The 57,671-nt window shown below is 71.1% G+C and carries 43 protein-coding genes, 1 tRNA gene and 1 pseudogene (1 of these 45 running past the window's edge); 20 read left to right on the top strand and 25 right to left on the bottom strand.

Going from position 1 to position 57,671, the window contains the following annotated elements; all coding sequences use genetic code 11:
• The 6 genes from ACRWNP_RS02905 to ACRWNP_RS02880 all read right to left on the bottom strand — a co-directional run.
• A protein-coding gene (locus ACRWNP_RS02905) for a selina-4(15),7(11)-diene synthase (RefSeq protein ID WP_431959277.1) crosses the window boundary here: on the bottom strand, positions 1 to 731 show its 5' portion. Its footprint begins 406 nt before the window's first position; the window shows 731 of its 1,137 coding nt (coding positions 1-731); the start codon lies at positions 729 to 731; its stop codon lies off the left edge, out of view.
• Positions 732 to 1,053: 322 nt separating this feature from the next.
• Positions 1,054 to 2,481: a cytochrome P450 gene (locus ACRWNP_RS02900; RefSeq protein ID WP_431959275.1), complete on the bottom strand. Its 1,428-nt coding sequence runs from the start codon at positions 2,479 to 2,481 to the stop codon at positions 1,054 to 1,056.
• Positions 2,478 to 3,104: a GTP-binding protein gene (locus tag ACRWNP_RS02895; protein WP_431959273.1), complete on the bottom strand. Its 627-nt coding sequence runs from the start codon at positions 3,102 to 3,104 to the stop codon at positions 2,478 to 2,480. Before ACRWNP_RS02895 ends, ACRWNP_RS02900 begins: the two co-directional genes overlap by 4 nt.
• Entirely contained in the window at positions 3,085 to 3,444 is a 360-nt protein-coding gene (locus ACRWNP_RS02890) for a DUF742 domain-containing protein (protein WP_089222571.1), read from the bottom strand. The genes ACRWNP_RS02895 and ACRWNP_RS02890 overlap by 20 nt, the downstream gene beginning before the upstream one ends.
• Positions 3,441 to 3,827, bottom strand: a complete 387-nt coding sequence (locus tag ACRWNP_RS02885; protein WP_431959592.1) for a roadblock/LC7 domain-containing protein — start codon at positions 3,825 to 3,827, stop codon at positions 3,441 to 3,443. The genes ACRWNP_RS02890 and ACRWNP_RS02885 overlap by 4 nt, the downstream gene beginning before the upstream one ends.
• 23 nt (positions 3,828 to 3,850) lie before the next feature.
• Positions 3,851 to 5,404, bottom strand: a complete 1,554-nt coding sequence (locus ACRWNP_RS02880; protein ID WP_431959591.1) for a sensor histidine kinase — start codon at positions 5,402 to 5,404, stop codon at positions 3,851 to 3,853.
• A 734-nt stretch (positions 5,405 to 6,138) separates the two neighbouring features.
• Here ACRWNP_RS02880 and ACRWNP_RS02875 point away from each other — a divergent pair.
• Positions 6,139 to 6,918 (top strand): SDR family NAD(P)-dependent oxidoreductase, encoded by a 780-nt coding sequence (locus tag ACRWNP_RS02875; RefSeq protein WP_431959272.1) that lies wholly within the window; start codon positions 6,139 to 6,141, stop codon positions 6,916 to 6,918.
• A 115-nt stretch (positions 6,919 to 7,033) separates the two neighbouring features.
• On the top strand, positions 7,034 to 9,481 hold the full coding sequence (locus ACRWNP_RS02870; RefSeq protein ID WP_431959271.1) for a SpoIIE family protein phosphatase: 2,448 nt from the start codon (positions 7,034 to 7,036) through the stop codon (positions 9,479 to 9,481).
• Between the two features lie 81 nt (positions 9,482 to 9,562).
• Here the strand turns inward: ACRWNP_RS02870 and ACRWNP_RS02865 are convergent, their stop codons facing one another.
• Positions 9,563 to 9,967, bottom strand: coding sequence for a VOC family protein (locus tag ACRWNP_RS02865; RefSeq protein WP_431959270.1), 405 nt, complete (start codon positions 9,965 to 9,967; stop codon positions 9,563 to 9,565).
• Between the two features lie 95 nt (positions 9,968 to 10,062).
• On the opposite strand from ACRWNP_RS02865, the gene ACRWNP_RS02860 reads away from it, so the two are divergent.
• The gene (locus ACRWNP_RS02860; protein WP_431959269.1) at positions 10,063 to 11,049 is read left to right on the top strand and encodes a sigma-70 family RNA polymerase sigma factor; all 987 of its coding nucleotides are present in this window, start codon (positions 10,063 to 10,065) and stop codon (positions 11,047 to 11,049) included.
• An 18-nt stretch (positions 11,050 to 11,067) separates the two neighbouring features.
• On the opposite strand, the pseudogene ACRWNP_RS02855 reads toward ACRWNP_RS02860, so the two are convergent.
• The 6 genes and pseudogenes from ACRWNP_RS02855 to ACRWNP_RS02830 form a co-directional block, all read right to left on the bottom strand.
• Positions 11,068 to 11,355, bottom strand: a pseudogene (locus ACRWNP_RS02855) (STAS domain-containing protein); the annotation flags it as partial.
• A 104-nt stretch (positions 11,356 to 11,459) separates the two neighbouring features.
• Positions 11,460 to 12,125 carry a histone deacetylase gene (locus tag ACRWNP_RS02850; protein WP_431959268.1) on the bottom strand — a complete coding sequence of 222 codons (666 nt, stop codon included), beginning with the start codon at positions 12,123 to 12,125 and terminating at the stop codon, positions 11,460 to 11,462.
• A 37-nt stretch (positions 12,126 to 12,162) separates the two neighbouring features.
• A complete protein-coding gene (gene rho / locus ACRWNP_RS02845; RefSeq protein WP_431959267.1) occupies positions 12,163 to 13,338 on the bottom strand; it encodes a transcription termination factor Rho in 1,176 nt (391 codons plus the stop codon).
• 313 nt (positions 13,339 to 13,651) lie between these two features.
• Complete coding sequence (locus tag ACRWNP_RS02840; protein WP_431959266.1) at positions 13,652 to 13,855, bottom strand: hypothetical protein; 204 nt, start codon at positions 13,853 to 13,855, stop codon at positions 13,652 to 13,654.
• Between the two features lie 69 nt (positions 13,856 to 13,924).
• Positions 13,925 to 14,749, bottom strand: a complete 825-nt coding sequence (locus ACRWNP_RS02835) for a hypothetical protein (protein ID WP_431959265.1) — start codon at positions 14,747 to 14,749, stop codon at positions 13,925 to 13,927.
• On the bottom strand, positions 14,733 to 15,266 hold the full coding sequence (locus ACRWNP_RS02830) for a SigE family RNA polymerase sigma factor (protein ID WP_431959264.1): 534 nt from the start codon (positions 15,264 to 15,266) through the stop codon (positions 14,733 to 14,735). Before ACRWNP_RS02830 ends, ACRWNP_RS02835 begins: the two co-directional genes overlap by 17 nt.
• Before the next feature lie 223 nt (positions 15,267 to 15,489).
• On the opposite strand from ACRWNP_RS02830, the gene ACRWNP_RS02825 reads away from it, so the two are divergent.
• The gene (locus ACRWNP_RS02825; protein ID WP_431959263.1) at positions 15,490 to 16,020 is read left to right on the top strand and encodes a TerD family protein; all 531 of its coding nucleotides are present in this window, start codon (positions 15,490 to 15,492) and stop codon (positions 16,018 to 16,020) included.
• 70 nt (positions 16,021 to 16,090) lie between these two features.
• On the opposite strand, the gene gdhA is transcribed toward ACRWNP_RS02825, so the two are convergent.
• Positions 16,091 to 17,437: an NADP-specific glutamate dehydrogenase gene (gdhA, locus tag ACRWNP_RS02820; protein ID WP_431959262.1), complete on the bottom strand. Its 1,347-nt coding sequence runs from the start codon at positions 17,435 to 17,437 to the stop codon at positions 16,091 to 16,093.
• 970 nt (positions 17,438 to 18,407) lie between these two features.
• On the opposite strand from gdhA, the gene ACRWNP_RS02815 reads away from it, so the two are divergent.
• Genes ACRWNP_RS02815 through ACRWNP_RS02805 form a run of 3 tightly spaced genes read left to right on the top strand, consistent with a single transcriptional unit; the run spans position 18,408 to position 21,174 of the window.
• Positions 18,408 to 18,809, top strand: coding sequence for a very short patch repair endonuclease (locus ACRWNP_RS02815; RefSeq protein WP_431959261.1), 402 nt, complete (start codon positions 18,408 to 18,410; stop codon positions 18,807 to 18,809).
• Positions 18,806 to 19,801 carry a DNA cytosine methyltransferase gene (locus tag ACRWNP_RS02810; protein WP_431959260.1) on the top strand — a complete coding sequence of 332 codons (996 nt, stop codon included), beginning with the start codon at positions 18,806 to 18,808 and terminating at the stop codon, positions 19,799 to 19,801. Before ACRWNP_RS02815 ends, ACRWNP_RS02810 begins: the two co-directional genes overlap by 4 nt.
• Positions 19,802 to 19,812: 11 nt before the next feature.
• On the top strand, positions 19,813 to 21,174 hold the full coding sequence (locus ACRWNP_RS02805; protein WP_431959259.1) for a DNA cytosine methyltransferase: 1,362 nt from the start codon (positions 19,813 to 19,815) through the stop codon (positions 21,172 to 21,174).
• 17 nt (positions 21,175 to 21,191) lie between these two features.
• Here the strand turns inward: ACRWNP_RS02805 and ACRWNP_RS02800 are convergent, their stop codons facing one another.
• From ACRWNP_RS02800 to ACRWNP_RS02790, 3 genes are read right to left on the bottom strand one after another with little or no spacing between them, the layout of a single operon-like run.
• Complete coding sequence (locus tag ACRWNP_RS02800) at positions 21,192 to 22,070, bottom strand: DUF6339 family protein (RefSeq protein WP_431959257.1); 879 nt, start codon at positions 22,068 to 22,070, stop codon at positions 21,192 to 21,194.
• On the bottom strand, positions 22,067 to 23,062 hold the full coding sequence (locus tag ACRWNP_RS02795; protein WP_431959255.1) for a hypothetical protein: 996 nt from the start codon (positions 23,060 to 23,062) through the stop codon (positions 22,067 to 22,069). The genes ACRWNP_RS02800 and ACRWNP_RS02795 overlap by 4 nt, the downstream gene beginning before the upstream one ends.
• 3 nt (positions 23,063 to 23,065) lie before the next feature.
• Positions 23,066 to 25,213: a helix-turn-helix transcriptional regulator gene (locus ACRWNP_RS02790; RefSeq protein ID WP_431959254.1), complete on the bottom strand. Its 2,148-nt coding sequence runs from the start codon at positions 25,211 to 25,213 to the stop codon at positions 23,066 to 23,068.
• A 954-nt stretch (positions 25,214 to 26,167) separates the two neighbouring features.
• Between ACRWNP_RS02790 and ACRWNP_RS02785 the strand changes: the two genes are divergently transcribed.
• The 4 genes from ACRWNP_RS02785 to drmB are packed head-to-tail and all read left to right on the top strand — an operon-like array spanning position 26,168 to position 37,948.
• Positions 26,168 to 30,931, top strand: coding sequence for a DEAD/DEAH box helicase (locus tag ACRWNP_RS02785; RefSeq protein WP_431959252.1), 4,764 nt, complete (start codon positions 26,168 to 26,170; stop codon positions 30,929 to 30,931).
• Positions 30,928 to 32,832 carry a UvrD-helicase domain-containing protein gene (locus tag ACRWNP_RS02780; protein WP_431959251.1) on the top strand — a complete coding sequence of 635 codons (1,905 nt, stop codon included), beginning with the start codon at positions 30,928 to 30,930 and terminating at the stop codon, positions 32,830 to 32,832. The genes ACRWNP_RS02785 and ACRWNP_RS02780 overlap by 4 nt, the downstream gene beginning before the upstream one ends.
• A complete protein-coding gene (locus ACRWNP_RS02775; RefSeq protein ID WP_431959250.1) occupies positions 32,829 to 36,086 on the top strand; it encodes a helicase-related protein in 3,258 nt (1,085 codons plus the stop codon). Before ACRWNP_RS02780 ends, ACRWNP_RS02775 begins: the two co-directional genes overlap by 4 nt.
• Positions 36,083 to 37,948 (top strand): DrmB family protein, encoded by a 1,866-nt coding sequence (gene drmB / locus ACRWNP_RS02770; protein WP_431959249.1) that lies wholly within the window; start codon positions 36,083 to 36,085, stop codon positions 37,946 to 37,948. Before ACRWNP_RS02775 ends, drmB begins: the two co-directional genes overlap by 4 nt.
• A gap of 237 nt (positions 37,949 to 38,185) precedes the next feature.
• On the opposite strand, the gene ACRWNP_RS02765 is transcribed toward drmB, so the two are convergent.
• Positions 38,186 to 38,572 carry a very short patch repair endonuclease gene (locus tag ACRWNP_RS02765; RefSeq protein WP_431959590.1) on the bottom strand — a complete coding sequence of 129 codons (387 nt, stop codon included), beginning with the start codon at positions 38,570 to 38,572 and terminating at the stop codon, positions 38,186 to 38,188.
• A gap of 283 nt (positions 38,573 to 38,855) precedes the next feature.
• Here ACRWNP_RS02765 and ACRWNP_RS02760 point away from each other — a divergent pair, with 283 nt between their 5' ends.
• Together ACRWNP_RS02760 and ACRWNP_RS02755 are read left to right on the top strand one after the other, a co-directional pair.
• The gene (locus ACRWNP_RS02760) at positions 38,856 to 39,107 is read left to right on the top strand and encodes a hypothetical protein (RefSeq protein ID WP_431959248.1); all 252 of its coding nucleotides are present in this window, start codon (positions 38,856 to 38,858) and stop codon (positions 39,105 to 39,107) included.
• Complete coding sequence (locus ACRWNP_RS02755) at positions 39,107 to 39,499, top strand: type II toxin-antitoxin system VapC family toxin (RefSeq protein WP_431959246.1); 393 nt, start codon at positions 39,107 to 39,109, stop codon at positions 39,497 to 39,499. The genes ACRWNP_RS02760 and ACRWNP_RS02755 overlap by 1 nt, the downstream gene beginning before the upstream one ends.
• Before the next feature lie 67 nt (positions 39,500 to 39,566).
• On the opposite strand, the gene ACRWNP_RS02750 is transcribed toward ACRWNP_RS02755, so the two are convergent.
• The 6 genes from ACRWNP_RS02750 to ACRWNP_RS02725 all read right to left on the bottom strand — a co-directional run bounded on the left by ACRWNP_RS02750 (position 39,567) and on the right by ACRWNP_RS02725 (position 47,408).
• Positions 39,567 to 39,640, bottom strand: a tRNA-Thr gene (locus ACRWNP_RS02750).
• Positions 39,641 to 39,775: 135 nt separating this feature from the next.
• Complete coding sequence (locus ACRWNP_RS02745) at positions 39,776 to 41,347, bottom strand: alpha/beta hydrolase (protein WP_431959245.1); 1,572 nt, start codon at positions 41,345 to 41,347, stop codon at positions 39,776 to 39,778.
• 101 nt (positions 41,348 to 41,448) lie between these two features.
• Positions 41,449 to 42,507 carry a hypothetical protein gene (locus ACRWNP_RS02740; RefSeq protein WP_431959244.1) on the bottom strand — a complete coding sequence of 353 codons (1,059 nt, stop codon included), beginning with the start codon at positions 42,505 to 42,507 and terminating at the stop codon, positions 41,449 to 41,451.
• Between the two features lie 213 nt (positions 42,508 to 42,720).
• Positions 42,721 to 43,932, bottom strand: coding sequence for a DNA polymerase III subunit delta' (locus ACRWNP_RS02735; RefSeq protein WP_431959243.1), 1,212 nt, complete (start codon positions 43,930 to 43,932; stop codon positions 42,721 to 42,723).
• A gap of 629 nt (positions 43,933 to 44,561) precedes the next feature.
• The gene (locus ACRWNP_RS02730) at positions 44,562 to 45,215 is read right to left on the bottom strand and encodes a hypothetical protein (RefSeq protein WP_431959242.1); all 654 of its coding nucleotides are present in this window, start codon (positions 45,213 to 45,215) and stop codon (positions 44,562 to 44,564) included.
• A 156-nt stretch (positions 45,216 to 45,371) separates the two neighbouring features.
• Positions 45,372 to 47,408: an asparagine synthase-related protein gene (locus ACRWNP_RS02725; protein ID WP_431959241.1), complete on the bottom strand. Its 2,037-nt coding sequence runs from the start codon at positions 47,406 to 47,408 to the stop codon at positions 45,372 to 45,374.
• A gap of 772 nt (positions 47,409 to 48,180) precedes the next feature.
• On the opposite strand from ACRWNP_RS02725, the gene ACRWNP_RS02720 reads away from it, so the two are divergent.
• Positions 48,181 to 49,593: a hypothetical protein gene (locus ACRWNP_RS02720; protein ID WP_018558441.1), complete on the top strand. Its 1,413-nt coding sequence runs from the start codon at positions 48,181 to 48,183 to the stop codon at positions 49,591 to 49,593.
• 277 nt (positions 49,594 to 49,870) lie between these two features.
• Here ACRWNP_RS02720 and ACRWNP_RS02715 read toward each other — a convergent pair whose 3' ends face one another.
• Positions 49,871 to 51,337: a glycoside hydrolase domain-containing protein gene (locus ACRWNP_RS02715; protein ID WP_431959240.1), complete on the bottom strand. Its 1,467-nt coding sequence runs from the start codon at positions 51,335 to 51,337 to the stop codon at positions 49,871 to 49,873.
• 740 nt (positions 51,338 to 52,077) lie between these two features.
• Here ACRWNP_RS02715 and lhgO point away from each other — a divergent pair.
• The 6 genes from lhgO to ACRWNP_RS02685 form a co-directional block, all read left to right on the top strand.
• Entirely contained in the window at positions 52,078 to 53,316 is a 1,239-nt protein-coding gene (lhgO, locus tag ACRWNP_RS02710) for an L-2-hydroxyglutarate oxidase (RefSeq protein ID WP_431959239.1), read from the top strand.
• A gap of 12 nt (positions 53,317 to 53,328) precedes the next feature.
• Positions 53,329 to 54,087 (top strand): tRNA (guanosine(46)-N7)-methyltransferase TrmB, encoded by a 759-nt coding sequence (gene trmB / locus ACRWNP_RS02705; RefSeq protein ID WP_431959237.1) that lies wholly within the window; start codon positions 53,329 to 53,331, stop codon positions 54,085 to 54,087.
• 67 nt (positions 54,088 to 54,154) lie between these two features.
• A complete protein-coding gene (locus tag ACRWNP_RS02700) occupies positions 54,155 to 55,759 on the top strand; it encodes a PrsW family glutamic-type intramembrane protease (RefSeq protein WP_431959236.1) in 1,605 nt (534 codons plus the stop codon).
• 41 nt (positions 55,760 to 55,800) lie between these two features.
• Complete coding sequence (locus ACRWNP_RS02695) at positions 55,801 to 56,454, top strand: DUF6230 family protein (RefSeq protein WP_431959235.1); 654 nt, start codon at positions 55,801 to 55,803, stop codon at positions 56,452 to 56,454.
• Positions 56,455 to 56,540: 86 nt separating this feature from the next.
• Entirely contained in the window at positions 56,541 to 57,191 is a 651-nt protein-coding gene (locus ACRWNP_RS02690; protein WP_431959234.1) for a DUF6230 family protein, read from the top strand.
• Positions 57,192 to 57,211: 20 nt separating this feature from the next.
• On the top strand, positions 57,212 to 57,671 hold a 460-nt coding region (locus ACRWNP_RS02685; protein WP_431959589.1), incomplete at its 3' end, for a DUF6114 domain-containing protein.

The raw sequence follows: 57,671 nt of genomic DNA, 5'->3' as shown, positions 1-57,671 counted from the left end.
CGCACCGCGTTCAGGTAGAAGCCGCCGGCGCGCTTCTCCTTGTGATGCGAGAAGATGTCGTTGTCCCAGCAGATGATGAAGTACGCCATCTCGGCCGTGGCGCGTACCGCGGTGAGGTCCCGCTCCAGCGGCTGGAGCTCGTAACCGTGCCCCATCTCCAGCAGCGGCATCATCACGGACGTGGCGCCGTCGTAGATCCGCATGAGCGTGTAGTCGTTCAGGTCCGGTACGGTGCCGCGGCTCCTGAAGGACGCCTCCCACACGACGGAGGAGAAGTACTCCCGCAGCGCGTCGACCCAGCGGGCGACCTGGCCGGGAGTGCCGTACACATCCATGCGGTAGCGGAGGTCCCGCAGTCCCTGCGCCAGCGGATCGTCCGCCAGCATGGAGACCTCGGGGTTCTGGGCGATGCGCAGCAGGCGGGAGAGCGCTCCCATGAGTTCGCCCGGCCGGGTCCCGATGTCGCCTTCCTCACAGTAGCCGTCGTCAACGCCGAAGAGCCAGATGATGAAGTCCGCGGCGATGGAGATGACTTCCTCGCGGCCGCCCGGGAGGATGCGGGCCGCGAAGGTGCCGATGTCGTGCTGGACGAGGCGGCTGCGAAGTGCGGCGGAGCCGATGGCGAACTGGTCTGCCCACTCGGCGGTCCGCGCGTCGATGGCGGCGTGGCTGGGATGAATGGCCGGACTGAGTGGAGAGTAGATCGGTGGAACTATCAGGTCGGGCCCCACTGACGGTCACCTCTCAGTTGTCAACCCTCTGACCACCAGCAGTTTCGCCTGGCACATGCCGAAGCGGAACACGAGTGGATCATTTACAGCGACCATTACTCCGGCATATGGCCAAGCAGTCAAGTGGCTAAATCTCGCCATGTGAAAGCTAGTTGGCCCACGCCGCGCTTGCGCCGGGTGTGCGCCGTGTGCGCGGACGGCGCACGCTCGCGCCGCGACCAGGCGGGAAGGGCCCTCCCGATACACAGAGGCGCACGGCGGGCGCACGGGCGCATATGCCCGTGCGCCCGCCGTGCGCGGGTCACAGAATGAGACGCTCGGGCTACGACCGCAGTCGGCTCCACAGAGCACTCCACCAAGACCGCCTGCGGGCCTGCTCCGGGGGCATCGGCGACGCGCCCACCTGTGCGACCGCGGCCGCGGAAGGCTGCGGCGCCGCCTGCGGCAGCGGCTGGGGGATCACTTCGCGCGGCGCCGGCCTCGCGCTGACCCCGGTGTCCTCCCCTTCTCGCGGACGGCGCGGGGTGAATTCCACGGGGAGTTCGGCGAGATGGTGCGAGGTCCACGCCGGGATCCGGGCGAGGTCCTCCGGCTCGACCATGAGCCGCAGGTCGGGAAGCCGGGCCAGCAGGACGTCGATGCCGGTCTCGGCGATCGCACGACCGATGTCCTGGCCCGGACATTCGTGCGGACCGCCGCCGAACGCGAGGTGGGACCGGTTGCCGTGCATCGGGGTCGCGAGGTCGGGACGGATGGCCGGGTCGGTGTTGCCCGCGGCGAGGCCCAGGAGGAGCATGTCCCCCTCCTCGATGCGCTGGCCTCCCAGTTCCATCGGGCCCGTGGCGTACCGGGCCGGCATCACCCACAGCGGTGGCTCGTCCCACAGCACCTGCTCCAGGCCGTCGGGCAGCGTCATGTGACCGCCCGACAGGTTGCCGCGGAACCGGGGATCGGTGAGCACCAGTTTCACCATGCCCGCGATCAGGTTCGCGGTGGTCTCGTTCGCGGCCACGAGCACCAGGCGCAGGTGCTGGATGACCTCGTCGTCGCTGAAACCGGCGGCGTCGTCGATGAGCCAGGACGCCAGATCGTGGCCCGAGTCGACGTGCTTCTCCGCCACCAGCCGGGTCAGCGACTCCAGGATGTGGACGTAGCTGGCGCCGGAGGTCTCGGTGCCCTTCATCAGGTCACGGCACGCCTCGGCGAGTCGCGGACCTTCCTCCTCGGGAAGTCCGAGCAGGTTCGTCATGACGAGCAGGGGCAACTGCTCGGCGAACTGGGGCACCAGGTCGGCACTGCCGGCAGCGGCGAACTCGTCGATCAGCTGGTTCGAGACCCGCGTCACGTGGCGGCGGATGCCGTGGCGGTTGAAGCGCCCCATACCGCGGCTGACCGCGCCGCGCAGTCGCTTCTGGTCCTCACCGTCGGCGAAGACGACCAGGGGCTGCCAGGTGATGGTGGGGGCGAGCGGATGCTCCGGCTTGAGCTCCCCGCGCTGGAAGACGCTCCAGCGCCGGGAATCGGAGGAGAACCGCGAAGGCGTGCGGAGCACCTCCAGGTTCTCCCGGTAGCCGAGCACCAGCCACGCCGGCAGATCGTCATGGAGCAGGACGGGGGCCACGGCTCCGTGCTCCGCCCGGAGCTTCTCGTAGACGCCCATCGGGTCGGCCTCGGCCTCGGGGTCGTAGAGCCGGCGTACGCCGGCGGCACCGGAGGCGTGGGCGGGGCACTCGGGGGGTGGTGTGGTCACGATGCCTCCGTGGAGAGCGCGAGGGAGTGCAGGTAGCGCATCAGGGTGAGCAGCACGTCGCGGCTGGAGTCCCGCATGCGGGCGTCGCAGTCCACGATCGGGACGTGCTCGGGCAGGTCCAGGGCGGCCCGCAGTTCCTCGACGGGGTGGGCGGGTGCCTCCGGGAAGGTGTTGATGGCCACCACGAAGGGCACCCCGCGCTCCTCCAGCCGCCCTATGACGTCGAAACTGACCTCGAGGCGCCTGGTGTCGACGAGCACGACCGCGCCCAGCGCCCCCTCGAAGAGCCCGTTCCAGAGGAACCAGAAACGCTGCTGGCCGGGGGTGCCGAAGAGGTACAGCACGAGTTCCCGGTTGATGCTGATCCGGCCGAAGTCCATGGCCACGGTGGTCGCGGTCTTGCGTTCCACCCCGGCGGTGTCGTCCACGCCGACACCCGCCTGGGTCATGGTCTCCTCGGTCGTCAACGGCCGGATCTCACTCACCGATCGGACCAGGGTCGTCTTGCCGACCCCGAAACCCCCCACGATCACTATCTTGACCGCGGCGGCGGCGGTTTCCGGCAGTGCGTCCTCGCTCCGCGGGCCGGCGACGACGAGGGGGTCAGAGCTTCTCAAGTCCATGCATCACCGCCTCAATAAGAGCGACGTCGGGAAGGTTGGCGGGCGGAATCGGCGAACGCGCCTCCACCCTTTTCTCGGCCAGCAGGTCGGTGAGGAGCACCGTCACCACGCTGACCGGGAGATTGAGGTACGCGGAGATCTCCGCCACGGAGAGGGGCGAACTGCACAGCCGCACGATCGCGGCCTGCTCCGGCGGCATCCCCGGCGGTGGTCCGGTGCGCGCCCGGACCAGCGTGACCAGGTCGAGGGTGGAAGTCTCGGACCCCCCACTCCGACCTCCCGTGATCACGTAGAGCCGCTCGGGGCTTCCTTCCTCCCATCCCTGACCCGATTCACTCATCCGGCCTGCTCGTCACTGCGCGGCGGACTGCTCAGGTGCTCGCCGATGCGCGCCACGAGGTCGCGCATCCGCTGCCCCATCAGTCCGGCGTCGACTCCCTCGTCCGCGAGCACGGCGAGGTACGCGCCGGCCCCGGCCGCCATCAGGTAGAAGAAGCCGCCCGACATCTCGATCACGACCAGCCTCATACGGCCGTCACCGTGCGGAAACTCGGTGGCGACGGCCGCCGCCAGGCTCTGCAGACCCGCACAGGCCGCGGCGAGCCGGTCGGCCGCGTCCGTGTCCGTACCCCACTGGGCCATGCGCAAGCCGTCCGCGGAGAGCACCACCACGTGGCGGGTCTGCGGAACGCTGGTCGCCAGGTCCTTGAGCATCCAGTCCATGTTGGCCCGCTGCTGAATCACGGCTACTCACCCTTATCTAACGACTCGTCACTGTTGCTGACGGGAGCGGCAGCGGGCGTCTCTCCTGACACGCCGCTCTGGAAGGCGGCCAACCACATGCCGGGCTGCACCGGCTCCTGGGCCGGTGGTTTGGCACGGGAAGCAGTGACGGAACCGGCAGCGGACGCAGAGCCCGCGGGAGCGGCCGCGGCGGGCGGGGTACGCCGACGCCGCTGGGGCAGCCCGTTCGAGGTGCGCTCGTGGACGACGGGGATGTCGTCCGCCATGTCGGCCATCACGGGGGCCGAGGCCTGGGGCCCCGAGATCCGCTTGGCGTCGGAACCGGAACCGGAAGCGGCGCCGGCGCGGGGCGCCGGGACGGACCGCGGACCGGAGGCGGCACCGATGCCGTGCGCCAGACCCGTCGCGTTCGTGGTGGTGGTGATCAGGTCCTGCGGGACGATCAGGACCGCGCGCACACCGCCGTAGGCGGAGGTCCGCAGCGAGACCTGGAATCCGTAGGCCTTCGACAGACGGCCCACGACGGCGAGGCCCAGGCGGGGCGTCTCACCGAGGCCGTTGAGGTCCATGCCTGCCTGCGCCTGGGCGAGCATCTGCTCGGCCCGCTGCCGGGCCTCCTCGCTCAGGCTGACGCCGCCGTCCTCGATCTCGATCGCGATGCCGGACTGCACCTCGACCGCGGTCAGGTGCACCCGGGTCTGCGGCGGGGAGTAACGGGTGGCGTTGTCGAGCAGTTCGGCGACCGCGTGGATCAGCGGCTCGACCGCGGGGCCGACGATCGCGACCTCGGAGACCGAGTGCAGCTCGACCCGCTGGTAGTCGGTGATCCGCGACATCGCGCCACGCAGCACGCTGAAGAGCGGGACGGCCTTGCTCCACTGGCGTCCGGGGCGGGCACCGCCGAGGACCGCGATGCTGTCGGCGAGACGGCCGATCAGGGCGGTGCCGTGGTCGAGGCGGAGCAGATCGCCGAAGACCTCCGGGCTCTGGCCGTGCCGGTCCTCCATCTCCCGCAGGGCACTCGCCTGCTGGTGGACGATGGCCTGCACGCGGCGCGCGATGTTCACGAAGGCGCGCTGCGAGGACTCCCGGATGTCCTCCTCGGCGGAAACGGCCGTGAGGACGGAGTGGAGAACGGCCTGGTGCGCGCTGCGGAACTCGGCGGTGAGGCCCTCGGTACGGGTGTCGACGCCCTTGAGCACGTCCTCGAGGAACTCACCGCGCTGGAGCCGCGCCATGGCGTCGGGCAACTGCTCCTTGGCGAGGCGTACGGTCTCGGCCTCCTGCTGGGCCAGCCGGTACTTCAGTTCGGCCTCGTGGCGGGCCACCTCGGCACGGAGTTCCGCGTTCAGGTGCCCTCGGCGGGCGACCTCGACGGCGAGGACGGCGACGGCCACCGTGGCGGTCACACCGCACCACAGGACGGCCACCCTGGCGGACGAGGGGACGGTCCAGACCGCGACGGTCGCGACCGCCGCGACTATGACGACCGGGAATAACCACGCGGACGTGGCGGTGGGCCGGTGGTCTCCGGGGGACGATCCAGCACGAACCATCAGCATCCTCAGGTGATCGCTAGTCATGGAACGAACACGGCACGAGCAGCGGATTGCGGCGTCAGCGGAGTCGAGGACCAGGAGGCTTCGCCTGACCTGGCGTAATTGCTACAACACGCTGAGCCGCAAGTAGCATAGCCGCTTCCGTTCATGGCTGATGCCGCATCACGATGCCCTTGGCACATGCCGATTGACGTATGGTTATCGGTTTCCACGCGTCGGCGCAAACCCCTCCCGGGCACTCCCTCACCATCTGTGCGCCCACGATTCGATCATGAGCAATGACCGATATAAACTGTTTGACCACGGATGGCTCGATCGGCGGCAACGCCGGTCCCCGTGTCCCGGGAGGCCCTCATGAGCGAGCAGGAACACGCTGGGCGGGCCGCTCCCGCGAGGACTCCGGAACCCCGCTTCCCCATGTCACTCGCCCCCCGCGGGGTGCGTACCGGGCCGGGACGCGGGAGGCGGCGGGCGGCGGGGACGGGTGTCGCGGAGGGCGGCGGGGCTCCATCAGAGCGGCTGGCTCCCCGGGCCGCCCCCGGGCGGGTCGGCGGGACCCCCGACGGCACGGCGGGAAGGCCCGGACGGGCCCCCTCCGACCGCGCGCGCTGCGCCCGGGCCGCGGAGCCCGGGAGGGGCTCAAAAATTCGCTTCACTCGTAAGAGTGATGGGGACTTGCGCCCGGCCCGTGCGGGGAGCAATGTCACGCGCGCGGGGACCGGGACCGCCCGATGACCGCCCGGGAGCTGCAGGGGCTCGCCGCGATCGTCACCGGCGGCGCCACGGGGATCGGGCTCGCCACGGCGGAGACCCTGGCGGCACGCGGCGCACGGGTCGCCGTGCTGGACCAGGCGCCCGGCCGGGCTCCTGGGCACGTGCACGCGCTCGCCGCCGACATGGCCGACGACACGTCCGTGCGCTGGGCGGTCGGCCGCGCCGTGGAGGACCTGGGCGGGCTGGACATCCTGGTCAACAACGCGGGGACCGGGGCGGTCGGCACCGTGGAGGAGAACCCGGACGGCGAGTGGCGCCGGGTGCTGGAGGTCAACCTCCTGGGCGTGGTCCGGGCGAGCCGGGCGGCGCTGCCGTACCTGCGCCGCTCCCCCTACGCGTCGATCGTCAACATCTCCTCGGTCACGGCCACCGCCGGGCTGCCGCGTCAGGCGCTCTACGCGGCGAGCGAGGGCGCCGTCCTCGCGCTCACCCTGGCCATGGCCGCCGACCACCTGCCCGAGGGCGTGCGGGTCAACTGCGTCACCCCCGGCACCGTCGACACCCCCTGGGTGGAGCGGCTGATCGCGGCCGCCCCCGACCCGGCAGCCGAGCGGGCCGCGCTCCAGGCCCGCCAGCCCAGCGGGCGCCTGGTCACCGCCCAGCAGGTCGCAGATGCCGTCGCCTACCTCGCCGGGCCCTCCGCGGCGGCCGTCACCGGCACCGCACTCCCCGTGGACGGCGGCCTGCACGCCCTGCGCCCGACGCCACCACCCGGCCCCGCACGGCCCCTGCCCTGAGCGGCCGCGGAGCCGGACCAGAGCCGGTCCACCGCGAGGAGCCACCGCGAGGAGCCACCGCGTACGGGACGCCCTAGCATGAAAGACACGTATCAGCGGAAATGGGACGTCCCTGATGGTCATGCCGGAGGGAAGCGCGGCGGCGCCGGCCAAGGCGCCGTTCGACCTGGCCTATGCCGCGTCGGCGCTGATCGACGGCAAAGGGACCATCGTCGGATGGACGGCCGCCGCGGAGCACCTGCTGGGCCATCCGGCCGCGGAGGTGATGCACCGCCCCGCCGCGCTGCTGCTCGCCTCGCCGGAGCAGGGCGCCGGGGCCGCGAAAATGGCCGCCCAGTGGCAGGACCAGGACATCTGGGGCGGTCTGGTGGCCGCCCGGCACCGTGACGGGCGGCGGATCGAGCTCGGCCTGCGGGTGTCCGCGCTGACGGCCCCCGACGGCGCGGAGCGCTGGCTGGTGTCCGCGATCGACCTGGCCAGGACCCCGTCGTGGGCGGTGAGCAGCGCCATCCTGGAGAGCTTCCTCAGCCGGTCCCCGATCGGCATGGCGGTCCTCAACCCCGATCTGCGCTACGTGTGGCTCAACGACACCCTGGAACGCTTCGGCGGCGTGCCGCGCGAGCACCGCATCGGCATGCGCATGGCCGACGCCCTGCCCGGGATGGACACCGGGGCGCTGGAGGCCATCATGCGCGAGGTGCTGCTGACCGGTGAGCCCGCGATCGACCACGAGTTCCAGGGCTGGACGCTCGCCGCCCCCTATCGCGAGCGGTCCTTCTCCACCTCCTTCTACCGCCTGGACGACGCCGAGGGCCGGATGCTGGGCGTCTGCTACATGGCCATGGACGTCACCGACCGGTGGCGGGCCCGGGCCCGGCTCGCGCTGCTCAACGAGGCCGGGGCCTGCATCGGCAGCACCCTGGACGTCACCCGCACCGCCCAGGAACTGGCCGACGTGTCGGTCCCGCGGCTCGCCGACTTCGTCACCGTCGACCTGCTGGAGCCGGTGCTGCGCGGTGCCGAGCCGCCGACCGGCGGCGCTCTGGGCGAGGTGCCGCTGTGCCGTGCCGCGATGCGCTCGGTGCACCCGGGCACCCCGGAGTCGATCGTCGCGCTCGGCGAGCGGATCAACGTCGGCGTCACCTCGCCGCACGTGCGCTGCATGGCCTCCGGCCGGTCCGAGATGGAGGCCGACATCGCCATCGACCGGGCGTCCTGGCTCACCAAGGACCCGGCCCGCGCGGCCAAGATCCGCGAATTCGGAATGCGGTCGGTGATGTGGGTGCCGCTGCGGGCCAGGGGCACCGTACTCGGCGTGGTGACCTTCGTCCGGCACCGCAGACCCGGCTCCTTCGAACAGGACGACCTGCTGCTCGCCGAGGAACTCACCGCCCGCGCCGCGGTGTGCGTGGACAACGCCCGGCGCTGGACCCGCGAGCACGAGGCGGCACTCACCCTGCAGCGCAGCCTGCTGCCGCAGACGCTGGCCGGCGGCACGGCACTGGAGGTCGCCTCCCGCTACCTGCCCACCGACATCCAGGACGGCGTGGGCGGCGACTGGTTCGACGTCATCCCGCTGTCCGGGGCGCGGATCGCGCTGGTGGTCGGGGACGTCGTCGGGCACGGGCTCACCGCGGCGGCGACCATGGGGCGGCTGCGAACGGCCGTCCACACCCTCGCCGACATGGATCTGCCGCCCGACGAACTGCTGGCGCACCTGGACGACCTGGTCATGCGGCTCACCGAGGAGGAGACCGCCGACCCGTCCGTCGCCGCCGCCGTCACCGGCGCCACCTGCCTGTACGCCGTCTACGACCCGGCGACCCGGCGGCTGACGACGGCCCGCGCCGGGCACCCGCCGCCGGCGGTCGTCGACCCCTCCGGCCGGGTCACCTTCGCCGAGCTGCCCGCCGGGCCGCCGCTCGGCCTGGGCGCCATGCCCTTCGAGTCCGCCGAACTCGAACTCGCCGAGGGCAGCATCGTCGCCCTCTACACCGACGGCCTGATCGAGACCTCCGGCGAGGACATCGACGTCGGCCTGGGGCGGCTCACGCACGCCCTGGCGCACCCCGAACTGCCGCTGCAGGAGCTCTGCTCGGCCGTACTGGAGCGGCTGCTGCCCGGTCCGCCCGCCGACGACGTCGCGCTGCTGATCGCCCGCACGCACGCGCTCACCGCCGACCGGTTCGTCGCCTGGGACCTGCCGCTCGACCCGGCGGTCGTCAGCGAGGCCCGGGCGCTGGCCGCGCGCCGACTCACCGAGTGGGGGCTGGAGGAGCTGCTGATGATCACCGAGCTGATCGTCAGCGAGCTGGTCACCAACGCCATCCGGCACGCCTCGGGGCCGATCCGGCTGCGGCTGATCCGGCAGTCGGTCCTCATCTGCGAGGTCTACGACGGCAGCAACACCGTGCCGAGGCTGCGGCACGCCAGGACCACCGACGAGGGCGGCCGCGGGCTCTTCCTCGTCGCCCAGCTGTCCCGCCGGTGGGGCACCCGCTACACCGCCGACGGCAAGGTCATCTGGGCGGAGCAGGAGATACCGGACATCGGCCGGGACTGAACGTCCGTCGCCCGCAGCGGGTGGGCCGCGGAGCTCACGGCCGAGGCAGCGGCCCGCCCGCCCCCGGCCGAAGTCCGGCGGTCAGCCCTCGAGTGCCGCCGGGTCCATGTACACGACCTCCCACAGGTGGCCGTCCGGGTCCTGGAAGCTGCGGCCGTACATCGGCCCCTGGTCCATGGGCTCGTTCGAGGGCGACCCGCCGGTGGCCAGGGCCGTGTCGACCAGCTCGTCCACGCGCTCCCGCGACTCGACGCCCAGGCAGTGGATGGACTCGGTGGTCTTCGTGGCGTCGGCGACCTCCTTCTTGGTGAACTGCCGGAAGAAGGGCTCGACCAGCAGCATCGCGAAGATGCCCTCGCCGATCACCAGGCACGCGGCGTTGTCGTCGGTGAACCGGTCGTCGAAGGAGAAGCCGAGGCCGCCGAAGAACGCCTTCGCCCTGGGCAGGTCCTGTACGGGAAGGTTGACGAAGATCTGGGTCGGCATGGTCCGCCTCGTTCCGTTCCGGGCTCTCTGTCAGTGGTCTGTGCTGAAGTAGACCCGTGGGCACTCCGGAACTCATCGGAAGGCGGAGGAGAACCATGAGCGATCTCGCTGCACCCCCGGATGTGGCACAGGAGCTGGAGCGTTATCGCGCGGAGCTGACCGGCTACTGCTACCGGATGCTGGGCTCGGCGTTCGAGGCGGAGGACGCCGTCCAGGACACGATGGTGCGGGCCTGGCGGGCGTACGACCGTTTCGAGGGCCGCTCCAGCCTCCGCTCCTGGCTGTACCGCATCGCCACCAACGCGTGCCTGGACATCCTGGGCGGCACCGGGCGCCGCGCCCGCCCGATGGACCTGGCCTCGCCCGGCACCGCCGACGGCCCGCTGCCCGGCACCCTGCCGGAGAGCACCTGGATCTCCCCTGCGCCCGACGACCGCGTCCTGCCCGAGACGGGCGACCCAGCCGACCTCGCCGACCAGCGCGAGAGCGTGCGCCTGGCGTTCGTGGCCGCCCTGCAGCACCTCGCGCCGCGTCAGCGGGCCGTGCTCATCCTGCGGGAGGTGCTGGCCTGGAAGGCCGCCGAGGTCGCCGAACTGCTCGACACCACCGTCGCCTCGGTCAACAGCGCGCTGCAGCGGGCCCGCGCCGCCCTCGCCGCCGCCGGCCCCGCCGTGACCGACCCGGCCCGTCCGCTCGACGAGGGGCAGCGCGCCCTGCTCGGCCGCTACGTCGCCGCCTTCGAGTCCTACGACCTGGAGGCCCTCACCTCACTGCTCCACGAGGACGCCACGCTGTCCATGCCGCCCTTCGGCCTGTGGCTGCGCGGGCCCGCGGACATCAGGGCCTGGATGCTCGGGCTCGGCTCCGGCTGCCGCGGTTCACGGCTCGTCCCCGTCACGGCCAACGGCACCCCGGGCTTCGGGCAGTACCGGCCCGCCCCCGGCGGGGGGCACGAACCGTGGGCGCTGCAGGTCATCGAGATATCGGACGGCCGGATCACCGGGCTCAACTCCTTCCTCGACACCGAACGGCTCTTCCCGCTGTTCGGCCTCCCCGCGCGCCTCGGGCCCCAGGCCCGTTAGCCCGCCCAGTCCCGTGAGCGCGAGCAGTTCCCGCAGGGCGCCGCCGGCGCCCCGAAGCCGGATGCGGCCGCCGTGGCGCCGGGCGGTGAGCTGCAGCCGCGCGAGGGCGTCGACCAGCACGACGTCCGGGACACCGTCGAGCCCGCCCACGTCGCACAGCACCGTGCCGCCCCGCTCGGCCAGCAGCGCCCGCAGCCGCTCGGTCAGCGGCGGGATCCCGGCGCGGTCGAGCCTGCCGGTCAGGACGAGCACGGCGGGCCCACCGCCCGGTCGGGAGGCGGGTGGGGGCGGCGCGGGCCGGGCCATGGCGACCTCCCGGAAGGGGTTGCGGGCATGGGCGTACGGGCTCTCGTGCGTGCCCGTACATCCCTAGGACCGGCAGTGCCGCCGTAATCCATCGGCGCGGTGCGTCACCGTCGGAGCAGCGCCGTGATCTCCCGGGGGGTCCAGGCCCCGTCCGCGCACCGCGCGAGGTAGGCCGCGATGCCGGGCAGGTCCCAGGCGCCCGTCTCGGCCAGGCCCTCGGCGATGTGCCGCAGGTAGATCCCGGACGGCCTGACGTGCTCGGTCCCGCCGCAGCCCCAGGGCGCGGTGAAGGTGAGCACGGGGTGCCCGTCCACGTCCCCGGGGTACAGCAGCGTCTCGTAGCGCCCGTCGCCCACCCGGGCCCTGCCGTACCGGAGCACCTCGCCGAAATCGAGGTCGGTACCCGGCGACCGGTACATCTCCTGGGCGGCGATGTCCGAGAACTGATCGATCGTCAGCAGATGGGCGCGGGCGCGCACCCCGCCCCCCGGCGCGTCGCGGTCGTAGAAGGCCCGGCCGCCCGACCAGACCGGCGACCGCGTCGCGAAGTACATCCGCCCCGGCAGCTCCAGCGGCACCGACCGCGGCGGCGGCCGCGCGTCCCGGCAGCCCGGGTACTCCCGGCCGCCCCCGGGCGGCGCCCCGCCGGCGAGATAGCTGTCGAGGCGCGCGAGGTGGGTGTTGGAGCCGTAGGCCCCGTACCAGACGAAGCCGGGCGGCCGGTCCCGCCGGCCGCCGCCCCGGGGTCCCACGCACCGCGGTGTGGTCACCACTCCATGATGCGGCTCCCCGGCCGGCACCGCGGGCTCAGGCGGCCGGGACCGTGCCGCGGATCTGCCGCAGGAACGCGGCGTTGTCCGGCGTCGCCCGCAGCCGCTCCAGCAACGTCTCCAAGCCCCCCGCACCACGCAACGCCCGCCGCAGGCCACGGGCGGCGGTCAGCTCGGCAGGGCTGAGCAGCAGCTCCTCGCGCCGGGTCCCCGACGGGGCCACGTCCACCGCCGGGAAGACCCGGCGGTCGGCGAGCCCGCGGTCCAGGCGCAACTCCATGTTGCCGGTGCTCTTCAGCTCCTCGAAGAAGTAGTCGTCGGCCCGCGATCCGGTGTCGACCAGCGCGGTGGCCAGGATGGTCAGCGAACCGCCCTCCTCCGCGAGCCGCGCAGCGCCGAACAGCCGCTTCGGGCCGAGCAGCGCCGCCGCGTCGACACCGCCGGACAGCGTCCGGCCGCCCGAGGACGCCGCGTTGTTGTGCGCCCGGCACAGCCGGGTGAGGGAGTCCAGCAGGACGACCACGTCCCGGCCGGTCTCGACCAGCCGCTTGGCCCGCTCGACGGCCAGTTCGGCGACGGCGATGTGCTGCCTGGGCGTCCGGTCGAAGGTCGAGGCGACGACCTCGCCCCGCACCGACCGCCGCAGGTCGGTGACCTCCTCCGGCCGTTCGTCCAGGAGCACCACCATCAGGTGGCACTCGGGGTGGTTGTCCGCGACGGCGTGCGCCAGCCGCCGCAGCAGCATGGTCTTGCCGGCTTTCGGCGGTGCGACGATCAGCCCACGCTGGCCCTTGCCGACGGGGGCCAGCAGATCCATGACGCGGGTGGTCAGACCGCCCTTCGGGCACTCCAGGCGCAGCCGCTCGGACGGGTGGAGCGGGGTCAGGTCCGCGAAGTGCCGCCGCCCGCGGGCCAGGCCGGCTGGCTGCCCGCCGACCTGATCGGCCCGTACGAGGGCACGGGAGCGGCCGGCCGTGGCCAGGCCTTCGACGGCGTCGCCCTTGCGCAGCCCGTACCGCCTGATCACCTCCTGCGGCACCGGGACGTCGTGCGGACCCTGCGCGTAGCCGGCGGTGCGCAGGAATCCTCGTCCGTCCTCGACGTCGAGGACGCCGGCGACGGCGACGAGCCGTTCGCCCGAGGGGGAGGAAGCGGGGGCGGGGGCGGGGGCAGGGCTGAGGGTGGGGGTGGGGGTGGTGGGAGCTGTGGGCATACGTGGTCCTCGGGAGAAGGGCGCGTACGGCGGCGGAACGGGCCGGCCGTCGGGACGCGCGGCAGAGGAGGCGGAAGCCTCGGGAGATCGCCGACGCGGGGCGCGGGCGGAAGGGAACGCCGCAGCGGACTGCGGGAGCGGACCGCAGGACGGCCACGCGGGGGAGCACCGGCGCCGAAGAGGGGCGCACAGCCGTGCTCTTCGCACTGTAGCACCGCGACTCCGGAGCGCGAACCGCCCCAATGTCGCGGACCTGTCACACTTCGTACGCATACGGCACACCCAACGGCCCCGCGCCCGGCCGCCGTTCCGGTCACCGGATGAAGTCCGTGCCGATCGCCGCCGCCGTGGCCGCGCTGCTGGCCGTCCCTGCGTGCACGGCGCGGTCCGCCGGGCCGCCCTCGCGGTCGTGACCCCCGCCCCCGGCGGGGACGAGCGCGCCCCGGGCGCGGCGGTCACCGTCGCCCTGTGCGGTCACCGGGCGCACCAGCCGCCGTGCCCCTTTCACCTCATCCATGGGAAGGAGCGATGAACAAGTGCCGGGTCGGAGGAACCCCGCAAAGCGGGCGGACCGGTCCCCCGCGGGTCAGCCCGGCGTGCCCGGGCTTACCGGGCCGCCAGAAAACGGCGCGGCGAACGTCGCCGTCCTCAGGCTGGCGGTGACCGCGTCGACGGTCCCCTTCGCCGGACGGTTGAAACAGGCGCTGACCAACAGGCCGACGGAGGACGTGGCGTCCGGGTCCTCCCCCCAGCCCGTCAGCTCCCACTGGCCGCCGAGCGCACGGCAGCCCTCACCCGCCGCCACCACACCCTTCACCATGAACCGGCCGGGCCGGTCGCCGCTGCCCCCCGGCGCCTCCACCTGCCGGAAGGAGATCAGCACCCCCTCCTCGGCGACCTTGTCCACGGGCGGACAGACCGAGTAGCTGATGATCTCCGGCTTCGTGCACTCGCCGCGCTCGTGGAGCGGCCCGGAGCCGACGAACCCGACCACCAGGCCACGCGGGCCGGAGGTCGTGAAGGACCGCCAGTTCTCGCCGCGCATCTTCAGCCTCAGCCCGGACAGGCCGTCCACGCCGACCAGTTCGTACCCGGGGTCCGTGCTCCTCGTCGGCCCCGGCAGGGGATACCCCGGAGCCGGCACCGAGCGGGACGGGGACGCGGCCGGCAGGATCCGCTGCCCCCGGGGCGTCACGGGATTCGCGGGCTGCAGCAACGCGGCGGCCATCACCGCCGCCGTGACGCCACCGACCGCCGCCACCGCCCCGGCGGCCACCCGGCGCCGCCTGCGCCGCCGCACGAGCCGCCTGACCTGCGCCATCCGGTCGTGGGGCGCGGGCGGCCGCGGCACGGCGCGCTCCAGCAGCACGCTCAGCTCCCACTCGTCCTCCGGCTCAGGCTCCGCGTTCACACCGCTCACCACCCCTCGCCAGGCTCGGCACCGCCGCGAGTTGCCCCCGCAGCATGGTCAGCGCCTTGGCCGCCTGGCTCTTGACCGTGCCGGGCCGGCAGCCGAGCACATCGGCGGTCTCCTCGACGCTCAGGTCCTCGAAGTAGCGCAGCACCACCACCGCCCGCTGCCGTGCGGGCAGCCGGCGTATCAGCACCGCCAGCGACTGCTCCAGGTCGACCGAGGCGAACGGGTCCGCCGCGGCCGCCACCGCCGTGTCCGGCACCTCGCCGTGCGGCACCTCGCCCCGCCAGCGGCGCTGCCACCACGAGGAGGCCGTGTTCACCAGCGCCCTGCGCACGTAGGCCTCCGGGTTCTCCCCGGCTATGCCCCGCCACTTCGGCCACACCTTGGCCAGGACCGTCTGCAGCAGGTCCTCCGCCAGGTGCGTGTCCCCGGTCAGCAGCCAGGCGACCCGCAGCAGCCGCGGCCCGCGCGCGGCGACGAACTCCTCGAAGTCCGTCTCCGCATCCCTCACCGTGGTGTCCTTGCCATCGTGTTCCTGTCCGTGCTCCCAGCAGCCTCACACCGCCTGAACCGCCTGGGACACCGGATCGGTTGCCAGGAATCCGGGATCGCCCTCGTTCGTTGCCGCCTCGGACGGGCGCGCGACGCGCGGCCGTCCGTCAACTGACCGCAGATGAAAGGGCGTTCCCCGTGACAGCCGCACCCGACCAGCAGGAGACGAGGAGAGCCGGCCTGTGAGCAGCGTCACCAAGGGCCTCGGTAAGGTCGAGGTCCGGCTCAAATGGGACCCGAGTCCGCTCGGCGCACCCGCCAGCGACCTGGACATCGTCGCGGCCACCTACAGCGCCGCCGACCCGCAGGGCACCCCGGCGTACCTCGTCCACTTCGACAGCCGTTCCCCGGACGGCACCATCACGCTCAACCGCGACAGCAAGACCGGCAAGGGGCTGGGCTTCGACGAGGTCATGACCCTCGAACTCGACCGGCTCGGCGCCGCGTACCACCGCGTCGTCGTCGGCGTGGTCGTGCAGCAGCGCGACGGCCGGATGACCTTCGGCGACGTCGCGGGCACCGGCGTGCGCGTGGTCGAGGGCCACACCGACCTCGCCGCCTCCGACCTCGGCGAGGTCGCGGGCGCCACGGCCGCCACCGTGGGCGAGTTCCGCCGCGGCGACGCCGGTGAATGGCGCTTCCGCCCCGGCCTCCACGGCTACGACACCGATCCGGCGGACTTCGCCCGCGTGATGGGCGGCGGCCCCTCCTGACCGCCGCCGGGCACGCCCGTGCCCTCCCGCGCGCGTCGCGGGAGGGCACGGGCACCGCACCGCGCGGCGCCTAGACGACGCCCTGCGCCGTCATCGCCTCCGCCACGCGCAGGAAGCCCGTGACGTTGGCGCCGAGGACGTAGTCGTCCGGCGTGCCGCCGTAAGCCGCGGCGGTGGCCCGGCAGTGGGTGTGGACGTCGCGCATCACCTGCGCGAGCCGCTCCTCGGTCCGCTCGAAGGTCCACAGCTCGCGGGACGCGTTCTGCTGCATCTCCAGCGCCGAGGTCGCCACACCACCGGCGTTGGCGGCCTTGCCCGGACCGAAGAGCACGTCCGCCTCCCGGAACACCTCGATCGCCTCCGGGGTGCAGGGCATGTTCGCGCCCTCGGCGACGGCCAGCACGCCGTTCTTCACCAGCGTCCCGGCGTCCTGCCCGTCCAGTTCGTTCTGCGTGGCGCAGGGCAGCGCCACATCACACGGCACGTCGAAGACCGAGCCGCGCTCGGAGTACCGCGCGTTCGGCCTGGCCTCCGCGTACGCCGACAGCCGCGCCCTGCGCACCTCCTTGATCTCCTTCAGCAGTTCCAGGTCGATGCCGGCCTCGTCGACGATGTAGCCGCCGGAGTCCGAGCAGGCCACCACCGAGCCGCCCAGCGCGCGGACCTTCTCGATCGCGTAGACGGCGACGTTGCCCGACCCGGAGACCACCGCCCGGCGCCCCTCGAAGCCCTGCCCGCGGGTGGCCAGCATCTCGGCCGCGAAGTACACCGCCCCGTACCCCGTCGCCTCGGTCCGGGCGTGCGAGCCGCCCCAGGCGACGCCCTTCCCGGTCAGGACCCCCGCCTCGAAACGGTTGGTGATCCGCTTGTACTGCCCGAAGAGGTAGCCGATCTCCCTGCCGCCCACGCCGATGTCCCCGGCCGGCACATCGGTGTGCTCGCCGAGGTGCCGGTGGAGTTCGGTCATGAACGCCTGGCAGAAGCGCATGACCTCGCCGTCGGAGCGGCCCTTGGGGTCGAAGTCGGAGCCGCCCTTGCCGCCGCCGATGGCCAGCCCGGTCAGCGCGTTCTTGAAGATCTGCTCGAAGCCGAGGAACTTCACGATGCCGAGGTCGACGCTCGGGTGGAAGCGCAGGCCCCCCTTGTACGGGCCGAGCGCGCTGCTGAACTCCACCCGGAAGCCCCGGTTGACCTGCACGCGCCCCTGATCGTCCACCCACGGCACCCGGAAGATCACCTGCCGTTCCGGCTCGCACATCCGCTCCGCGATCCGGGTGTCCAGGTACTCCGGGTGCCGCTCCAGCGCCGGCGCCAGCGTGTGCAGCACCTCCCCCACCGCCTGGTGGAACTCCCTCTCGCCGGCATTGCGCCGGCAGACGTCCGCGTAGACGGCCTCGATGTGAGCACTGACGTTCATGCGCGCCTTCCCTCGTCCAATGTCCCGGACGCGCCCGCCGTGGCGCCGCGTCCGGCCGTCGCCGTGTCAACGAGTACGGATGGAAGAAAGCAAGGTGTCAGGCGGAGCAACTCCGCACCCCGAAAGTTCCCGGGTCACCCGAACGGGCCGCGCCCTTTTGGTAAGGGCACGGCGTGTCCGGGTGGCTCGGGAGGTTGTCGGACGCCCACGCGTCCAAGCCGGCCGCCGCCCGGAGGATCACGTCGACGGGCCGGCCGTCCGGGACGTTCGGCGGTCACCAACCCCAGGCGGGCTGTCAGCAACGACACCCCCGTCCACGGTCGTGAAGCCGCGGAAGGCCTCCAGCGCGCCGTCCCGGGCACGGGAGCGAGTCGTCTCGTCGGCCTCGTCCTCGCGCAGCCAGTGCCGGACGGGGCCCAGCCCATGAGGAGGTCGGCCGCGGTTGAGGACACTCGGTCGAAGCCCGCCTCGTTCAGGATCCGCTCGGTGTGCACGGGATCGCCGAAGCAGGCCGGCCCGGTGTTCCCGGTCAGGCCGGGTACGGAGACCACGGTCCCGATCGCCCGGTAGATCTTCGTCTGGTCCATGCTCCGGTGGCCGCGCGGACACACGAACGCCAACCGTCCGCCGGGTCGCAGCGCGCGGCGAGGTCGGCGAAGAACATCACCCCGAAGCGGCTCACCGCCGCGTCGAAGCCCCGCTGGGGGAACAGGTACACCTGTGCGTCCCTCGTGTGAAGGCGACTTCGTCAACCACACCCGATCAAGCCCACTGGTTTCGCAACCGTCTCACCGTAAACTGACAGGGAGTGCGGTACGGCAGCGCTCGGCCCGTGATGGAATCGACACGACAGCCGTAGTCCGCTGGCTCGACCGCCCCGGACTCGCCTGTTGTCGGGACCGAGCCACGATCGTGAGGCACAGCTGCATTGAGCACAATGAAGCCGTCGTCGCCCTCCATCTCCGCACGCATGAGCAGGCAGGCGAGCAAGGACACGGCCGCCGAACTGCTCATCCGACGCCTCCTGCACGCGGCCGGCCTGCGCTACCGCGTGGAGTACCCGGTGCCGGGCATGCCGCGGCGCCGCATCGACGTGGCGTTCACCTCGGTCAAAATAGCTGTCCTCATCGACGGATGCTTCTGGCACAGCTGCCCGGAACACGCGACGCAGCCGAGGTCGAACGCAGAGGAGTGGCGGCAGAAGTTGGACCGCAACATGGCGCGTGACAAGGAGACCACGGAACACCTCGTAGTGGCCGGTTGGAAGGTACTGCGCTTCTGGGAGCATGAAGCACCGGATGACGTGGCTCTCCGTATCGCGGCGGCGGTGGAGCAGCGGAAGGTCGAGCGGGGACTGCGGAGGAATCGTTGAGCGGACTGAGCTTCGTCGACGTGTGCTCCGGGGCAGGTGGACTCGCGCTGGGGTTGGAACGAGCGGGCTTCACGCCTCGACTCCTCCTGGACAACGATTCGTCTGCCTGCGACACGCTCAAAGCCAACCGGCCGCATTGGAATGTGCTGAAAGCCGACCTTCTCGACTTCGACCCCGTGGACCACCCCGAGGTGTACGACGTCGATCTGCTGGCCGCTGGGCTACCCAGGGTGAAGTCGAACGCGACAGTGACGCGCCAGTCGTCGGACACCGAGTTGCGGCTCATCGAAGCGACCGCCTACCTGGTCCATGCCGTCCAACCACGGGCACTGATCATCGAGAACGTGCCGAGCTTCGTTGACCAGGGTTCCCTGGCGCCGGTACGTGACTTCCTCCACGAAGAGCTGAAGCACCTCGGCTACGAGCTGACCTGGTTCATCTTGAACGCTGTCGACTTCGGAGTGCCCCAGGACCGCATGCAAGGCATCCTCGTGGCCGTGAAGCAGCAGTGGGCGAGCGTCTTCCGCCCGCCCCGCCCCAGCCTCCACAAGCACGTATCGGTCGGACAGGCGCTGGCACCGTCGATGCGCTCCCGCGGCTGGCCGGACGCCGACCGTTGGGGGGCCCAGGCAACGGGGGTGGCCCCAACCTTGGTGGGCGGATCCAAGACACACGGAGGTCCTGACTTCGGGCCGAGCGGCACAAAGGCCAAGTGGCGGCGCATGGGGGTCTACACGAAGTCATTCGGGAACGAGCCGCCGGGCCCCGACTTCACGTGGGATCCGTCACTCGGGGACGAGGGACTGGTGAGGATCACGGTGGACCAGACCGCCCTGCTCCAAGGCTTCCCCGAAGAGTGGCGGATCTCCGGCCTGAAGACCGCCCGATACCGTCAGATCGGGCACGCCACCCCGCCGCCGGTCGGAGAGGCGCTGGGCCGAGCCGTCGCTGAAGCGTTGAGCGCGGATCCGGGCGTCCGCGCAGCCGGCTAGACTTCGGCCACATGACCAGCTCGGCGCACCACCAGCCCATCCTCCACAACCCCTTTGTCCTGGACCTCTTCGCAGGACCCGGAGGGCTGGATGTCGCTGGGCACGCGTTCGACATCCCCAGTCTCGGTATCGAGTGGGACAGAAGTGCGTGCCTCACGCGATACGCGGCCGGGCTGGACACCCTTCACGCCGACGTGAGCGCGGTACGCAGGGATTCCTTCGAGTCCCTGCCGCCGGAGATCAACGTGCTCGCCGGTGGCCCTCCGTGCCAGACGTACTCTGTGGCCGGACACGGCGCCGGACGCCAGGCCTTGGACCGGGTCAAAAAGTACATCGACCGGCTGATGGCAGGCGAGCCCGACCAGAAGATCGACGAGGAACTGAAATCCCTCCCCGATCCGCGCACTGCATTGGTCCTCGAGCCTCTCCGATACGCGATCCAGGCGACCAGGAGCCCGAACCGGGGGCACCGCCCGTACGACGTCATCGTCCTTGAGCAGGTACCGGCGGTGGCCCCGCTCTGGAAGCACTACGCCAAGGTCTTGGAGGACATAGGGCTTCCAGATGAAACCAAATACAAGGTTGTCTTCGGCATCCTCGACACCGAGACCTTTGGGGTGCCTCAGACACGATCCCGCGCGGTACTGATCGCTCGGCGTGTAGGGCTCGGAGAGCCCTCGCTCCCTGAAGCGACCCACCGTTCCTATGAAGCGAAGGAATGGAACTGGAAGAGCGGAACGAGCGAACCCGACCGGGCTGCGGGCCAGGTCCATCAGCCGACACTCAACGAGGGCGCCACCGCATCGACGAGCGGCGAGGAGCCCCCGCGCTGCAGGTCGATGCGGGATGCCCTCGCGGAACCGGTGGGCTCACATCCGGGCCGTCGCACTCGCTTCCTGGTCCGCTCGAACTACGGCAGTTCCGGGAACCCGGGAAGGCGTGGAGTGCGGACCGACGAGCAGCCCGCCGCCACCGTCACCGGTCGTATCTCCCGCTTCGTGGTCTTCGAGCACCTCGACGACGACATCGTCTACGAGGGTCCGCGGTTCAGCATGAACGAGGCGGGCATGCTGCAGAGCTTCCCGCCGGACTATCCGTGGTCCGGTACGGGGCAGGCCCAGCAGGTGGGCAACGCCGTACCGCCCCTGTTCGGTGCGCACCTGCTGAGCGCCGCTCTAGGGCTCCACGAGCCGGACCCGGAGGCGTTGAGGAAGCCGTGGCAGCCGGCCACGAAGGAACAGCAAGCCAAGCTGCGCAGCAACGGCTGCGGAGCCGCCGACGCCTGCACCGACAGGTGCCCACGCCCCGAGGACCAGGTGCCGCCGCCTTCCTCCGTGCGTCCTCGTAAGGGCAAGCAGACGCCGGCGAAGTAGTCCGAGCACAGCCCAGGTCAATCCCCGCTCCTCTTGCCCCTGACCGGCGCGGTATCGAACAGCTCCGTGAAGTAGCTGGTGAGCGCGGCCACGGATTCCTCCGGGACAGGGTCCTCGTCGGGCCCGTTCGGGAGTTCGTACCGCTCGACGGGTGGCGCCGATTCCGCTTCCGCGATCCAGTCCCGCAGAGGGGCGGGGTCGCGGGGCTGGTCCGGCGCAAGGATGTCGTAGATCAAGGTCGCTCCCGCCGCGTTGATCGCGACACTGAGACCGTTGACCTCTCGCCCGCCGGCGACCTGGCCGCTCTTCAGAAGACGGACCAGAGCCTGAGCGGTGGGACGGTGATCGATCAGCTCGCTCCGGAGGACGGTGTGGATGAGGTCCTGATTTCCACAGGCGATTTCGACCGGCTCGTAGTCCGACCCGTTCCTGAAGAGTTCGGCCGCCCACCACAGGCGGGAGAAACACTGACGATCCGCGGGGCCACGGAAGCGCTCGGCGGCGACGCGCCTTTCCGGCCTGGTCGCCGTCGGCTCCGACAGGTGCCGCCAGACCACGTAATCCGGGGCCACAGCCAGGGCGAGGTGGTTCCAGAGACGCTTGTCCGCCGCTTCTCGTCGCGTCAGGCGCAGCGTGGCGTGCAGCCGTGGCGCGAGCCACGCGTCCGCTCGGGTGCGGTCCTCCCGGAACTCGAACATGGCGTCTTCCACCAGACTCCGGACCGGCTCGGCCCACCACCTGGCGTCGTCCTTGGGGAGCGATTCGACGACCTTCGCCAGATCGATGCCTTGGTGTACCTGTTCCCCTTTGAGCAGTTCCTCGGTGAGAAACGGATCGACAGCGGAGGTGGCGAGCAGCCCCAGGCGCTCCGGTACGTGGTTGGGTTGGGTGATCACGTCTCACTCTCGCGGTTCATCTGTTCCAGACTGCGGATGACAAAGGACAGGGCCTTTGTGGCATCGGCGCGGCGGACTGCCGCGTAATGGATACGCGTCTGTAGCTCCACCCAGCCCGAGTCGCCGGTGCGCCGGCGATGGACCTGCCGTAGGGCCTCCTCGACACGGACACCGGGAATCACATCCGGGAGCATCTCCCGCAGCACCTCGCCCTGCCAGTCGGTGGGGAAGACCGGCCCGCCACCGGGTTCTACCTCCAGATCGCCGATGGCACCATGAAACACCGCGGTCCACACGTCAGTGGCCATCTGGGCGACCAGAAGGTCACGCACCTTGCTGTCCACACCCGAACCATTGCTGTCCAAGAGGTCGATGACGCCTTCCACATCGGTGTTCACGAACACCGAGGGGACTCTGGCAGAGGCGTCCACGATCCAGGGCGCGTCGGCGTAAGCCTGCAGCCACTCCCGGGAGCTCCTCTTGAACGATGCCTTTTGGACCTCTAGCTGTAGCCCACGGACCGGCTCGTCGGAAACCGTGTCGATGACCCAGCTCCGGTCGGTCTCGGCGATCGACCGACCGCGCACTCCGTCCACCGTCCCGACCGCGTACACAGCGAGGGAAGCCCGAGCCATGTGATCGTCGCGGAACACCTCCAGCGAGCCGGACCAGTCCCGTCCGTCCTCAGCGTCGAGCCTGAGACTCGCGGAGGTACGGACATTGGTCTCGCCGTCCGTCAGTACGGCGAGGACACACAGATCCGCCCAGGGCGCATCCGGCGCGTTCGCCCCGGGCGGCAGCGTCGCAGAAAGAGCGACAGTGGCGCTCACCCAGTCTGTGTGGCCCGCGACTCCGAGCGCGACAGCCTGCTGTTGGGTCGAGTACGCGGCGGTCTCCAACTGGTCACGGGTTCCGTCGGAAAGCTTGAGGGAAACCGAAGTCACTCTGAGCGTGATCGGCCGGTTGAGCCGCTTGTACGGGTAGAACTTCACGTGTCACTCCCCCTTGCCGGCGCGGAGTTCGACAACAAGACGAGTGAGCGTGGTCCTGACGGGGTGGCTGGTGACGTCGGTGGTTCCTCGGAACTTCGCACGTCGCACGCCGGGTGTGAAACGCAGCATTCCGTCCTCGGCTTCGCAGCCCTCGACGCCCACGAGTTCGGCCCAGTCCAGCCTGGGTCGGCCCCCCGAACGCACGTCCAGCTGCGCCACCGGCACCATCGGGACGATCTCGTCGCCACGCGGGATGCTGACTTCGCCGGTGATCTGCCACTCCCCGCCGTCGCCGACCGACGCGTCGAGCCCGTCCAGGACCGGAACCGCCGGGCCGGTCGGGGTCTTGGCCTTGGGCCTCGGTCGCACGGTCAATGCCTTGCGCAGGGCCTCGCCCCCTTCGCCGCTGCTGCGCTTCGGCCGCGCGACGAGTTCCCTCACCGCACTGTTGGCCTCGGCAGTCAGCGCGCTGATCCGCCGGTACGCGGACGGCGACCATCGCAGTGTCAGCTCTTCCGTCTGCCCCCAACGGTCATGCTCGGGAGGTTCCGCCGCACGTAGGAATTCCTCGGCCTCCTTCGCGAAGGGGGCAGTCTCTCCGGCCGCCTCCCCCACCAGCAGAACTGCCTGGAAAGGGTTGGTGCTGATCGGCAGCCTCGGGACCACGCTCCTCTTGACGGTCATGCGATTACCGCGCAACGAGTGCATCCGGTTCTTCGCCCCGTCCCTGTCCCCGTCGGCCTCGGTGACGAGCAGGACCGCTTGGTGCGTGCCCAGCGTCCCATGGGCACCTCCGGACAACGGCAGCTTCAACGGGACGCTCCGCGCCGCCACCTGCCCGGCCTCGGTCAGGCGATCCACCGTGGTGCCCTCGTAGTGTGCCCTCAGCGCACGGGTCCGAGCGGGCTGTTCGACAGACGGGTCCACCTGCTGCTCCGCCACGACCACCTCGCCGTTCCGAAAAGTACGGACGGACACCTCCAGGAGGGGAAGCTTGCTGCCCCCGCCGGTCATCGCGGCCCAGAAGTCACGCCCCAGCGCTTCGACCAGCCGGGCGTGCATCGCGCTGATATCACGCGTGTCCGCATCACCCTCCTCGTCGCCGATGAACCCGTCGTCGGGATCGGAGGAGTTCGCCGCGAGGCCGGCCACATCGTGCGCACCGACGATGAGGAAGGATGTACCGGGTTCGTCGTTCTCCCGGGTCAGGTACAGCCTCTCCACGGTCTCCTCGTCAGCCCACCAGGAACGGGCGACCATGGCGCCGGCCGAGTCAGGATCAGGGCGGCCGAACCAGGCTGGGCCTGCGTACGACCGGCCATCGACCTCACGCCAGGGCAGTTCGAGACGGCCGATGACACGGCGCTCAGTGCGTCCCTCATGAGGCACGGAGAGGGTGGAGTTGATGAGTACGAGCCCGAGGGCGCTGGTGGCCCATAGAGTCGCCTTGCCCAGGCCGTACGAACCACCCGCACCGGGACCCGACTTGAGGCTCTCCAATTGGCGTCTGACCACGGCGGCGAACTTGCCGTCCGCGTAGTCGTCGCCGATGAGCCCGGAGGCGTTGTAGTCGTCGACGCGGAGCAGGACCAAGCGGCCCTTCTCGTACATGTCGCGCACCCCGGCGTCCACGACCCGACCGACCTTCTGGTGACCGGCGGTCTCCGAGACGGCGGAGTAGTGCGGAAAGAGATCGTTCCAAAGGATCGCCTCACGGAAGGCGTCCAGGGCTTCCCCCGTGAGCTCGTGCAGCGTGTAACGGACCTTGACCGGGCGGCCGTTCTCGATCAGCCGCTCATCCAGGCTGTTCTGGCACGTCTCTCGCGCGAGAACCTGAACGTCGGCGTCGAAGGCGAAGGCGGCGGCATTGCCGAGGTCACGGCCACCGTCGGGGTAGCCGGGGCGGTGGTACCAGGTGACCGGGAGGCCGGCCTGGGTGTCGGTGGTCCGGGTGTGCACCGTGCCCAGATCCGTGCCGAGCGCCTTGGCGATGTCCGCCATGACGGTCGGGCGAGGCGTCGACCGGCCGGTGATCCACGCGGACACAGCGGCCCGGGTCAGCTCGAGCTCGTCGGCCAGTTCAGCCTGCGTCTTCCCTGCAAGCTTGAGCTGTCGGGCCAACCACGGCCCGAACTCCTCACCTGTCTCCACGCGCCGCCTGCTCTTTCCTGAGAGTCCCATGCCGATCGCACGGTGTGGGCCATGAGGCTATTTTGACAAGTGCCGCAACGTCAACCAGCAGTTGATTGAGTCCGATCGCTCAGACGACTTCAGTCCGGTCTCAAAAAACCTGCCTCGAATGACCCCGTTTCGCCCCGTCTGCGACACCTCGCAAGCGGAGCCCTCCAACTCACTTTCATCATGGGGCAGTTGGAGGTTGACCTTCGGCTGACGAGCCACGTAACGTCACCCGACGACGGGAACTCCGTCTCGCTCGCGATTCCGAAATCGGGAAGGCGTGCGGCTTCAGGAGAAGTGTGACCAATTTCAGAACCTCGTGACACCCGACACCTCCACGGAGTTCCACGAAGAAAGCCCTCCTGAAAAGGACTGGCTGCACGAGACCTCCATCCGCTAGCTTAATCCCGGGGGAAAGAGTCACCCAAGGCGTCAACTTATCCCATTTCGTTTTCACAGGGGGCGCGTGCCCAAATTCACCCCTGTGCGGCTGCGCGACGCGACCTGACAGGGGGTAGACCGGATGACTGAGCAGGACAGTGAATCATTGGACTCATTTCGGGATTCGAGTGCATTCGAGCTGGATATCAAGACGGCGGAGAGCAAGGTCGAGGTCCTGGCAATCCTTCACAGACACGACATGTCCCAGGCAGATTTCACCATCAGGTTCCCCGTACTGGCGAAGGTGGCCCAGGAGCTGCCGGACGACCCGAACGGGGCTGCTCTCCCGCACTGATGCAGCGCGTCGGGCCCGAAGTCTCGGTCTCGCAACAAAACCGACGAATTCATCCTGATGCCTCCGCTTCATGAAGACGCTGTGGAAGATGACGCACAGCGCCACGACGACACGGGCCAGCCGACAAGCCGGTCGCCGGCTCACCATTCACTCTTTCGCCCGGAACTTTGACACCCAGGAGCGCAGAAGCAGTGCCGTCTTCGTCCTCTTCGGTAACCGAAACCGTTCTCGAACAATCCTCTCGCGTCCTGCAGACTTATGCTGTGGACCCCGGCCTCGTAGCCGAACATGCCAATGGAGAGCGCCGAATCACCCAGGGCGGATATGGCGACCGTCAGCTTTTCGAGCTCGTTCAGAACGCGGCAGATGAGATGTCCGGCGCGTCGGGTGGGCGAGTTCAGGTCGTCCTCACAGAGACCCATTTGTACTGTGCGAACGAGGGCAATCCGGTAACCTCAGAAGGCGCGGAGACAATTCTCCGGATGAGCATGTCGAAGAAGCGTGGCGGCCAGATCGGGCGTTTTGGGGTGGGCGTCAAATCGGTTCTCGTGGTGACCGACGCACCGGAATTCTTCAGCAGCACGGGAAGTTTCGGATTCGACCGCGCGTGGTCGTACGAGCAGATCAGGGCCGTGCCCGGCGTGACGGAGCGCTACGGCCCGAAGTTCGACGCCCCTGTGCTGCGGATGGCTCGTCCTCTGGACGTGCAGGCCGAGCGAGCGTCCGATCACGTCCTGAACGAGCTGTTGAACTGGGCCACCACCGTCGTTCGTCTGCCCCTGCTCCCGAAGGCGGATGACCGGCTGGGCCGGGACATGCACGGGGGACGTGCCAAGGACCACGGCGAGCCTCGCGAGGAATTCCCGGTCGGCTTCCAACTCTTCTCGCCGCACGTCGCGAAGGTCGTGCTGGAGGACCGCCGGCCACGGCCCATGGCCCGTCGGACACTGACCGCCCAGCAGACCGGCGACCTGCACACCGTGGCCGAGGAACGGACCGGGAAGGCCGTCGCCACCGAACGGTGGCGCGTGTTCACCACCACCCACGAACCTGGTCCGAGCGCCCGCGCAGACGCCGGAGAACTGCACGATCGGATCTCCCTCGAACTCGCCTGGGGCGTCCCCGCCCTGGAGAAGGACCCGGAGAGCGGTCTGTACGTCAGCCCGCGATCACGCGGCCGCGGCAAGTTCTGGTCCTTCTTCCCGACCAAGTACGAGATGTCGCTGAGCGGCATCCTCAACGGCGCCTGGAAGACGAACGAGGACCGCCAGAATCTCCTCGACTCCTCCCCCTTCAACCAGGAGATGATCCGGGTGTCGGCGAAGTTGGTCGTCAACGCCCTCCATGCCCTTGCACCCGCCGAGGACCCGGCCGCCTATCTCCCTCTGCTTCCGGGCCGAGTCAAGGAGGCGATCAGCTGGGCCGACGAGTTCCTGACCCGGGAGATCTGGGCCCGCACCGCGGACCGGCCGTCGCTGCCCGACCAGGACGGCGTCCTGCGCGTCCCGACGACGCTGAAGATCCACCCGCGCCTCGACAAGGACCTGAAGAAACTGTCCCGCTGGCTGCGGATGTGGCATGAGTGCTCCGGGCGCCCCTCGAACTGGCTTCACCCGAGTGCCGAGGCGGATGCCCTACGCTCCGGAAAGGTCGAGCACATCATCAGCGCGGCCGGGCATGAGCGGACCGATGTCCGCGAATGGCTGGAGGCGCTGGTCGAGAGCGGCACCCCTGAGGCGTCGGCGGTGGCCGTTCGCATCCTCGCCGAAATGATCGAGAACGGCTCTCCCTATGCCGAGGAGGCCCGGAAGGCCCACATCGTGCTCACCGAGGAGCACGGTCTCGTCGCACCCGTGCACGGGAAAGTGTTCCGGCGCGCCGACCAGGGCGGCCTGCGCGAGGCCCTGGTCTACGTGGTCGACGAACTCGCCCAGGACCCATCGCTGGCTCACGCGCTCGGTGTCCTGGGCATCCGGGAGGCCGATGTCGAGGGACGGTTCGACAGTGTCCTCGATCAGGGCTTCGACCACTACAGCCATTCGGACTGGGAGCGCTTCTGGGAGCTGTTCCGTCAGGCGGGGATCCGTCGCCTGACGCACAAGGTTCTGGAGCGCGTGCCCGCGGCACGTTCGACGCTTCGGGTGCGGACTGCCGACGGTCGGTTCCGGCCGGTCGAGGACTGCATGCTGCCGGGCGTCGTGGCCGACGCGAAGCGCGACCCGAGCATCGCTGTGGACATGACCTTCCACTCCGACGACACCGCGTTCTTCTCTCAGGTCGGTCTGCGCGAACGGCCGACCGGCGGGTTCCGGCCGCAGGAGGGTGAGGCGTGGTTCGAGGAGTACCGCGAAGCGCTCCACGCCGCCTACCTGCGCCGCCTGGACACTAGCGCCCCGCGCCCGGCGTTGAACCGGATGAAGGTTGAGGGTGCCGCTATCGGCGGCCCGCTCCACCTCTTCCGCGCCCTCTCCGAGGAATCCCGCGCCGCTTTCCTGAAAGTGCTGCCCGATGACGCCGTGGTGGACAACTGGACGCGCCAGATAGGCGCACAGACCAGCACCCGACAGGCCGTGCTCTCGCCGATCCGGTGGATGCTGAGGAAGTTCGGCACCATCGCCACCTCCCAGGGGATCAAGCCGCTCAAGGAGGCCGTCGGACCCCAGCTCGCCGGCTACCGGGATGTGCTACCGGTCGCCGACATCTCCCCCGAGAAGGCTCGGAGGTTGCGACTCCCGACCACCGTCGACGAGGTCCCTGCCGACCGTTGGGACGCGCTCCTCGACGAGGTGACCCGTAGCGAGGACGACTCCTTCGTCGGCGCCACCTACGTGATGCTGACCAGATTCGGTGCGGACTTCCCCGAGGACACCCTGACCCGATGTCGGATCGGCGACGCCTGGGGAACCCGGCCCGACGGTGAGATCACCGTCGCCGTCGGAGCCGCTCAGTACCAGGCGCTGCGCGCCGAGCAGCTCCCGGCGCTGCTCGTGCCGACCGCCGACGATGCCGAACTGATGATCGAGAAGTGGGGCATGCTCCGCTACGCCGACGTGATCAGCCGGGAGACCCGCGAGGTGCCGGAGGGTGACCCCGTACCGCTGGTCGAGTTGTTCCCCGCCCTGCGGCAGCGTCTGAACAGCGGGAACCGTAACAGCATGGTGCAACGGTGCAGTGAGTTGGAGGAGGTCACCCGTACGCCCAACGGCACGCACGCCTCCCCCCTGGACGCCGTGCGCCAGGACAGCACCGTCAAGGTCCGCCTTCCTCTGGACCCCGAACCGATGCTCCGCCTCATCGACCGCGAGCTCGGCCTGGGCCTCGGTGCTGCAGGTTGCCGTGCGGTTCTGGAGCACCAGGACCGTATGGCTCGGGACAGCGAGCTGAAGGCGGCGCAGAAGACGGTGCGCGAGGCTGAGGACGTGGTTACCAAGATCGAGCTGCTGATCGGTGCGGACGCTCTCCGGACCGGCCTCCCTGAGGGATTGATGGAGGCCGAGCTGCAGGCGACCGACGGGGTGGAGCCGTCCGGGCGCCGGATAGCGCAGATGGCGTTCAACGCTCACGGGGACGGGGTGCTACAACAGCATGCTCGGGACATCCAGGCGCATTTCCCCAACGCTCCGGTCTCGTACGGCGGTTCGCCGGCCGCCATCGCGTTCGTCTCGGAGCTGAGGCTGCCTGTCGCGTTCGCCGGCTCGAGGACTCCGTCCCCGCCTCCGTTCGAGACCATCGAAGGCCCCAGGGATTTCCCAAGGCTTCACGAGTACCAGGAGGACCTGGTCCGGAACATCTCCACCATGCTCGACCGTCTGGCCCCCCAGCGCGGAATGCTGTCGCTGCCGACCGGCGCCGGCAAGACCCGCGTCACCGCCGAGGCCGTGATCCGCTGGGTGAAGCGGGTCGGCGACCTCAAGGGCCCCCTGTTGTGGATCGCACAGACCGAGGAATTGTGCGAGCAGGCCGTTCAGAGCTGGAAGTTCGTCTGGAGCAAGGTCGGGGCCGAACGGCCGCTGACCGTCAGTCGACTGTGGAGCACCAACGAGGTCGGCGATGTCGTCGATCACCCGCACCTGGTGGTCGCCACCGACGCCAAGCTGGAGCGCTGCCTCGGCACCGACCAGTACGCCTGGCTGCGTCAGGCCGTGCTGGTCATCGTGGACGAGGCGCACACCGCCGTCTCCAAGCGATACACCGAGATTCTGAGCCAGTTGGGACTCACCCAATACGAGACGGGGCGGCATCTACTTGGCCTGACCGCCACCCCGTTCCGCAACCGTAACGAGGAGGAGACCCGCCGGCTGGCCGGCCGCTTCGGCAATCGACGCCTCGACGAAGGAGTCTTCCCCTCGGGTGACCCGTATCGCGATCTCCAGGACTGGGGGATGCTGGCGCAGGTCGAGCATCGCACCCTTGAAGGCGGCAGTATCGAACTCACCCGGGACGAGAAGACACACGCCGAACGCATGGCCATGCTCTCCCGGTCCGCGGAACAGCGGCTCGCCGACGACCATGCGCGCAGTCGGCGCATCGTCGACGCTATAGCCGATCTTCCTGGCAGCTGGCCGACGTTGCTCTTCGCCACCTCTGTCGACCACGCCAAGTACCTCGCGGCCATACTCAACGACCGGGGTGTCCGGTCAGCAGCCGTGGACTCGACGACCAGTGCACAGGACCGTCGTACACGCATAGAGAACTTCCGCAGCGGACGTATCCGGGTCCTCACCAATTACGGTGTGCTCACCCAGGGATTCGACGCTCCCGCCACGCGTGCCGTGGTCGTGGCCCGGCCGGTCTACAGCACCAATGTGTACCAGCAGATGATCGGCCGCGGATTGCGCGGACCGCGGAACGGTGGCAAGGAAAGCTGTCTGATCCTCAACATCAGCGACAACATCACCAACTTCGACACCGACCTCGCCTTCAATGAGTTCGAACACCTCTGGAGCCGGAAGTGAGCGACGCCTACCAGGACAGCCCCCCGCTCACCGACGAGCAACTGGCCGTGGTCGAGCAGCCTTGGGACGCTCGCGTCCTGGTCAGCGCAGGCGCCGGTGCCGGAAAGACCCACACCCTGGTACGTCGACTCGACGCGCTGTGCGGTCACGAGGACGCCGAACAGGCCCTGGAAGCCGCTGAAATCCTGGTGCTCACCTTCTCCAGAGCGGCTGCCCGGGAGCTGCGCGAGCGGATCTCTCGGCACGGAGAGGCGGCCCACCGAGTGCGGGCCCGTACGTTCGACGCGTGGGCCTACGAGGTGCTCCTCCAGGCACACCCGGACGTAGACTGGGGAAGGGTCGGCTTCGACGAGCGGATCGCCGGCGCGACCCACGCGATCGAGAAGGGTGCGCTGGAGATCGGTGACGCGGTCCCGCCGGCCCATGTCGTGATCGACGAGGTGCAAGACCTGCTGGGTGGGCGCCGCGAGCTGGTGGAGACGCTTCTCGACCGCTACCAGGACAGCTGCGGTTTCACCGTCGTCGGCGATGCCGCCCAGTCCGTGTACGGCTTCCAGATCCAGGACCTGGGCGAACGCGCGGACGAGACCGGCCGGTTCTTCGACTGGCTGCGCTGCTCCTACCCCGACGACCTGGTGGAGCTGAACCTCACCCGGAATTTCCGGGCCACTACCCCCGAGGCCCGGGTCGCTCTGGGGCTCGGACCCCGGCTCCAGCGGCTGAACGATCCGGACGAGGCTGGAACGCTCTACGACGAACTGCGCGACCTCGCCCTGGATCCGGCCAACGGCATGGGGGGCCTGGACGACGAGTTCACCCTGGACGGCCTGCGGGACCTCTCCGACACATGCGCCGTCCTCACTCGTGACAACCAGCAGGCTCTCGTGATCTCCGACCTGCTGCACACGCACGGCATCGACCACCGACTGCGACGCCCGCTGGAGGAGCGTCCGGTGCCGTACTGGGTGGCCGAGTTGCTGCGCCGCACGGAGGCGAGTGCCCTCACCGAGGACCGGTTCCGTTCGCTCCTCGCGAACATCCCACTCCCGTACGAACCCGACGCCGGCACCCTGTGGACGGTGCTGCGTCGCGCCGCTCGTGGAGCGGGACGCGGTGTTCTGGATCTGGACCGGTTGCGCCGGGCGGTCGCCCAAGGCGGATTCCCCGACGAGGCGTCCGACCCGGAGACGGCCAACGTCGTCGTCTCGACGGTGCACCGGGCCAAGGGCCTGGAATTCGACCGGGTGATCGTCCTGACGCCACCGACCCTTGCCGAGCTCCACAAGCGGTACCGGGACGAGCTGGACCTACCCGCCGAGGCCCGCGCCCTGTACGTGGCGATGACGCGTGCCCGCCACGACCTGTACCACGTGGCCCCTCCCGAACTGCCGATCTTCAGGAGGGCGGGGGGCCGGCACCACGGTCGTCGCTACCTCGGGTCGTGGCGGTCGTACGACAGGTACGGGATCGTCGCCGAGCCCGGCGACGTGAACCGGGATGACCCGCCCGGCCACGAGACGGACGCCGTCGCCACTCAGACGTATCTCCTGGACCAGGTTCGTCCCGGTCAGGAGGTGCTGCTGCGCAAGCGCCACGGTCTGCCTCTGGGCGAGACGGAGAGCCCGCCGTACGCCCTGGTGCATGAAGGACGGGAGATCGGCGAGGCCTCACAGAGGTTTCGCGAGGAGCTGTTCCAGGTGCAGAAGGTGAACCGCGCCTGGGACCCTTGGTGGCCCGACGAGATCCACGGTCTACGGATCGACACTCTGGAGACCGTGACGGGCAGCACCGCCGCCGGCGCGAACGCCGGTCTCGGGGAGCGAGGCGTGTGGATCGTCCCGCGCATCACCGGCATCGGACGGTACCGGAGAGCCGACAACTACGAGGAGCAGCGCGCATGACGCAGGTGGCAGGCCGGCACTCCGAGCATTACCGGGTCCGGGACGAGGAACTGCTGGCGGGGCTCCGTCGTGAACTCCTGGGTCCCGCCGAGGACCTCGATTCGGACGGCCGGGACGAGATCCTCACCCAGGACGCGCCGATCGACCGATATCTGACCGGTGTGCTGTATCCGCTTGCCGCGGACAGGGCGGCCAAGGAGCGGCAGGACGACGACGCTCACGGACGGCAAGACCTGGACTCCGCGCCCCTGATCGCCCGCGAGGACGCCGAGGAGTCCGGCGGCACACAGGAGGTCGGCACCTCGGGGGACAGGCGTCCCTCCTCCATGGGTCTCACCTTCGCGGTCCGCCCAGCCATAAGCGGTTCGATCCTGGTCTCGGCCCGTGCGGCCGTCTACGAGCCCACCGACGCCGCCGGCAAGCGTGTCCCTGCCCGCCGTGCCGAGGCCCGTACCACCGCCGACCAGCGGGAGCGGTGGCAGCGCAAGGAACTTGCTCTCCCTGACCAGACCATCGACGTCACCCGGCCTGATCCGAGGATGAGAATCACGCTGTCCCCGGAAGCCGCGCTGCACGTCAACGTCCGGCGTCGAGACCCGACCGAAGGCACGGTCACGATCACGGTCACGTTGATCAACACGCAGAAGGTCGGGGAGTGGGATCTCCAGGACGCCTTCTCCCTGTTCCAGTGCGGCCTGAGGGTCCGGGCCGCCGACGGCTCCAGCGCGTTCGTCGAGCGTCCCGCCCCAGCCGCCGATCACGACCCGGAGGTCGCCACCAGTCGGTTGCTGCACCGCCACGCCCCGACCTTCGCGGTCGGCCACGGCTGCGCCGCCGAGTGGGACTGGACTCCGCAGCCGATCGGTATGACCGAAGCTGAAATCCCCGCTGTCTCCGAGGTGCGGACCCAGTTCGTGCCCTCCGTGGAGGTGCTGCTCACCGACTCCAACCCGGAGATCGACAGCTCGGCGCTGTCCATGCTGGGGCTGGCCGATCGGCCCGACGCCGAGGTCCTGGCCGCTCTGGAAGGACTCGCCACGGGGTACGAGCACTGGATCGACGGCAAGTCGGCCGAGGCGGACGCGCTGACGGGCGGCCCCCACGAGAAGCCCGCTCGGGAGCAGGTGGCGGCCTGCCGGGAGGCGCTCGCCCGAATCCGTGAAGGCATCGAGCTGCTGCGGACCAAGGCCGATCTGATGAGGGCGTTCCGACTCGCCAATCACGCCATGGCCGATCAACGCGCCCGTAGTGCCTGGGTGAAGGGCGGACGTGTCGGCGCCCCCGACCCGGCCGCCGGTCGCTGGCGTCCCTTCCAGATCGCGTTCGTTCTCCTGTGCCTGGCCGGCATCGACGAACCTGCACATCGCGACCGACAGATCTCCGACCTTCTGTGGTTCCCGACCGGTGGTGGCAAGACAGAGGCTTACCTCGGGCTGATCGCCCTCACGTCCTTCCTGCGCCGCATCCGCAACGGCGCGGACGGCGGCGGCGTCACCGTCCTCATGCGGTACACGCTGCGGCTGCTCACCCTCCAGCAGTTCGAGCGCGCGGCGATCCTGCTCTGTGCCATGGAGCAGATGCGGCGCACTACCCCCGAGTTGGGCCGTGAGGAGTTCTCCGTCGGCATGTGGGTGGGACGATCGGCCACCCCCAACACGCTGGCCGTAGCAGGTCTGAAGCTCGACGAGTTGCAGAGGAATCTCGGCAAGCGCCTCGCCACCGAGAATCCCGTCCAGCTGCATGCCTGCCCCTGGTGCGGAACTCGTCTCGACGCACGAAACTATGAGGTCGACGAGGACGCCAAGCGTATGCGTGTCCGCTGTCCGGGCGCGGACTGCGACTTCGCCGACGGCCTGCCCGTCCACTTGGTCGACGAGGCGGTGTACGACGCGCGGCCGACCCTGGTGATCGCCACCGTCGACAAGTTCGCGTCCATGCCCTGGCGTCCCGCGACCTCCGCGCTCTTCAACCGCGACCACGACCCGGACGGCGGCACCCCTCCCCCGGAACTGATCGTGCAGGACGAACTACACCTGATATCTGGGCCGTTGGGGACCCTCACGGGTCTCTACGAGACCGCGGTCGACGCACTCGCCGATCGCCCCAAGGTGATCGCCTCCACGGCGACCATCCGTCGCGCCGCCGAGCAAGGACGCCATCTCTTCGCCCGCGACGTACGGCAGTTCCCTCCCGCCGGACTGGATGCCCGCGACTCGTGGTTCGCGGTGGAGACACCGCGCGAGGAGAAGGCGAGCCGCCGCTATGTCGGCCTCCTGGCCCCCGGCACCAGCCAATCCACCCTCCTGATCCGCACGTACGCCACCCTGCTGCACAGGGCCAAGCAGGCGAAGACCGATGATGAGGTCCGCGACGCCTATTGGAGTCTCGTCGGATACTTCAACAGCCTTCGGGTGCTGTCGGCGGCCGAACTCCAGGTCCATGACGACGTGGTGGCGTACCTGGAATTGCTGGCCGAGCGCGAGGGAGTGGCTGCCCGGTCGGTCGCCAACTACTCCGAGCTGACGAGCCGGATCGACGCCAGCGAGATCCCCACCCGCCTCAAGGGCATAGAGAAGCGGCTGCCCGACAACGACACCGTGGACGTTCTCCTGGCCACCAATATGATCGCGGTCGGCGTGGACGTGGACCGCCTCGGCCTCATGGCCGTGATGGGCCAGCCGCAGACGACCGCCGAGTACATCCAGGCCACCAGCCGGGTCGGCCGAGCGCACCCCGGCCTGGTCGCGGTCATGCTCAACTCGACCCGGTCCCGGGATCGTTCTCACTACGAGACCTTCCAGCACTTCCACTCGGCGCTGTACCGAGAGGTCGAGTCCACGTCCGTCACCCCGTTCTCCGCCCGCGCCCGCGACCGGGGCCTCCACGCAGTGATCGTCGCCCTCACCCGCATCATGATCCCCGCCGCTCGCCCCAATGAAGGGGCCGGCCAGGTCGAGTCGTACGAAGGCGTACTCCGGGGGCGCATCAAGTCGATCCTCCTGGAGCGCGTGGAGGCGGTCACCCGGGAGGAGACCGACGCCGTGTCCCGGGCCTTCGACGAGTTCGTCGACTGGTGGTGCGCCGAAGCCGAGATCCACAACGGCCTGCTCTTCGAGCCTCAGAGGGGCAGCCGATCCCCTTCGCTCCTGAAAGCGTACGACGACGAGTCCCAGGACGCCGAGGCATGGTCCACATTGTGGAGCCTGCGCGACGTCGACGCCGAGACCGCCCTGTTCATGGAGGCAACCCGATGACACCGCCCCCCGCCCGCCGTCGCCGGACCGGCTTGAGCGGCGCCGGCCCCGCCCACAACCTGCTGCGGCGTGGTGCGGTCCGCCGCGCTCAGGCGATCACCACGTACGGCGTCGGCTCGCTCATCGCCGTCGACCACGAGTCCTTCATCGTCTCGGGCCTCGACGAGGCCGAGCAGAGCTGGAACCGTGACGAGTCCCCGCGGATCCACGAACGACGCCTGGCCCGGGTGCTCGAGGTCGACTACTTCCGGCTGCCACCCGCTTCCGACGACACCAGCAGGGACGGTCTCCGCGTCCGCCGATTCCCCATGATGCACTCCTGCCCCGAGTGCAACGACCTGCAACGGCACCGCGACTTCAATCCGCCCGCCGGGCGAAGTGTCTGCGGTGCGTGCGAGGTCGACCTGGTCCCCTCCCGCTTTGTCGTCGCCTGCGAGGCCGGACACCTCGGCGAGTTTCCGTACTGGCAGTGGGTGCATCGTTCCGCGGACCGTGGTGCCACATCTGCGGGGCAGTGCGGTGGGAAGCTCAAGATGACTACAACCGGGCGCACTTCATCGCTCCGCTCCATCCTGATCTCCTGCACCTGTGGGCAGGCTCCCGAGGTCTCCATGGAGGGCTCCTTCCGCAGGCGCTCACTCAAGGACTTGGGTCTCAAGTGTCGGGGCACCCGTCCGTGGCTCAGCGCGTCCGCCCTTGCTCAGGAGTGCGGACTGCCGCTGCGCACGTTGCAACGTGGTTCGTCGGCGGTATGGCAGCCGGTGTTGAAGTCGGCACTTTCCATCCCGCCTTGGAGCGACGGCCGCGCGGATCCCCTCGCCGAGCATTGGGGCGCGCTCCGCAGGTACGACGAGCGCGAGCACGTCAAAATCTATCTCGATGGCGTTTTCAAGGGGAAGTGTCCGGTACCACTGGACGAGGTGATGACGCTCCTCGACGCGGAGCGCAAGGAGGACTCCGACAGTGAGTCCGCCCCTACCTTCGACCACCGCTACCGTGCCCTGCGCAACAAGGAGTACGAGCGTCTCCGTGCGGGCAACGACGAGAGCGAGCAGTCCCACAACGAGCAATTCGTCTGCGAGACCCCGCTGGGCGACCAGAGCGTGCTCGATCCGCTCGGTGTCACCGGCCCGATGCTGGTCAAGAAACTTCGCGAGGTCCGCGCCGTGAAGGCGTTCACTCGGCTCGTCGACGCCGAGTCGTCGACCGATTCCGCGGAAATGCCGCTGTCCGAGCGTCCCTTGCGTTGGCTTCCGGCCATGGAGGTACATGGCGAAGGAGTCTTCCTCCGCCTGGACGAGGACCGACTCGGCGCGTGGGAGAAGACCATGGCGGTGGCGGCCCGGGTCGATCGGATGCGTACCGCCCACCAGCGGTTGCTGGAGCACCGGGCCGACGACCCCAGCCGGATCGTCCCCTCTCCTGCCACCCCTCGCATGGTGCTGCTGCACACGCTGGCCCACGTCCTCATCAACGAGTGGAGCCTGAAGGCGGGTTATCCGGCCGCAGCCCTGCGCGAGCGGCTTTACGCCGCCGACGACATGGCCGGGGTACTCGTTTACACAGCGACGAGCGACTCTGCGGGCAGTCTGGGTGGTCTGGTAGCTCAGGGCGAACCAGAGGTGCTCGATCGGGCGGTCCGCTCGGCGGTCCGTCGTGCCGAATGGTGTTCCTCGGATCCGCTCTGCATCGAGACCGAAGTGTCCGGCGCCGGTGGCATCAACCTGGCGGCCTGTCACTCCTGCGTGATGCTTCCGGAAACGAGTTGCGAACACAACAATGTTCTGCTCGACCGCGCCCTGCTCGTCGGTACCCCCGACGACCCTCGACTTGGCTACTTCGAGGGCGTCCTGGGGCAGTGACATCAGCGTCGTTGTGACGGGTATGGGCGCGGCGTTCGCCACGGAGACGGCAACGTGGCACGGGCTCTGCGGCACGTTCGACGACAGCTCGTCGGACCCCTCGGTCCGCTCCCCTGGGCGGCCGAATCCGGTGCCACTGGGCGTCGCATGCCTCAGCCCCTATCAGGGCGGGTGCCGGGTAAGGACTCTCCTTACCCGGCACCTTGCTGTCAGCGATGGGACCTGTGGCCTCGGAGGTCAGCGCTGAGCGGATCGCTTCGCCTTCACCTCGGCGTAAACCCGCTCCGCGATCGCCTCGGGCGCCTCATGCTCCCAGAACCTGAGTACGGTCCAACCGGCCGCAATCAGGTGGTCCGTCGTCTCACGGTCGCGGGCGATGTTGCGCTCGAGCTTCGTCCGCCACCACTCCCTGTTCGCCTGGGGATGCGTTGCGTGCTCGGGGCAGCCGTGCCAGAAGCAGCCGTCGAGGAATACGGCGATCTTCGTCCGGCCGAACAGGATGTCCACCGTCCGGCGGGACATACCGGGCACGGGAACGTGGACGCGGTACCTCAGCCCACTGCCGTGCAACAGGCGGCGGACTGCGAGCTCCATCGAGGTGTCACGCGATGCCTGGCGACTCATGCGCGCGGCCACGGCGGGGGAGGATGCGATGGGCGGCATACCGTCAGTTTCCCGCACATACCGACCCTCCGTCGAAGAGGTCGCGCATCCCCTCGGCCTCGCTTCGCGCCGCTGTCGGCAACATGACAGGCTCGCATCAACAGCAGACACAGTGGGCCACGTATCGAGTCGGCAAATGCAAGGACAGCGCTCGTCCGGCTCCCGCGCCGCCACAGACCTCGCCGGGCCGACCCTCGCCTTAACGCACCCAAGGAATGTTCCTACCTTCGGTAGGATGTGAACCATGAGCGGTAGCAAGAAGTATTCCGTCAGCCTCCCCGAGGACCTCGCCGAGGCCGTACGCGCCCACGTGGGCCCCGGCGGCTTTTCCGCCTATGTGGCCGAGGCGCTGGAGCAGCGTGTGGCCATCGACAAGCTCCGTGAGATCGTCGCCGACTTCGAGACCGACAACGACCCGCTGTCCCGCGATGAAGTCGAAGCAGCCCGTGCCGTACTGCGCCGCGATCGACGTGACGCGGGCGGTGCCGCGGCCTGATGCCCGGCACGCTCCTCCTGGACAGCGAGGGCCTGTCCAAGCTGTACCTCAAGAATCGCGCCGTTCTGGCCCTCGTCCAGGCAGCCGCGGAAGAAGGCGTTCGGGTGGCCACGACCGCGATGACCACGCTTGAGGCGGACTACGAACGCATTCACCCCGCCCGCATCCGATGGGTGCTTTCCCGGATCGACGTCCATGACGTCACCAAGGACATCACCGACCAAGCCGCGGCGCTGTTGCGCGAGCACCGACTCAGGGGCCACAAGTACGCCATCGACGCCGTCCTCGCGGCTACCGCCCGCTCAGCGCAAGGACCCGTCACCGTCCTCACCTCCGACACCGAGGACATCACCTTGCTCTGTGGACCCGGCATCGAGGTCGTCAAGGTCTGACGCACGTGGATCGCGGGCGTCCAGACAAAAAGCCCAGGTTCCGCATGATGGAACCTGGGCCTCTTCGAGCCGCCTAAGGGAATCGAACCCTTGACCTACGCATTACGAGTGCGTCGCTCTGGCCGACTGAGCTAAGGCGGCAGGCTGCCGAGACAGCTTGGCATCGGCAGCGGGCACAAGTCTACACAGTTCTCGAGGGGCCCCTGACCAGGGTGCCGTCCGGATCCGGACGGCACGGGCCTGGCCGAGCCGGCACGGGCCGGGGCCCCTCGTGGGTCAGCAGGTCTTGCCGTCCGCCGGGGGCGTGCCCTCGAGGAGGTAGCGGTTGACGGCGGCGTCGATGCAGTTGTTGCCGCGGGCGTACGCCGTGTGGCCGTCGCCGTTGTAGGTGAGGAGGACGCCGGAATCGAGCTGGCCGGCCAGGGACTTGGCCCAGGCGTACGGCGTGGCCGGGTCGCGGGTGGTGCCGACGACGAGGATGGGGTCGGCGCCGGCCGCCTCGATGCGGTGGGGCTTGCCGGCGGGCGGGACGGGCCAGTAGGCGCAGATCAGGCTCGACCAGGCGAGATTCTTGCCGAAGTGCGGGGACTCGGCGGTGAACGAGGAGACGGACTGCTCGGCGGCCGGCGGACCGGACAGGGCCGGCGGCAGGTCGAGGCAGTTCACGGCGGCGTTGGCGTACATGAGGTTGTCGTAGCGGCCCCGGTCGTCGCGCTCGTAGTACGTGTCGGACAGTGCGAGCAGACCGCTCCCGTCGCCCTTGTTGGCCTTGGTGAGGGCGGTGCGCAGGGTGGGCCACATCGACTCGTCGTACATCGCCGCGATCACGCCGGTGGTGCCGAGCGCCTCGGTCAGCTTGCGTTGGCTGCCGGTGTTCAGGGGCTTGGCGTCCAGCTGCTTGAAGAAGGCGTCGAGGCGGTGCCCGGCGTCGGCGGTGCTCATGGTGCCGAGCGGGCAGTCGCGGTGGGTGATGCAGTCCCTGGCGAAGGCGTCGAAGGCGGTCTCGAAGCCGGAGGCCTGGCCGCGGCTCGCTTCGAGGGCGGAGATCGACGGGTCGACGGCGCCGTCGAGGACGAGCCGGCCTGCCTTGTCCGGGAAGAGCTCGGCGTAGGTGGCGCCCAGGAAGGTGCCGTAGGACTTGCCGACGAAATTGAGCTTGCGGTCGCCGACCAGGGCGCGGAAGACGTCCATGTCACGCGCGGAGTCCACGGTGCTGACGTGCTTGAGCAGCTTGGCCGACCGCTGCTCGCAGCCGTCGGCGAACTTGTTGTCGGCGGCGACGAGGGCATTGACCTCCGCGCCGTCGTCCGGGGTGACGTCGGTCGCCGTGAAGGCGTCCATCTGGCTGTTGCTGAGGCACTCGACGGGCTCGCTGCGGGCCACGCCGCGCGGGTCGATGGCCGCCATGTCGTAGCGGGAGGTGACCGCCGACGGGTAGCCGAAGGCCGCGTACTGCAGATAGTCGATCGCGGAGCCGCCGGGGCCGCCCGGGTTGACCAGCAGGGTGCCGAGCCGCTTGCCGCCGTCCGCGGCCCGCTTCCGGGTGACGGCGAGCTTGAGGTCGGTCGCCGTGGAAGGGTGCGCGTAGTCGAGGGGGACCCGCATGGTGGCGCACTGCATGCCCGGCATGTCCTTGCAGTCGCGCCAGGACAGCCGCTGCTCGTAGTACGGCCGGAGGTTGCCGTAGGCGTCCGCGGGAGCGCCCGAGGGCGGCGGCCCGCCGAGCGAGCCCGCCGGGGACGAGGCGACGGCACGGTGCGTGCTGCCGCCGGTCGTGCACGCGGACAGCATCAGCCCGGCGACGGCGAGGACGGTGCCGGAGGTACGGAGCAGGCGCGGGGTGTGCATCGGAGCCTCGGTTCCTCGTGGTGGTGATCTGGAGCGTATCCGTGGGGCCGGTGGCGAACCGTCCTCCACAGTCCTCGTACGGGTGATTCCGGCCCGCGCCGTCAGGGGCGGTCCGGGCCGTCGAGCTTCTCGGTCGCGTACCCGGCGACCAGGGCGAAGAGCCGTCGCCGCGGGGCGATGCCGTCCAGCACCCGGACCCCGGCGGACACGCCGCGTACCCGCTCCCGCAGGGCGAGGGCGGAGCGCCGGGCGTCCTCCTCTCCGGAGGGTACGGCGAGCAGCAGTGCGGGGCGCGGCATGTCCCGCCCCGCGTAGCCGTCGTCGGCGGAGAAGTACGGCGGCGGGCCGGACCGGTCGATCCCCTCGTAGTCGCCCGAGACGCCGATCGCCGTCGCGAAGCCCCGTGGGTCGGTCAGCTGCTGCCGTACGACGCAGGCCGCGTCCCCGTCGGCGCCCAGCAGCGCCCGTGCGGGGCGGCCGGGCAGGACGCGGTAGAGCCGGGGGAGCTCGGCCGGGACGGACGCGAGACCGGCGCCCGGGCCGGCGTCGCAGCGAGCGGGCAGAACGACCACGAAGGGATCGGCGATGCCGCGCAGCGACTGGGCGGCGAAACCGGCGAACAGGTCCGGGTCGGCGGGGTCGATGTGGGCCACGACCAGAGGGAAGTAGAGCCCGGCGGAGTCCGGGTAGTCGTACTGCGGCGGCAGCCAGACCCGCGTGCCGTCGGACAATTCCTGGAGCGTACCGCCGGCCGGGTGACCGAGGGTGCGCGGCGGTTCCAGCCCGGCGTCCACGGGGTCCGACGGCACCGGCCGCGGCGGTGGCGCGGACGACGGCCGGGACGGCGGTGGCGCGGCGGCGGTGACCGGGCGCGGCGGCGAGGGCGACGGGTCCCGCGGGCCGGACGGCGAGCAGACGCCCAGCGTGATCGCCACCGCGGCGGCCAGTGCGGACCCGGCACCGCGCAGCACCGTGCCGGTGCGCTCGACGGGCAGTTCGTACGCGCGGCCGGCGCGCTGCTCCCACCAGTGCCGCAGCGCCGAGCGGGCGAGCGCCACCGCGACGGCTCCGGCCGCAGTCAGCAGCGCGTACAGAACGACGACCTCGGCCACCTCGGGCACGTGCGGCACCACCTCGGGACGTCCCCACGGTGCGGGCACGGGTGGGGGCACCCGCGCCAAAGGCAGGGGGGAGCGCATCCCGTGCGCTGGGATCACCCCCGCGGGGACAGCGGCCGGGGGCACCGCACAGCAGCCTGCGGCAAGGCCGGGCACACCGGGGAGCGGCGACGCGCGGGCACCACAAACGATCACCCGTCCGCCGGATGATCAAGGGCGCGGGGCGCTCCGGGCAGCTGGTTCCCGCGCCGGCGGTCAGCCCGCGCGCAGCGCCAGCGTCATCGCCTCGACGGCCAGCAGCGGCGCGACGTTCCTGTCCAGGGCCTCACGGCAGGCGAGCACGGCCTCGATGCGGCGCAGGGTGTTCTCCGGCCGCGAGGCCGCCGCGATCCGCTCCACGGCGTCCCGCGCCTCGACGTTCGCGATCGCGACGGACGTGCCCACCTGCACGGCCAGCACGTCCCGGTAGAAGCCCGCCAGGTCGGTCAGGGCCAGGTCGAGGGTGTCGCGCTGGGTACGGGTGGACCGGCGCTTCTGCCGGTCCGCGAGCTCCTTCATCACGCCCGCCGTGCCGCGCGGCATGCGGCTGCCCGCCCCCGCGGACGCGCCGAGCGCCGCGCGCAGCTCCTCGGTCTCCTTGGCGTCCGTCTCCTCGGAGACCTGCTTGGCGTCCTCCGTCGCCGCGTCCACCAGCTCCTGCGCGGCCTTCAGGCAGCCCCCGACGTCGTCCACGCGCAGCGGCAGCCTCAGCACGGCCGCGCGGCGGCTGCGCGCCCCCTCGTCGGTGGCGAGCCGGCGGGCGCGGTCGATGTGCCCCTGCGTGGCCCGCGCGGCGGCCTCGGCGATCACGGGGTCGATGCCGTCGCGCCGGATCAGCACGTCGGCGACGGCGTCCACGGGCGGGGTACGCAGCACCAGGTGCCGGCAGCGCGAGCGGATCGTCGGCAGCACGTCCTCGACGGAGGGCGCGCACAGCAGCCACACCGTCCGGGGCGCGGGCTCCTCGACGGCCTTGAGCAGTACGTTGCCGGCGCCCTCGGTGAGGCGGTCCGCGTCCTCCAGCACGATCACCTGCCAGCGTCCGGACGCGGGCGACAGCGTGGAGCGGCGGACGAGGTCGCGGGTGTCCTTGACGCCGATGGAGAGCAGGTCGGTGCGAACCACCTCGACGTCGGCGTGCGTACCGACCAGGGTCGTGTGGCAGCCGTCGCAGAAGCCGCAGCCCGGCGCACCGCCCAGGGCCCGGTCCGGGCTCACGCACTGCAGCGCGGCGGCGAAGGCGCGGGCGGCCGTGTCACGGCCCGCGCCGGGCGGGCCGGTGAACAGCCAGGCGTGCGTCATCTTCGACGCCGCCGGGAGCGCGGTGCCCGCGGCCACCGCCGTCACGAAGGCGTCCGCGTCCCGCGCGGCGGCGGCCAACTGCTCCGTCACCCGGTCCTGGCCGACCAGGTCGTCCCATACCGCCATCGCGTCCGCCCGTCCTGTGCTGCCCTCTGCCCGTGTCTTCCCCGGCCCCACCATTGTCGGGCACGCCACCGACACGGGGCCCTGCGGGGCGGGGCGGGGGTGCGTCGTTGTTGCGGCCGGTTGTCGTGTGTGGGTTGTGTGCGCCTGCGGCGGGCATCCCCCGCCCTCCCCCAGCCTTCGGCCGGGGGGACTCCCATCCGGCGCGGTTGGTTGCCGCCTGCGCGGGGTGCGTGGTGGGCCGGGGACGGGGCCTCCGGGGCTGGGCATTCTGGACCGCATATTTATGTGCATGGCGGGCGGTGCAGGTCGGACCCCGGGTGCCGCACAACACATATGCGTCAGCGTCCAGAACACCCACCCCTACGACCCCGCCCCCTCCGTATCGCCGGCGACCAACGGCCGGTGGGGGGTGAGAAGGCGGTCCGGGGCTGCCGCAAGTGCCTCTCTGAACCCCCCTCCGGCCGCCAGGCGCCCACACGACCGGAGGGGGTGTGGCGGGGTGCCCCCGCAGGGGACGAGCGGCGGACCCGGCGCCCAATGATGTGGGGGTGAACCGCGAGCGCCGAGGGGGTGGGCGGACGCCCGCCGCAGGCGCGAACGACCCGCACACGGCGTCCGGGCGCGGCCGGTCACCCGGAGACGCGGCGGTGCCGGCGGGGAGCCGGCTTGCGGCAGAGCATGACGAACGCCGTGACCGAGGCGATGCCCAGCGCGGCCAGGGCGGCGGCCACGCCCGCGGTGACGTCGGAGGGGCCGGTGGAGGGGCCGGTGGAGGTCGTCGCGGAGGTGAGCCCCGTCCCGGGGAGGCCCGTGCCCGGGCCGGTGGACGCCGCCGCCGTCACTCCGGGCACGGCGCCCGCGGACGGGGTGCCCGGATGCGGCGTCGGCGTCGGCGTCGCCGTCCCGTCCGGGCAGGCCACGGTGAAACCCTGCGGCTTCGCGTCGGAACCGGCCCACCGGAACCGGTAGGCACCGTCGGCGAGCACGACGCGGTCGGTGCTCCCGGTGCCCTGGGCGCCGGTGACGAGTGTGCCGACGACCGCGTCCTCGCCGCGGGCGTACGAGACCGTCCAGTTGACCGGCTGGTCGGGGCCGAAGCCCTCGGCCCTGAAGAAGAAGGTGCACACCGTTGCGCCGGCTTCGCGCGTCCTGCCCAGCGTCTCGTCGTAGAGGCGGAGCCCGGGCCGGTCGGCGGGCGCGCCGGAGGCGTGCGCGGCCAGGCCCAGGAGGGCCGCGGCGACGGCAGCGGCGGCGAGGGCCGCCGCCGTGGTACGGATGCGCATGCTCCGAGTGTCCCGGAGACCCGCGCGAAGGGCTGCGCCGGGGTCCGTTTCCAGCCGGGGACATATGTGGAGCAACGTCCTCCATATCCCCCTGGGCGGCACACTCGTGGGGCGCACGCCCCACCAAATGACCGTAATCGCACGGCCGTTGGCCTCCTACAGCGACAGCCGCCGCACCCCGCCGGCGACGGCGCGCTGTTCCGGCACCTCCGTGCCGGTCCAGCAGGAGCCGCGCCGCGCCAGCAGCCGGCGCAGCCACACCTCCGTGGCGACCAGGTCGGTGAGCCCGTCGACGGGCACCGGGTCGCCGTCCGCCGCCGCGCGGAGGGCGACCCGTACGACCCGGGCCTCGACGAGCCCGGCGTCCGCGAGCAGCGGGGCCTCGAAGAGGTCGAGCAGGTCGTCGACGGCCGCCCGCAGGCCCGCACGGACCGCGACGGCCGTGGAGACATGGGAGTTGGCGCCCCAGCCGGGGGGCAGTTCGCGGATGCCCGCGCCCGCCAGGACGGAACGCAGGATCGTGGCGCGGGCCCCCGGCTGGACGCGCAGCGTCTCGGGCAGCGCGCGGCAGGCCCGCACCACCTGGTTGTCCAGGAAGGGGGCGTGCAGGCGCTGGCTGCGCACCTCGGCGGCCTGCTCGAAGACCCGGTGGTCGGCGGCGTGCCGGGCGAGCGCGGCGCGCGCCCGGCGCTCTCCGGGGCGCTCCACCGTCGTGCCCGGCCGGGCCGCCGCGTCCTGCAGGCGAACCGAAACCTCGGCCAGCGCCTCGCCGGTCAGCCAGCGCGCGGCGGGACCGGGTCGGCACCACGCGAGGGCCGCCAGAGAGGCGGCCAGCGCGTCGCCGTGCTCCTCGAAGCGCCGGGCCAGCAGCCGTGCCGCGGCGTCCTCCACACCCTGCCGGTAACTGGTGCGCGCCAGCCGCCGCGCCGCCCGGTACACCGTGAAGGGCACGAACACCGAGCGGCCCGACGGCCCTTCCGCCCGAGCCAGGGCGGTGACGGGACGCAGCAGGCCACGCCGCCGCCGGTCCATCAACAGGTCCGCCAGCCGCGCCGGATGGGCGTCCAGCACCTGCCGTGCGCCGTGCCCCACGAAGTGGTCGGCGCCGCCGGCCGCCAGGCGCCGCCGGTGCCGTTCGGCGGTGACCAGCGAGGGGCCCGGCTCGTCGGTGAGCGGCCCGCTGTCCAGGAGGTCGGCGTACGGCAGGGCCTCCGGCCCGCCCGGTACGACGACGTGGTGCAGCCGGGGGTCGGCGGCCATGCTGCGGGCGCGCTCCAGTTCCGCCTCGCGCGCCTGGACACCGCCCGTGGCGAGGTCGTTGAAGGTCACCGCCAGCAGGCGCTGCCCCGCCGCGGAGCCGTGCCCGAGCGGTGTGCCCGGCATCCCCGGCAGGCCGGCGGCGAGCAGGGCGAGCGTGGAGGAGGCACTGCCCCCGGACAGGTCGGCGCCGATGCCCGGCGCCGGGTCCTCGCCGGGGTCCGGTACGAAGCGGGGCTGCGCGAGCCGCGTACGGACGGCGTCCACCAGCGCGTCGCCTATGCCGGCGACCGCCCGGTCCGGGTCGGTGGAGGCGGCCGGGGTGCCGGCGACGGCCAGCGAGGCGGTGGGCTCGTAACCGCTGACCTCGGGCACGCCGTCACGCATGATCAGCGCGTGCCCGGGCGGCACCCGGCGCACCCCGGCGTACGGGGTGCCCTCGCCGAGCGCCTCGGGGGAGTCGGGGCAGGCCAGCAGCGCCGCCAGGTAGGTCACGTCCAGGGCGGCCTCGGTGAGATCGGCCAGCGGCAGCGCGGCCGTGCCGTACGCCGTGCCGCGCGCCCACTGGGTGTGGAACACCGGCCGGGCACCCGCGAGATCGCCCAGCACCGTGATGCGGCGGCCGATCTGCAGGACGCAGGTGTAGCTCCCGGCCCAGGCCGTCAGATGGCGCAGCGCCCCGCCGCGCGCCGCGAACAGCCCCACCCGCAGGTCGGTGTCCGAGGCAGCGCAGCGGCCCAGCACGGCCAGCCGCGCCACGGAACCGTTCTCGGCGTGGACGATCCGCACCTCGTCGGGGCGCCAGTCGCCCACCATCCACAGCGGATCGGGGTCGCTCCACAGCAGTTGCGCGCCGACGGGCTGCAGGGTGCGGTCGGGGCGCACGCCGGGAACCTGTCCCACGGCAGCGCTGCTCCACCCCACCAACCACCGCATCGCCGCCTCCACAGGTCGTGGATTACGTGGGCCACCGTGGCCAACCGGCCCCGCGGCAGGCCGAACTGCCGCCCCGTCCGATGAACATGCTGCCACGGAGCGGCGCACAAAGAGGCGCATGAGGACATGGTTGAGCGCCGGACGGCGCGTCACGCGCGGTCCGGCGTGGGCCGGTTCGACCCAACTCCCCACCGATAATGGTCACTTGGAAGGGGCCACCGGATTTCAAACGTCATTTTCCGGTCAATGTCCGGGGAGCCCGCATTCGTCCGTTGTGCTACGTGTGGGGGTCGCGGTCCGGGAGGCGTGGCGCACCTCCCGGACCGGTCCGCCACCCGCGGGGATTGTGGTGACGGAGCCCCCTGACCCGCCACTACCCCCCATAGCCGCACATGAGAGCCGCGGGTCAACCCACACCACCATGGAACCGCTACCGCCCGAACCGGCACAGAGCGCGCGGATGGGCGCACGGCCGCATACGCCGGTAGCACGCGCCACCAGCAGGAGTCGCCAGACCGCATTCAGGGCAGGAATCTCGCCATCCGGGACAACAGCTCTTAACGGGCGGGATACGGCGAACTACGCTGGGTTCACCCGAGAAGCGATGGTCCCGGCAGCTCGGGGTCCGGCGCATGCCCGGTGACGGGCGGCGGCGGCCCCGGCACACCTCCACAAGAGGCGCCGGGCCAGCCGTTGTGGTGCGTCGAGAGGGTGTGACAGGCGTGGCAGGCGTACGCGGCCCTCGCGCTTACGGCGAGAGGTGGTAGTGGTCATGACCAAAGAACCCCGAGGGCCCAACGAGAAACTCGGCACCCTTCTCGCCCTGGCCGGCATCAGCAACGCGGGACTCGCCCGCAGGGTCAACGACCTCGGCGCCCAGCGCGGTCTGACCCTGCGGTACGACAAGACCTCCGTCGCCCGCTGGGTCACCAAGGGCATGGTGCCGCAGGGCGCCGCCCCGCACCTCATCGCGGCGGCCATCGGAAGCAAGCTCGGCCGTCCCGTGCCGCTGCACGAGATCGGCCTCGCCGACGCCGACCCCGCGCCGGAGGTGGGCCTCGCCTTCCCCCGCGACGTCGGGGAGGCCGTGAAGTCCGCCACCGACCTGTGGAAGCTCGACCCCGGCCGCCGGGGCCCGGGCGGCGGCGGCATCTGGCAGAGCCTCGCCGGCTCCTTCGCGGTCAGCGCCTACGTCACGCCGGCCTCCCGCTGGCTGATAACCCCGGCCGACGCCCGCGTCGCCCGCGAGGACCCCGCCCCGGGCACGCATCACGTCGGCCACTCCGACGTCGCCAAGCTCCGCGAGGCCGCGGAGGACGCCCGGCGCTGGGACTCCAAGTACGGCGGCGGCGACTGGCGTTCGGGCATGGTGCCCGAGTGCCTGCGGGTCGAGGCGGCCCCGCTGCTGCTCGGCTCGTACAGCGACGAGGTCGGCCGCTCCCTCTTCGGCGCCACCGCGGAACTCACGCGGCTCGCCGGGTGGATGGCCTTCGACACCGGCCAGCAGGAGGCCGCCCAGCGGTACTACATCCAGGCCCTGCGGCTCGCGCGCGCCGCGGCCGACGTCCCCCTCGGGGGCTACGTGCTGGCGTCGATGTCGCTCCAGGCCACGTACCGCGGCTTCGCCGACGAAGGCGTGGACCTGGCCCAGGCCGCCCTCGAACGCAACCGCGGCCTCGCCACGGCGCGCACGATGTCCTTCTTCCACCTCGTCGAGGCCCGCGCCCACGCCAAGGCCGGCGAGAGCGCCGCCTGCGCCACGGCCCTGGCCGCCGCCGAGTCCTGGCTCGACCGCGCCCGCGACGGGGACGCGGACCCGCCCTGGCTCGGCTTCTACTCCTACGACCGGCTCGCCGCGGACGCCGCCGAGTGCTACCGCGACCTGCGCGTGCCCGGGCAGGTGCGCCGCTTCACGGAGACGGCGCTCGCCCGGCCCACGGAGGAGTTCGTGCGGTCGCACGGGCTGCGGCTCGTCGTCTCGGCCGTCGCGGAACTCGAGTCCGGCAACCTGGACGCGGCCTGTGCGGCCGGGGTCAAGGCGGTCGAGGTGGCCGGGCGGATCTCGTCGGCCCGGACGACGGAGTACGTGCGGGACCTTCTGCACCGGCTGGAGCCGTACGGGAACGAGCCGCGCGTCGCCGAGTTGCGCGAACGGGCCAGGCCGCTGTTGGCGGCGCCGGCGTAGCCGGGGCCCTGGCCGGACGGGTCGCCCTGGACCGGGCGCCCTGTCACGGGCGTGCCCCGGGCCTCCGGGACCGGGGAGCCTCGGAGGGCTGGACCGGGGTTCCGGTGCCGGGGCATTCCGGACCGCACGGGTACGTGCGTGCGGGCGGTACGAAGAGCGGGCCCGGGCAAGCGCACACATGGGCCGCAGCGTCCGGAACGCACCCTCCGGCCCCGGCCCCTCCCGTCGAAGGCGCGGGACGGACCGGGGACCGGCGGGTGCGGCCTCGAGGTCGGCCTCAGCCGACGATCGCGACGGGGGCGTCCCAGGCGTCGTGGTCCAGGCTGCGAGCCGTCGGGTCGCTGCCCCACTTCTCACTGGTGCAGTAGTTCGTGGTGGGGCAGGTCTCGTACTGGTGGCCGCGCCGGTGTCCCGTCCACAGCGTGCCGGGCAGGTAGGCGAAGCTGGTGGAGACGGTGTCGTCCTTGTGGTTCCAGTCCGCGTACCACATCACGTCGGGCAGGCTGGTGGCCGGCGGGGAAGCGCTCGCCGCCTTGGCCATGTCCGCGACGCCGGAGCCGCCGCTGCTGTAGAAACCGGCCCAGTAGCCTCGCTTGTGCACCGCCAGGTCCCAGTACCGGACGTAGGTGAGCACCGCCTGACTGCAGGTGGCGTCGCCGGCCTTGTAGGCCTCGATGTCCACATAGATCGGGCTGCCGGGGCGGATGCCGAGAGCCGCGGCGGCGTTCGCCGCGTCGGCACCGTCAGCGGAGCCCTGGTCCTTGGCCGTGGTCGCGTCGAACCGGACCTTCTTGGCCGTGTTGGTGGTGCAGTACGGCTGTGAACCCAGGTAGGTCGGGATCAGCTTCCAGCCGGTCTTGGAGACGCTGGTCACCCAGCTGGGGGTCAGGTTGGCCTGGGTGGTGTCGAACCGGTTGACGCCGCCGATGTACACGCCGACGGCCTTGTACGGCGAGGTGCCCCACCAGGCGTTCATGGTGGTCAGGCTCGGCGCGCTCGCGGTGTCGAACGCCTCGCCGGTGACCACCGACGGGGAGGCCAGCACGACCGTGTTCCGGTGCTCGGCGGAGACCCCGGCCGAGGACAGCGCGGTCTTCCCGACCACCGCGCGCAGCGTGGTGGAGCCCCACGAGGGTGCTTTCCAACTGAACGTGGTGCACAGGTTCTTGACCGTTGAGCCGCTGATGCAGGTGCCTGCCGGAGAGGCGGTCACCGCCTTGGACGTGATGTTCGTCCAGCTGCCGCTGCTCAGCTTCTGCAGGTAGACCGTGCGCGTGGAGTCGAAGGTCGTCCCCGTGAACTTGAGCGTCGCGGTGCGACCCCAGGTGATGGTGCCCGGCACCGACAGCTGGGCGCCGGTGCTGTTCAGGTGGGTCGTGACGCTGGTGCTCACACCCGTCTTGGACTTGTAGCTGCCCGAGGCCGGGACGTACACGCGCAGCGTGTACGTGGCCGCGCTGTTGCTGTACGTCTTGATGGAGAAGGTGTGCGTCGAGGTGGTGGTTCCCGACTTCAGGGTGTGCCACGCGCCCGAGTAGTACCGCTGGAAGCTCACGGCCCGGCCAACCGGGCCGTTGGCGGTGCCGGTGGCCTTGAGGTAACCGCCGGCGTTGGACTGGTAGGACAGGTGCCAGGTGACGCTGGTGCTGTTGGTGGCTGTGACAGCGGCGGCCTGCGGGGCCGCGGCGCCGAGCGCGGTGAGCGCTGCGGCGGGTATGACGGCTAGACGCCATGCAGGGGGCATCTGGTCCTCTCTGTCAATGTCCTGGGTCAATGGCGTGGCGGCGGTGCGGCCGCCACGCGGTCAAGCCTCCGCGCCAGGCGCTACGGCACCTGGCGACCGGATGGGCAAGGGCAATGCAGGCGTCAGAGTCCCACACGCCCCGCGCCGCCCCCGTACCGGGTCCCGAAGGCGGCAGGCAACTCGTCCCCCGGGCAGTGATGTTGCTGCCACCCGATGGCTCCTCCTGCCAAGCTCCCGGAGCACACGCCCAACTGGCCCGCCGGGCCGCACGGAGCGCGGCGCCCCGACTGTGACGCGTGCGGTGACGTGGCCGGCGCCGCGTGCGGCCAAGGCCGACGGGACCGCGGGCAGGCGGACCGAGGAAACGGCGCCGGGTGAAGGCGAAGGCCCTGGCCGCCGCGACGGCGGCCACGCCGCCGCTGGGAGGGCATACGCCTGGCCACCGGCTCCCCGAGCGGCTCCCCCGGGCCGCGGACCCGGGGAAGCCGTGGGACGTCGGGCATCGTCCTTCGGTTCGGGCCCGGATGGCGACACGCCTCGCAGGTTTACCCGGCCTTCACGTGGGTCACCACAGGGGTGATCGGGCATGTGACTCCGCTCCCCACCTGAAGGGCGGCTTCCGAGCCGAGGGTTGCGGTCCAGCCCGGACCGGTCCCTTGCGGGACGGACACAAGGCACCACAGGCCAGGGAAGCGATTCCCCCACCGGCGGGAACCGGTGGTCCCCTCGCTAGGAGACTGATGGAGGCAGCGGACGTCGTCGTCGTCGGCGCCGGCATCGTCGGCCTCGCGACCGCGTACGCGATCACACGCACCTCCCCCGGCACCTCCGTCCTGGTCCTGGACAAGGAGGACGGCCCCGCACACCACCAGACCGGCCACAACAGCGGCGTGATCCACAGCGGCATCTACTACCGCCCGGGCTCCCTCAAGGCGCGGTACGCGACGCAGGGCGCCGCCGAGATGGTGAAGTTCTGCGCCGGCAACGACATCCCGCACGACGTGACGGGCAAGCTGATCGTCGCCACCGAACGGGAGGAGCTGCCCCGGCTGCACGCCCTCGTCCAGCGGGGGCGGCACAACGACATCCCCGTACGGGAGCTGGGCCCGGCCCAGATCGCCGAGCGGGAGCCGCACGTACGCGGTCTGGCGGCGATCCACGTCGGCACGACCGGGGTCTGCGACTTCACCGCGGTCGCCGCGGCCATGGCCCGCCTCACCACGGAGGGCGGACGCGGCGAGGCCCGCATCACGTACGGCGCGGAGGTGCGCGCGCTCCACCGCGACGGGCGGACCGTGATCGTCGAGCCCCGCAGCGGCCCGCCGGTCCGGGCCAGGGCGCTGGTGAACTGCGCGGGCCTGCACTGCGACCGCATCGCCCGCATGGCCGGCGCCACCGGCCCCACCCGGAAAGGCGCCGCGGGCGTGCGCATCGTGCCGTTCCGCGGTGAGTACTACGAGCTGCACCCCGCCCGCGCCGGCCTCGTCCGCGGCCTGGTCTACCCCGTACCGGACCCCGCCTTCCCCTTCCTCGGCGTGCACCTGACCCGCGGCGTCGACGGCTCCGTGCACCTCGGGCCGAACGCCGTCCCGGCGCTCGCCCGCGAGGGCTACCGGCGACGCACCGTGCGCCCCCGCGACCTCCTCGAGACCGCCGCGTTCCCCGGCACCTGGCGGATCGCCCACCGCCACTGGCGCTACGAGGCCGGCGAGATCCGCCGGTCGCTGTCGAAGCGGGCCTTCGTGGAGTCCGTGCGGCGGCTGCTGCCCGAGGTGACCGCCGACGACCTGGTCCCGGCCGGGGCCGGGGTGCGGGCGCAGGCCGTGCTGCGTGACGGGACGCTCGTCGACGACTTCCTCATCACGGGCGACGGGCCCTTCGTCCACGTGCTCAACGCCCCCTCGCCCGCCGCGACGGCCTCGCTGCCGATCGGCCGGGAGATCGCCCGCAGGGCACTGACGGTGCTGGAGCGTACGTAAAATCGACGCATCATGTCGAAGCCCCGCACCCCCCACTTCCCGGGCGGCCCCGCCTCCCACCCTCATCCGAACGCGCACACCGAGCAGCGCATCCGCACCTTCCACCCCCGCCGCGGCCGGGTCACCCACGGCCAGCGGGCGGCGCTGGAGCGGCGCTGGGCGGACTGGGGCGTCGACATCGACGGCACGCCGCTGGACCTGGACAAGCTCTTCGCCGACGCGGACCTCGCCCCGGACCGCCCGGTGGTCCTGGAGATCGGCTTCGGCATGGGCGACGCCACCGCCGCGATGGCCGCCGCCGACCCCGGCACCGGCATCCTCGCCGCGGACGTGCACACCCCCGGCCAGGGCAACCTCGTCCACCTCGCCGAGCGCGAGGGCCTGCGCAACGTCCGGGTCGCCAACGGCGACGCCGTCGTGCTGCTGCGCGACATGCTCGCCCCGGGCTCGCTGGCCGGCCTGCGGGTCTACTTCCCCGACCCGTGGCCCAAGGCCCGGCACCACAAGCGCCGCATGATCCAGCCGGAGTTCGTGGCCCTCGCCGTCTCGCGGCTGCGGCCCGGCGCGACCGTGCACTGCGCGACCGACTGGGAGCCGTACGCCGAGCAGATGCTGGAGGTGCTGACGGCGGAGCCCGCCCTGGTCAACGCCCACGCCACCGCGAGCGGCTACGCCGAGCCGCGCCCGGCCTTCCGCCCGATGACCAAGTTCGAGCGCCAGGGGATCGCCAAGGGCCACGTCGTCCACGACCTGGTCTTCCGGCGCCGGTGAACGTTCGGCCGCGCGGTAATCCGTAACACCATCGCGCCACGCCGCCACCGCCCCGTAAGGTCATCGGGTGTCCTCGTACTCGCATTCGTCCGACTCGCCGCTCCCGAGCCCGGCGGCCCAGCCGGGCGTACCCGAGTATCCGGAACACCAGCAGCAACCGCAGTTCGCGCTGCCCGCGCCGGGGCAGTGGCACTACAAGCCGCGCCGGCACTTCTGGGAGAACCGGACGCTCCGGCTGGTGGCGCTCTTCTCGGTGCTCGCGCTGTGCGGGGTGATCATCCTGGCGCTGGTGCGCCGGCAGACCGGCACGGAGGGCTTCCTGGTCGGTCTCCTCCTGGCGGTCCTGCCGGTCCCGCTCCTCGGTGGGGCCTTCCTGTGGCTGGACCGGGTGGAGCCGACCCCGCTGCGCAACGCGGTCTTCGCCTTCGCGTGGGGCGCGTGCGCCGCCACGCTGGTGGCCATCCTCGCCAACGAGTACGCGACCGAGCTGCTCGCCACGACCTTCACCGCCAGCGATTCCCAGAGCGACATCTGGGGCGCCACCTTCGTGGCCCCCGTCGTGGAGGAGAGTGCCAAGGGCGCCGCCGTCCTGCTGCTCTTCCTCTTCCGCCGCCGCGACTTCACCGGGATCGTCGACGGCGTCGTCATAGCGGGGCTCACCGCCACCGGCTTCGCGTTCACCGAGAACATCCTCTACCTGGGCTCCGGCTTCGCCGAGGACCAGTCGTACGGGACCGACGGCGGCCTGGGCACGACCGCCGCGATGTTCGTCGTCCGGATCGTGATGACGCCCTTCGCGCACCCGCTGTTCACCTCGCTCACCGGCATCGGCTTCGCCATCGCCGCCACCTCCCGCCCCGGCCGGGCCCGCCGCTGGCTGGCCCCGCTCGGCGGCTGGCTGCTCGCGATGGTCCTGCACGGCACCTGGAACGGCTCCGCCTCGTTCAGCCCGCTCGGCTTCCTCGCCGTCTACGCGACGCTGATGATCCCGCTCTTCGGCCTACTGGTCTGGCTCGCGATCTGGTCCCGCTCCAACGAGCTGAAGACCATCCGCACCCAGCTGCCGCTGTACGCCATGGCCGGCTGGCTCAGCCTGCCCGAGCCCGCCGCCATCGGCTCCATGAAGGGCCGCGGCCTCGCCCGCTCCGCCGCCCACCGCGCGCAGGGCAAGGACGCCGCGCGCACCGTCCGCGAGTACGTGTCCTTCGCGACCTCGCTCGCCTTCCTGCGCGCCCGGGCCAACCGCGGGGCCGCCGGCGCGGACTTCCAGGCGCGGGAGCAGGAGCTGCTCCACCACCTGTGGGAGCGCAAGGCCGTCGCCCAGCCCGCGCTCACCCATGCGGCCCACGCCATCCGGCCCGCTTTCCCGCCCGTGTACCCCTGGGCGGCGCCCCCGTCCGGAGCGCCGTACGGGCCGTATCCGCAGGTCCAGCCGTACGGGCAGCCTTACGCGCAACCGTACGGGCAGCCTTACGCGCAACCGTACGGGCAGCCTTACGGGCAGCCCTGGCCCCAGCCCCAGGCCCCGCAGGCGTGGCCGCAGCAGCCCTCGCAGCCGGAGGCGCACCCCCAGCGTTGGGGCCCGCGCGGGCAGCAGGTGCCGCCGCAGCAGGGGTGGTACCCGCCCACCGCAGCCCCCTACCGGGACCCCCGGGGCGGCCGCCACCGCTGACTGCGGTTGCCCGGTTCCCCGGCCGGGGTTGCAATGTCCGTGTGAGCCCGCTGATACGACGTACGAGTCGCTCCAGCTGCCGTCCCTCCGGCCGCACCAGCTGGACGCGGACGGCCGTCGTCCTCATACCAACCCTGGCCGTCGCCACCGTCGTGGCCGTCGGCGCGGGGGCCGGGGTGGTGCCCGTCTCCCTCGCGATCTCACCGGCCATGACCGCCCTGTCCGGCCAGAACATCAAGATCTCCGCAGACCGCTTGACCGGCACCGGCTTCACCCAGTACGTGACCGCCGACCGGACCGCCGAAGGCGACTTCCCCCAGGCGGTCTCCGCCATCAGCTCCGCCGAGCTCCACAACCTGTGCCAGTCCGTGGTCGCCTCCCTTCCCGGCCTCGGTCAGGTCACCCTGCTGATCACGGCGGGCGGCGGCGACACGCCCGTCCACGCCGACCAGCTGATCGTCGACACCGACGACCTCGCCGGCGACGCCACGTTCCACAACATCCAGATCGGTGTGGACGCCTCGAAGACGGACGCCGAGGGCAGGGCCAAGGGCCCGGCCGGCGCCCTGGGCCAGCAGGCCGAGAGCGTCACCATCGACCACCTGCGGCAGACCACCAAGTCCGTGAGCGCCGCCACCTTCCGGCTGAACGGCCTCCACATGACGGTCAAGAAGGGCGCCAACCCCTGCTTCTGACCCGAATGGGCGAGCGCGTACGGCCGTCGGGGTGATTACCGACCGCTACCGAGCGACCGATCAGACTTTCCCACGGTTGACGGGGTGTGCTGACCACCGAGCCCACCGAGTCCCGGCCCGCCACGTCCCAGGCCGCCGCCTCCGGCCGAACCAGCTGGAAGCGGCTCGCCCTCGTCATGGTGCCGACCGTCGCGGCCGCGGGCGCCGCCGTCGCGAGCCTGGCCACCGGCGCGCTCGCCGCCTCCTTCGGGGTCTCGGCCAACTCCTTCATCGTCGCCGGAGAGAGCTTCCAGATCTCCTCCTCCCTCCTGGAGGGCGACGGCTTCGTACAGTTCGGCGTCCTCGACCGGGGCCGTGACGCGGTCTACCCGGAGGCGCTGTCCGGCATCCGCCGGGCCACCCTGCACGACCTGTGCCAGTCCGTCGTCCAGCCGGCACCGGTCATCGGCCCGGTCACGCTGCGGCTGACCTCGGACCCGGCGAGCGCCGACCGCCTCATCGCCGACGCCCACGACCTCAAGGGCGACGCCGTCTTCGAGGACATCCACATCGGCCAGGACGCCTCGACGGTGGACCAGGTCCCCGGCGTCCGGGGCCCGGCCGGGGCCTTCGCCCAGCAGGCGACCTCCATCCGCGTCCGCGACCTGCGGCAGGAGACGCGGTCGGTCAGCGCGGCCACGTTCCGGCTGCCGAACCTGCATCTGCAGGTGCTGCGCGGCGACCACTCCTGCTTCTAGGAGAGGCCACCGTGACCCGCATGCTGAGCCGCGCCGGAGCCCTCCGGTCCCGCTTCCGCACCTGGCGCCGCAGCCGTCCCTTCTGGGCCGGCGTGTGGACCCTGCTCGCCGGGGTGGAGATCCTCTCCATCCCACTCGCCCCGCTCTCCCTCATGATCCACGAGGGCATCGCCGGTGTCTCCGGCCTGCTCATGGGCGTCTTCCTGGTCGTCCTGGGCCTCACCCTGTGGCTCGCCCCGCACTACCGCGCCTTCGCCGGCATCGCGACCCTGGTCTTCTCCGTCGCCTCGCTGGTGCTGTCCAACTTCGGCGGTTTCCTGCTCGGCTTCCTGCTGGGCGTCATCGGCGGGGCCATGGCCGTCAGCTGGGTACCGGACGGGGACGACGACGGCGGCCGCGGAAGGCGCGCCCGGCCGGTGCCCGACTGGGGCGGCGGCGGGCGCGGGGGGGGGGGGGGGGGGGGGGGGGGGGGGGGGGGGG

Source organism: Actinacidiphila sp. bgisy160 (assembly GCF_965342435.1).
Classification (GTDB): Bacteria; Actinomycetota; Actinomycetes; order Streptomycetales; family Streptomycetaceae; genus Actinacidiphila.
Note: the sequence above shows the minus strand (reverse complement) of the source record. Positions and strands in the feature narration are given on the sequence as shown.

Coding starts and splice junctions, on each gene's coding strand:
- ACRWNP_RS02730 (WP_431959242.1), bottom strand. CDS start 45,215: ATGCGCATCCGTACCACGGCGGCGGCCCTCGCCGCCGCTGCCGTCGCC.
- ACRWNP_RS02725 (WP_431959241.1), bottom strand. CDS start 47,408: ATGCGGTGGTTGGTGGGGTGGAGCAGCGCTGCCGTGGGACAGGTTCCC.
- ACRWNP_RS02755 (WP_431959246.1), top strand. CDS start 39,107: ATGCCCGGCACGCTCCTCCTGGACAGCGAGGGCCTGTCCAAGCTGTAC.
- ACRWNP_RS02775 (WP_431959250.1), top strand. CDS start 32,829: ATGACGCAGGTGGCAGGCCGGCACTCCGAGCATTACCGGGTCCGGGAC.
- ACRWNP_RS02760 (WP_431959248.1), top strand. CDS start 38,856: ATGAGCGGTAGCAAGAAGTATTCCGTCAGCCTCCCCGAGGACCTCGCC.
- gdhA (WP_431959262.1), bottom strand. CDS start 17,437: ATGAACGTCAGTGCTCACATCGAGGCCGTCTACGCGGACGTCTGCCGG.
- ACRWNP_RS02720 (WP_018558441.1), top strand. CDS start 48,181: ATGACCAAAGAACCCCGAGGGCCCAACGAGAAACTCGGCACCCTTCTC.
- ACRWNP_RS02875 (WP_431959272.1), top strand. CDS start 6,139: ATGACCGCCCGGGAGCTGCAGGGGCTCGCCGCGATCGTCACCGGCGGC.
- ACRWNP_RS02765 (WP_431959590.1), bottom strand. CDS start 38,572: ATGAGTCGCCAGGCATCGCGTGACACCTCGATGGAGCTCGCAGTCCGC.
- ACRWNP_RS02840 (WP_431959266.1), bottom strand. CDS start 13,855: ATGGATGAGGTGAAAGGGGCACGGCGGCTGGTGCGCCCGGTGACCGCA.
- trmB (WP_431959237.1), top strand. CDS start 53,329: ATGTCGAAGCCCCGCACCCCCCACTTCCCGGGCGGCCCCGCCTCCCAC.
- drmB (WP_431959249.1), top strand. CDS start 36,083: ATGACACCGCCCCCCGCCCGCCGTCGCCGGACCGGCTTGAGCGGCGCC.
- ACRWNP_RS02870 (WP_431959271.1), top strand. CDS start 7,034: ATGGTCATGCCGGAGGGAAGCGCGGCGGCGCCGGCCAAGGCGCCGTTC.
- ACRWNP_RS02895 (WP_431959273.1), bottom strand. CDS start 3,104: ATGGACTTGAGAAGCTCTGACCCCCTCGTCGTCGCCGGCCCGCGGAGC.
- ACRWNP_RS02745 (WP_431959245.1), bottom strand. CDS start 41,347: ATGCACACCCCGCGCCTGCTCCGTACCTCCGGCACCGTCCTCGCCGTC.
- ACRWNP_RS02815 (WP_431959261.1), top strand. CDS start 18,408: ATGAGCAGGCAGGCGAGCAAGGACACGGCCGCCGAACTGCTCATCCGA.
- ACRWNP_RS02735 (WP_431959243.1), bottom strand. CDS start 43,932: ATGGCGGTATGGGACGACCTGGTCGGCCAGGACCGGGTGACGGAGCAG.
- ACRWNP_RS02890 (WP_089222571.1), bottom strand. CDS start 3,444: ATGAGTGAATCGGGTCAGGGATGGGAGGAAGGAAGCCCCGAGCGGCTC.
- ACRWNP_RS02865 (WP_431959270.1), bottom strand. CDS start 9,967: ATGCCGACCCAGATCTTCGTCAACCTTCCCGTACAGGACCTGCCCAGG.
- ACRWNP_RS02805 (WP_431959259.1), top strand. CDS start 19,813: ATGACCAGCTCGGCGCACCACCAGCCCATCCTCCACAACCCCTTTGTC.
- lhgO (WP_431959239.1), top strand. CDS start 52,078: ATGGAGGCAGCGGACGTCGTCGTCGTCGGCGCCGGCATCGTCGGCCTC.
- ACRWNP_RS02880 (WP_431959591.1), bottom strand. CDS start 5,404: ATGGTTCGTGCTGGATCGTCCCCCGGAGACCACCGGCCCACCGCCACG.
- ACRWNP_RS02885 (WP_431959592.1), bottom strand. CDS start 3,827: ATGGACTGGATGCTCAAGGACCTGGCGACCAGCGTTCCGCAGACCCGC.
- ACRWNP_RS02860 (WP_431959269.1), top strand. CDS start 10,063: ATGAGCGATCTCGCTGCACCCCCGGATGTGGCACAGGAGCTGGAGCGT.
- rho (WP_431959267.1), bottom strand. CDS start 13,338: ATGCCCACAGCTCCCACCACCCCCACCCCCACCCTCAGCCCTGCCCCC.
- ACRWNP_RS02715 (WP_431959240.1), bottom strand. CDS start 51,337: ATGCCCCCTGCATGGCGTCTAGCCGTCATACCCGCCGCAGCGCTCACC.